This window comes from Streptomyces sp. NPDC001027 (genome assembly GCF_040299045.1).
Classification (GTDB): domain Bacteria; phylum Actinomycetota; class Actinomycetes; order Streptomycetales; family Streptomycetaceae; genus Streptomyces.
The window spans coordinates 1-54374 of record NZ_JBEPBI010000031.1; the positions used below are offsets into that span (position 1 = coordinate 1).

Sequence of the window (54374 nt, forward strand, 5' to 3'; positions counted from 1 at the left end):
CGGACGTCCGGCGCCGGAGCCCTCGTCCGGCATATGTGGCTTCGTGGTCCTCAGCCGCACTGGCAGGGGCTGCCCGACTGGCAGCCGCAGCCGCACCCGGAGCCGCAGCCGCACGCGCCGATCAACATCAGGTTCCTGATCTCGGCGGGCTGCTCGGTCGGGTGTTCCTGGGTGGGGTCGGACGTCGGAGCGCTGGGGGACTCGGCCATGGGTTCCTCCCGGAGGCGTAGGGCCTGTGCCCATTCCATGCCCGTTCCCCTGGGCGCATCAACGGCGCACAGTGGCTTGCGCACGCCCTGAGCCGGATCCGGCACGCCCCGCCCACGCCAGGCCCGACCGCTCCCCCCGGTCGACGTCACGCCCCGCCGCGGCCGAGACCCCGGCCTCGTCCGTCAGGCGCCTCGGCCCCGCCGGTTCTGCGCCTCGGTCCCGCCCCTCGGCCCCGCCCGTCCTACGTCCTACGCCTCGGCCCCGGCGTCGGCGCCCGTGACGTCCGTGCCCGCCGTCGGCTGGATCTCCGGCTGCAGGTCGGGCTGGAGCTCGTCCGCGTGCTCGCCCGTCACCAGGAACACCACACGCTTCGCGACGGCCACCGCGTGGTCGGCGAACCGCTCGTAGTAGCGGCCGAGCAGGGTCACGTCGACCGCGGTCTCGATGCCGTGCCTCCACTTGTCGTCCAGCAGGTGCTGGAAGAGCGTGCGGTGCAGCAGGTCCATCTCGTCGTCGTCCTGCTCCAGCTGGAGCGCCAGGTCGACGTCCTTCGTGATGATGACCTCGGCCGCCTTCGCCATCAGGCGCTGCGCGAGCTGGCCCATCTCCAGGATCGTGGCGTGCAGGTCGTGCGGGACCGCGCGGCTGGGGAAGCGCAGCCGGGCCAGCTTCGCCACGTGCTGGGCGAGGTCGCCGGACCGCTCCAGGTCGGCCGACATCCGCAGGGACGTGACGACGATCCGCAGGTCCGTCGCCACCGGCTGCTGCCGGGCCAGCAGCGCTATGGCCCGCGCCTCCAGGTCGTGCTGCAGCTCGTCGACCCGCTGGTCGGCCTCGATCACGCTCTCGGCCAGTTTCAGATCGGAGTCGAGGATGGCGGTCGTGGCGCGTCCGATCGCCGACCCGACCAGCCGGGCCATCTCCACCAGGCTGTCGCCGATCGAGTCCAGTTCCTCGTGGTACGCGTCCCGCATCAGGGTTCCCTCTCGTACGTCGTTCTCGGGGTTCGGTTCGGGTTCGGGCTCGGGTTCGCCGGGGTCCGCTCCTGCTGAAGTCCGGGTCCTTCTCGGGCTCCGGGCCCCACGGTGCCACGGTCCGCCCCGTACGCGTCGATTTCCGTCACCCCAAATGAACCACCACTGGCTCCAAGGTGAACTCTGGGCGACGAGTGTTCGAGGTCGCACCTCCGTAGCTGTGGCCAGGACGGATGGCGTGCCTAACCTGAGGGCATGAACGTGAACGCGGCGGTCGCCGCAGCGGCAGCGATCGCCGGTGTGCTCACCGGTGTCATCGCCGTGCTGGCGTTCCGCTGGAGCGAGCGGGAGCAGAAGCGCCCCACACGCACCTCGCTGCACACGGACCCCATGCTGCCGCCCGGCGTGGACACCGTCCTGTCCGTCCTGCGGTCCTCCGCGGTCGTGCTCGACGAGGCCGACGCCGTCGTCAAGGCCAGCTCCGCCGCCTACGCCCTCGGGCTGGTACGCGGCGGCCGGCTCAGCGTGGAGCCCATGCTCAAGATGGCCAGAGACACCCGGCGCGACGGGGAGATACGCCAGGTCGAGCTGGACCTTCCGCGGCGCGGGACCGGGCGCGGCGAGGCCCTCGCGGTGTCCGCCCGGGTGGCCCCGCTGGGCTCCCGGCTGGTGCTGCTCCTGGTGGAGGACCTCACCGAGGCCCGTCGCATCGAGGCGGTCCGGCGGGACTTCGTGGCGAACGTCAGTCATGAGCTGAAGACCCCGGTCGGCGCGCTCTCTCTCCTCTCCGAGGCCGTCATGGACGCCTCGGAGGACCCGGAGGCGGTGGAGAGGTTCGCCGGCCGTATGCAGATCGAGGCGACCCGGCTGACCAGCCTGGTCCAGGAGCTGATCGATCTGTCGAGGGTGCAGAACGACGACCCGCTAGAGGACGCGGAGCCGGTCGGCGTGGCCGATCTCGTCGCCGAGGCCGTCGACCGCTGCCGGCACCAGGCCGGCGCCAAGCAGATCACCATGGCGTCGAACCTGGGCGCGCCCGACGGGCTCGACCCGTCCGGCGCACCGCACGACGACGCGGCCGCCGGGCTGCGCGTCTGGGGCAACCGCGGCCAGCTGGCCGCCGCCCTCGGCAACCTCGTCGAGAACGCCGTCAACTACTCGCCCGCCCGCACCCGCGTCGGCATAGCCGCCCGCCGGGTGAGCGCGCCGGGCGGGGACCAGATCGAGATCGCCGTGACCGACCAGGGCATCGGCATCTCCGACAAGGACAAGGAGCGCATCTTCGAGCGCTTCTACCGCGTCGACCCGGCCCGCTCCCGTGCCACCGGCGGCACGGGCCTCGGGCTGGCGATCGTCAAGCACGTGGCCGCCTCGCACGGCGGGGAGGTCACGGTGTGGAGCGCCGAGAACCAGGGCTCCACGTTCACCCTGCGACTGCCGGAGGCGGGCGCGCCCCGCGACCGCGCGGACCGCTGTCCGGACCCGGACGAGGTCGACGACGTCGACGACCTCGACGACGTCACCATCCCCTCCTCCCATCCCTCGCCCCGGGCCCCGTCCCGCGCCTCATCCCCCGATTCGACCGCGTACCAGACGCTTTCCGCCCCGGAGGTCCTTCCGTGACCCGAGTGCTCGTCGTCGAGGACGAGGAGTCCTTCTCCGACGCCCTGTCCTACATGCTCCGCAAGGAGGGCTTCGAGGTCGCCGTCGCGACCACCGGGCCCGACGGACTCGACGAGTTCGAGCGCAACGGCGCCGACCTCGTGCTCCTCGACCTGATGCTGCCGGGGCTGCCCGGCACGGAGGTCTGCCGCCAGCTGCGCGGCCGCTCCAACGTCCCCGTGATCATGGTGACCGCCAAGGACAGCGAGATCGACAAGGTCGTCGGCCTGGAGATAGGGGCCGACGACTACGTCACCAAGCCCTTCTCCTCGCGCGAGCTGGTCGCCCGCATCCGGGCGGTCCTGCGCCGGCGCGGCGAGCCCGAGGAGGTGACCCCGGCGGCCCTGGAGGCCGGACCGGTCCGGATGGACGTCGACCGGCACGTGGTGACGGTCTCCGGCTCCAAGGTCGACCTCCCGCTCAAGGAGTTCGACCTGCTGGAGATGCTGTTGCGCAACGCCGGGCGCGTCCTGACCCGCATGCAGCTCATCGACCGGGTGTGGGGCGCCGACTACGTGGGCGACACCAAGACCCTCGACGTCCATGTCAAGCGGCTGCGCGCCAAGATCGAGCCGGACCCGGGCGCGCCGCGCTATCTGGTGACGGTGCGCGGCCTCGGGTACAAGTTCGAGCCGTAAACCGTAGTCCGTAGGCCGCGGGCTGTGAACCGTAGGCCGCTTGATGTGAACCGCAGGCCGTGCGTGCGGGTCCGGGCGGCGGCCGTGCGACGCGAGGAGGGCGGCGCCCGGTCCGGGTGCCGCCCTCCTCTGGTGTCCGGGGTGCGGACGGGCCTCAGTGGCCCGCTGCCGGGCTGTTCGAGGCGCTCGCGGAGGCCGAGTCGGACGGGGAGGGGGAGCCGGACCCGGCGGCGCCGCCCGCGCTCGCCGACTTCGAGGGCGACGCGGCGGCCTTCTCGGAGGCGGACGCCGAGGGGGTCGGCATCTTGCTCGGGCCCCAGCTGGAGAAGTAGCCCTCGGCCGGCACGACGAAGGCGGTCAGCTTGACCGCGCCGGTCTTGCTGAAGGTGAAGGTGAGGTCCTGCGCGTCGCCGTCCTTGACGGCCTCACGGCTGTTCGACAGCACGGCGGAGGCGTTGTTCGCGCCGCCGATGACGACCGAGCCGTGCGCCGGGACCGTCAGCTCGCCCTTGCCCTTGGCGGGCTTGAGCTCGGCGGACTTGCCGGTGGCGTCGACGGTGATGGACTCGAGCGTCTGGGGCGCGTCGTCGGCGTTGAAGACGGTCGCCGAGATCACGGCGGGCCCGGTGGACTCCAGGTCGGGCTGGGTGATCACGACGACGTTCTGCAGCTTGATGTCGCCGACCTTGGCGGCGGCGTTGTCCGGCTTGATCTCCAGGGTCTGGGCGTCGTTTCCGGCGCCGCAGGCGGCGAGCGAGGCGATCGAGAACGCGATGGCGGAGGCGGCGAGGGCGCCGCGTCGAAGGCTGCTGCTCACGGCGGCGGCAACTCCTTGAACGCACGGGCGGCCCTCTTCCGAAAAAAGCCGCCCTAAGGATCAGTCAGGGGCCTCAGGTTATCGAGCCGTTCCCGCGCCACCGCACCCGACCCGCCTCTTCGGCGATCTCGGGCCGGGCGAACGCGCCCCGCGAGACGATCGGCCCCGCCTCGGTCCCGTCTTGAGCGGTCTCGAGTGCGTCTTAGGTGCGTCTCGAGTGGGCCCCGTCACTTCCGTCGCTCTCGTGCCAAGAGTCAGAAGCAACCCGCCGGCCACTTTGGCTTCACCGGTCGTCCGCCTGCTCGTCTGTCATTCACATAAGCGCGGTCGACGCGCACTCGCGGATTTTCCGTGAAGGAATGCGAGGCCGTCCGGGAAATTGATCACGCCCCCGGCCGAAGGGCTGATGATCAATTCCGGAAACGAACGGTAACCGGCCAGGCGCTCCGAACGGAGTAGCGTAAGTCGCACGCGTGCAAGCGGACATATGTGGACGTTCAGCCGTTCGGGCGGCCCTCCGGATGCGTGTAACGTACGCGTTTCACCCCCCTCGGAGAGTGGCTCCGACCTGCGAATACCCGCTTCCGGCGACCCTCCGCAGCACGTTCCTGTTGCAGTTGTCAAGCCCCGAGATATGCCCTGACCTGCGAAAACGCCATTCAGGAACCGCAGTTTCCGTGTTACCCTGGATAGCCACGGAAGGGGTACCTGTCACATGACGTTCAAGGTTGGCGACACCGTGGTCTATCCCCATCACGGGGCCGCGCTGATCGAGGCTATCGAAACTCGCCAGATCAAAGGCGTGGACAAGACCTACTTGGTCCTGAAGGTCGCCCAGGGTGATCTGACGGTACGTGTGCCAGCGGACAATGCGGAGTTCGTCGGCGTGCGTGATGTGGTCGGTCAGGACGGGCTGGACCGGGTCTTCGAGGTGCTGCGCGCGCCGTACGCCGAGGAGCCCACGAACTGGTCGCGTCGTTACAAGGCAAATCTGGAGAAGCTCGCCTCCGGCGATGTCATCAAGGTCGCGGAAGTCGTGCGTGACCTGTGGCGTCGAGAGCGCGAGCGCGGACTCTCCGCAGGTGAGAAGCGCATGCTCGCCAAGGCTCGCCAGATCCTGGTGAGCGAGCTCGCGCTCGCGGAGAACACCAACGAGGACAAGGCGGAAGCCCTGCTCGACGAGGTTCTCGCGTCCTGACGCCGGGCCTGGACCGGTCTCAGCGCACGGAACACTGAACTGCCGCGGTGCCCGATGACGTATTCCCGTCGCCGGGCGCTGCGGCATGTTCGCGCTCGGACACCACCGCGCACCTTGCGCACGCCACTCTGAACGCCTCCCCCGCTGCGCACCGTCCGACGAGTCGGCCGATCCGCCCCACGAGGGTGAAGATCCCCCGATACTTGATGTGCCGGGCCCGGGCTGCCGCCTGACCGGCGCGTCACGGAAGGGTCCGGTCAAGGCGTCGCGCCCGGCACTTCCCAGGCCATACCCACGCCAGGCCAGCACACAAACCTGACAGGAACCGATGTCTGACGATTCGCGTCCCTCCCCCGCGCCGACCCGCACCGCGGCGGTGATTCCGGCCGCCGGGCGAGGTGTCCGCCTCGGTCCGGGCGCCCCCAAGGCGCTCCGCACGCTGAGCGGCACGCCCATGCTGATCCACGCGGTGCGCGCGCTCGCCGCGTCCCGCGCGGTCTCCCTCGTCGTCGTCGTGGCCCCACCGGACGGCACGGCGGAGGTGAAGTCCCTGCTCGACGCGCACGCGCTGCCCGACCGCACCGACTTCCTGGTCGTCCCCGGCGGCGAGTCCCGCCAGGAGTCCGTGAAGCTCGGCCTGGACGCCCTGCCGCCCGGCCACGACATCGTGCTGGTCCACGACGCCGCCCGCCCCCTCGTCCCCGTCGACACGGTGGACGCCGTCATCGAGGCCGTGCGCGACGGCGCCCCGGCGGTCGTCCCCGCGCTGCCGCTCGCCGACACCGTCAAGGAGGTCCGGCCGGCCGAGACCGACGGCGACCCCGAGCCGGTCGTCGCCACGCCCGAACGCGCCCGGCTGCGGGCCGTGCAGACCCCGCAGGGCTTCGATCGCGCCACCCTGGTCCGCGCGCACGAGACGGTCACGGAGAACGTCACCGACGACGCGAGCATGGTCGAGCAGCTCGGCCTGACGGTCGTCGTCGTCCCCGGTCACGAGGAGGCCTTCAAGGTCACCCGGCCCCTCGACCTGATCCTCGCCGAAGCGGTCCTGACCCGCCGGAGGCTCAACGATGGCTTCTGAGACGCCCTTCGGCGGCGCGCCCCTCCCGCAGGTCGGCATCGGCGCCGACATCCACGCCTTCGAGGACGGCCGCGAACTGTGGTGCGCCGGCCTCAAGTGGGAGGGCGAGGGCCCCGGACTGGCCGGACACTCCGACGCGGACGTCGTCGCGCACGCCGCCTGCAACGCGCTCTTCTCCGCCGCCGGACTCGGCGACCTCGGACAGCACTTCGGCACCGGCCGCCCCGAGTGGTCCGGCGCGTCGGGCGTCACGCTGCTCACCGAGGCGGCCCGGATCGTCCGCGAGGCCGGTTTCCGCATCGGCAACGTCGCCGTACAGGTCGTCGGACCCCGCCCCAAGATCGGCAAGCGCCGGGACGAGGCCCAGAAACTGCTGTCGGAGGCGGCGGGCGCGCCGGTCTCCGTGTCCGGGGCGACGACGGACGGGCTCGGCTTCCCGGGCCGCGGCGAGGGCCTGATGGCGGTGGCGACGGCTCTGGTCGTGCGCCAGGCCTGAAGCGCGCCCGGGCGAGGGCGCGAGGCGGCGCGGCCACCGGCCGTCCCGCGTCCCGCGACGGGCGGGCGGCCCGGCCGGGGAGGATGCCCGCGGCCCGCGAGCGGCCTGCCCGGAGGAGGTGTCGGACATCGCCCCGCGCCCACTACCCTGGAGTGGTGACTATTCGCCTGTACGACACCAGCGCCCGGCAGATCCGTGACTTCGCCCCGCTCACACCGGGTTGTGTCTCGATCTACCTCTGTGGCGCCACCGTGCAGGCCGCCCCGCACATCGGGCACATCCGCTCGGGCCTGAACTTCGACATCATGCGCCGCTGGTTCGCCCACCGCGGCTACGACGTCACGTTCATCCGCAACGTCACCGACATCGACGACAAGATCATCGCCAAGTCGCACGACCAGGGCCGCCCCTGGTGGTCCATCGGGTACGACAACGAGCGCGCGTTCAACGACGGCTACCAGGCGCTCGGTTGCCTGCCGCCCACCTACGAACCCCGCGCCACCGGGCACGTCCCGGAGATGATCGAGATGATGCGCGGCCTCATCGAGCGCGGCCACGCCTACGAGTCGGACGGCAACGTCTACTTCGACGTGCGCTCCTTCCCGGGCTACCTCGAGCTGTCCAACCAGGACCTCGACGACCTGCGCCAGCCCTCGGGCGACGGCGAGACCGGCAAGCGCGACCAGCGCGACTTCGCCCTGTGGAAGTCCGTCAAGCCGGGGGAGCCGAGCTGGGAGACGCCGTGGGGCCGCGGGCGTCCCGGCTGGCACCTCGAATGCTCGGCGATGGCGCACAAGTACCTGGGCCCCGCCTTCGACATCCACGGCGGCGGCCTCGACCTGATCTTCCCGCACCACGAGAACGAGATCGCCCAGGCCAAGGCCTTCGGCGACGAGTTCGCGCGGTACTGGGTGCACAACGCCTGGGTCACCATGAGCGGCGAGAAGATGTCGAAGTCGCTGGGCAACAGCGTCCTCGTCTCCGAGATGGTCAAGCAGTGGCGGCCCATCGTGCTGCGCTACTACCTCGGCACGCCCCACTACCGCTCGATGATCGAGTACAGCGAGGACGCCCTGCGCGAGGCCGAGTCGGCGTTCGCGCGGATCGAGGGCTTCGTGCAGCGCGTCGTCGAGAAGGCCGGCGGGGTCGTCGAGCCGGCCGCCGACGTGCCGCCCGCCTTCGCCGACGCGATGGACGACGACCTCGGCGTCCCGCAGGCGCTGGCCATCGTGCACACCACGGTCCGCCAGGGGAACTCGGCCCTCGCCGCCGACGACAAGGAAGCCGCGGTGGCCCGCCTCGCCGAGGTCCGCGCCATGCTCGGCGTCCTCGGCCTGGACCCGCTGGACGCCCAGTGGGCCGGCGAGGAGACCCGCGGCGAGGACCTGCACGGCGTGGTGGACAGCCTCGTACGGCTCGTGCTCGACCAGCGCGAGTCGGCCCGCGCCCGCAAGGACTGGGGGACCGCGGACGCCATCCGCGACCAGCTCGCCCAGTCCGGCTTGTCCGTCGAGGACGGCCCGCAGGGTCCGCGCTGGACTCTGGGCCAGCGCTAGCGCCGCGACGGGCCCCCGCCGGGAGCCCCGGTCCTTGATCGACTGTGCCGCCCGGCCGTCCGGGCGGCACACTGCATAAGACATACGTACGAAGCTCACGGAGACGAGAGACACATGGCAGCCAACAACCGCCGCATGTCCGGCAAGAAGGGCGCGCAGGTCGGCAGTGGCGGCCAGCGGCGCAAGGGCCTCGAGGGCAAGGGTCCGACCCCGCCCGCCGAGATGCGCAAGAAGCACAAGGCGAACCGCATCGCCAACGCCAAGGCGAAGCAGGCCGCACGCCGGCCCGCGCCGCGAGGCCGCGGCGGCAAGGGCACGTCCGAGATGGTCGTCGGCCGCAACCCGGTCGTCGAGGCGCTGCGCGAGGGCGTGCCCGCGACGATCCTGTACGTCCAGCAGTACATCGACAACGACGAGCGGGTCCGCGAGGCGCTGCAGCTCGCCGGCGAGCGCGGCGGCATCCACCTGATGGAGGCCCCGCGTCCCGAGCTGGACCGCATGACCAACGGCCTCAACCACCAGGGCCTCGTCCTCCAGGTCCCGCCGTACGAGTACGCGCACCCCGAGGACCTGGCGTCCGCCGCCTACGACGGCGGCGAGGACCCGCTGATCGTCGCGCTCGACGGCGTCACCGACCCGCGCAACCTGGGCGCCGTCGTCCGCTCGGTCTCCGCCTTCGGCGGGCACGGCGTCGTCGTCCCCGAGCGCCGCGCGGCCGGGATGACGGCCGGCGCCTGGAAGACCTCCGCCGGCACGGCCGCCCGCACCCCGGTCGCCCGCGCCACCAACCTCACCCGGGCCCTGGAGGCCTACAAGAAGGCCGGCATCGCGGTGGTCGGCCTGGCCGCCGACGGCGAGCACGAGGTCGGCACGCTGAAGGCGCTGGACGGCCCGGTCGTCATCGTCGTCGGCAGCGAGGGCAAGGGGCTGTCCCGACTGGTCGGCGAGACCTGCGACTTCCGGGTCCGCATCCCGATGCCGGGCGGCGCCGAATCGCTCAACGCCGGTGTGGCGGCGGGCATCGTGCTGTACGAGGCGGCCCGCCGCAGGAGCTGACGCGGCTCGGGTGGGCTCGCCGACATGCTCCGGAACGCGGGAACGCGTGTCCGTGAGTTCACCCGAACGGGTTAATCCCGGCGCATAGTGCAACCTTGACGGGGTCCGGACAGATCCGGCGGGTCAAAGCAGTGTCCTAACCACACGTCACTCGGTTAGATGAGTGTGGACACCAGAACACCCCGCACACCCACGGGGGACCGCTCGTCGGGTTTCGACGACGCTCCCGCGCTGAGCATGGTGAAGGTGCCGAGCGACCCGGCGCAGATCATCGTCAGCCATGCGAGCTTCCGCGTGCAGCTGGCCGCGTCGACGCGGCGTAACCAATCCCCGCGGATCGCCCGGCATGTGAGCGCCATCGATGACACCGCGCGCATGGCCGCCGTCGGGGCGGTGCGCAGAGCGGGCGCCGCCTCCGCGGGCCGTCGGCGGGCCGTCGTCTGGAGCGGCAAGTCCGCCCCCGACGACACCGGCGCCCATCGACTGCTCCAGGCCGTGCGGGCAGGCAGCGTCGGCCACGGCGAGCCCCCCGCCGCCGACGCCGGAGCCACCCAGGTCATCCCCCGCGTCGGCGTCGACGACCGCGGATACGACGGCGGCCGCGGATACGACGGCGACCTCGCCGCGCAGACCCTCGAGACGCCCGTCGTCGGCGCCCAGCGCCGTCCCGCCGCAGGCGAACACCGCATCCTGCCGCACATGCGCACCGTGGGCAGCGCCTACGACGAACCCGCCTACGACGACGCCCAGTTCGAGGACTTCGCCCCCACCGGCGCCGACCCCGACCCGGACCGGGCACGCGCCCCCCGCGGCCGGCGGCACGCCGAAGACCCCGCCCGCCACGCGTACTTCCCGGGCCGCCGGATGAACCTCGGCGTGGTCCTCCTCCCGCTGCGCATCTTCCTCGGCTTCATCTCCATCTACGCCGGCATGGGCAAGCTCTGCGACCCCGTCTACTTCGACGGCGGCGAGCGCGGCTCCATGGTGAAGTGGCTGAACACCCTGCACCCCTGGGAAGTCGCCGAGCCCCTGCGTCAGTTCGCCCTCCACCACCCCGTCGGCTCCGGCCTCGTCATCGCCTTCCTCCAGGTCGTCGTGGGCGTCCTCACCGTCCTCGGCTGCTGGCAGCGCATCGCCGCGGTCGTCGGCGCCGGGCTCTCCGCCGCGCTCATCGTCACCGTCAGCTGGAAGACCACGCCGGTCTACGACACGCCCCACATCATCTATCTCGCCGCCTGGTCGCCGCTGATCATCGCGGGCGCCCCCGTCTACTCCGTCGACGGCCGCCTCGCCGCCGCCGCCTGGCGCCGTCTCGGCCCCCGCTCCGACCTGTGGGAGCTGCGCCGTTACGTCCTGCGCCGCGGCGCCCTCGTCACCGCGATCGTCGTCGGACTGACCCTGCTGACCGGCTCCCTGCTCGGCGGCGCCGTCCGCGACGCCGACCGGGTGATCGTCCCCGGCCCCGGCGAGCCCCCGCGCAACGAACTGCCCGGCTCCCCCCTGCCCGGGAAGTCAGGCGCCCACAAGGCGTCCCGCAAGCCGGCCGCCTCCACCTCGCCCACCCAGGACGCCACCTCGGCCGCCCCGACGGCGGGCGCCGACAGCGAACCCTCCGAGTCGCGCGACACCGACACCTCCGGCGTCGGCGGCGGAGCGCCCAGCCAGACCCAGGGCACCGCCGGCCAGGCCCCGCCCGAGCACTCCGCGCCGCAGGAGCAGGCCCCCAGCACCAGCTCCGGCCCCAGCTCGGGCGGCTCCGCCAGCAGCTCCGGCGGTTCGGACGGCGGCTCGAACGGCGGCGGCTCCACCTCCTCCGGCCAGCCCGGCCTCGTCGGCGGCCTCCTCGGCTAGCCCGACCGGCCCGAGAACCCCCAGGGAGCCCCCAGGGAACCTCCGGAGAAACGCGAAAGGGTGCCGCGCGCTCACCGCGCACGGCACCCTTGTCGGCGTCCAGGGGGCTTTCGAACCTCGCGGCCGGCCCCGTCCGACTCTCAGCGACCCAGCGTCGCCAGCTCCTTCGCCGCCTCCGTCAGATCCTTCGCGGTGTCGATCGCCCGCCAGTACGCGCCCTGCGGAATCGGGAAGCCCGCCAGCCGCCGCTCACGCGCGAGATGGGGGAACGTCGTGCGCTCATGGTCGCCGCGCTCCGGCAGCAGCCCGGCGAACGCCGGCGAGAAGACGTACACGCCCGCGTTGATCTCATACGTCGTCGGCGGCGCCTCGATGAAGTCCGTGATGTGACCGAAGCCGTCCGTCTGCACCGCACCCCACGGAATGCGCGGGCGCGCCAGGGCCAGCGTCGCTATCGCATCGCGCTCGGCGTGGAAGTCGGCCATCTCGCGCAGCGAGAAGCGGGTCCAGATGTCGCCGTTCGTGGCGTACCAGGGCCGGTCGGGACGGGGGAGCCGAGCGGCCGCGTACTTCAGGCCGCCGCCACGGCCCAGCGGCTCGGTCTCCACGACGGTGGTGACGTTCACGGGCAGATCGGCCGTCTTCAGCCAGTCCTGCAGCACCTCGGCGAGATGCCCGCAGGAGACGACGACGTCCGTCACGCCCTCCTCGGCGAGCCAGACGAGCTGATGGCCGATGATCGGCGTCCCCGTGCCGGGGATCTCGACCATCGGCTTGGGCCGGTCGTCGGTGTAGGGACGCAGCCGCGACCCCTGGCCACCGGCCAGGATGACGGCTTGCGTGGGACGGGACGCGGCGTGCGGATCGGTCATGACCGCACTGTACGTGCCGCCCGCGCGCAGGCAGGCGTGCGGCTCCCCCGGCGGGAGGGGAGCCGCACGGTCCGGAGAGGGCGCCGGGCGCCCGGCGGCCCCTCAGCCGCGCGCCGCCAGCACGCCCGACGCGAAGGCCGTGTCGCACACCGGGCGGGAGTACGACTGCGCCCGCGACGGTCCGTACATGCGGACCGCGGCGCGGCCCAGTGCACGGGCGATGGACGAACAGTGCCGCGCCAACGACGGCTTGCCGTTCACGGCGGCCTGGAGATGGGTCAGGGCGACGCCCGGATCCCTCTCCTGGAGCTCGGACAGCAACTGGTCGCGCAACACGTCCTGCGGGGCCTTGGCGGCCTTGTGCGAGGACTGGTGCGCGGCGGAGACGTCGGAGGCGGTGAGCACCGAATCCGAGGGGTTCCCCGACCAGTTGACCCGGGTGACCGCGAGGGTCCCGGAGAGCACCATGACGACGGGCAGGACGAGAGCGAGCGAGCGGCCGATCCGGCGGGCTGGGCCGCCCCGGCCGCTGCGCGTGCGCTGGGTGGTGGAGTGGTTCGCGGAGTGCTTCACGCGTGAGAGGGTAGCGTGCAGTAATGAGCCCGCGACAATGAGTCACCCGTACGGGGGATGGAGCTGTGCTCCTTTTCGGGTAAGGCGTTGACGGCCGCGCATCGAAATGTCCGCTCTGCCGGGGATTCTGCGCGCACGGAAAAAGGCCCCGCAGCAGGCTGCGGGGCCTTTTTCACCGCCCAGGGTGAAGCGCCGGAGTTTAATCAGGCGCCTTTCACCGTCGTAGGACTCACCGGTCCGTCAGTCGGTCGGCCGATCAGTCGTTCCGGGATCAGTCGTTCCGGCGGGGCCGGTCAGTCCGAGAGACGCGCGCCCGTCGACGTGGAGAACACGTGAGTCTCGCCGGCGCGCGGGACGACGTGCAGCGTGCTGCCCTTCTCCGGGACGTCACGGCCGCCGACGCGCACGACGAGGTCCTTCGTCTCGTCGCCCACCTGGGCGCTGCCGTAGACGAAGGCGTCCGAGCCGAGCTCCTCGACCACGTTCACCGTGACCGCGAGACCCTTCTCCACGCCGGTGGCCACGTCGAAGTGCTCCGGACGGACGCCCACCGTGACCGTCTTGTCGGTGGCGGCGGCCAGCGCGTCGCGCTGCACCGGCACCACCGAGTTGCCGAACTTCACGCCGCCGTCCGTGATCGGCACCTCGACGAGGTTCATCGCGGGCGAACCGATGAAGCCGGCCACGAACAGGTTCGCGGGCTTGTCGTACATGTTGCGCGGGGTGTCGACCTGCTGCAGCAGGCCGTCCTTCAGCACCGCCACACGGTCGCCCATCGTCAGGGCCTCGACCTGGTCGTGGGTGACGTACACGGTGGTGATGCCGAGACGGCGCTGCAGCGACGCGATCTGCGTACGCGTCGACACACGGAGCTTGGCGTCCAGGTTCGACAGCGGCTCGTCCATGAGGAACACCTGCGGCTCGCGCACGATGGCGCGGCCCATCGCCACACGCTGGCGCTGACCGCCGGAGAGGGCCTTCGGCTTGCGGTCCAGGTACTCGGTCAGGTCGAGGATCTTGGCGGCCTCCTCGACCTTCTGCCGGATCTCCGCCTTGTTCACGCCGGCGATCTTCAGGGCGAAGCCCATGTTGTCGGCGACCGACATGTGCGGGTACAGCGCGTAGTTCTGGAACACCATGGCGATGTCCCGGTCCTTCGGCGGCAGGTGGGTGACGTCGCGGTCGCCGATGCGGATCGCGCCGCCGTTGACGTCCTCGAGCCCCGCGAGCATGCGGAGCGAGGTGGACTTGCCGCAGCCGGACGGGCCGACCAGGACGAGGAACTCGCCGTCCGCGATGTCGATCTCGAGCGCGTCGACGGCGGGCTTCGTGGAGCCCGGGTAAATCCGGGTCGCCTTGTCGAACGTAACAGTGGCCATGGCTCAGAGGCCCCCTTCTACCGGCAGGAACGTGCCGGACGATCCGTTGTAGGAAGGTGGTTGGTGTAGTCCACGTGAGCGAACTGGGTCAGGACGCTACCTCGCGTTCGCCGGATCTGTCAGTACCCGAAGGCATGTGAACTTCGCGGAAATTCTCGAACGAGGCAGAGCAGTGCTCGGTGCGGAGGGCAGAAGCCCGTGGCCTTCAGAAACAGGGGCTGTGTACAGTGGAGCCGCCCTCGCGTGCGGTGTCGTCACGCGCGGTGCCTCCTTAGCTCAGCTGGCCAGAGCGCCGCACTTGTAATGCGTAGGTCGTCGGTTCGAATCCGACAGGGGGCTCAACGGAAAGCCCAGGTCAGGATGTTTCTGACCTGGGCTTCTTTGTTTCTTTCGGCTGGGCGGCGTGCCGTCAGGCTCGTCGGAGGAGGCGGGCTGTCTCCAGCCTTCTCGGCTCCGGGGGGCGGCCGTCCTCGATCTCCCACAGGCAGTCCTGGAGGACGCGGGCGAGGGTCCAGGCGCGGGCCCTGTCCCGGTCGAGGCCGAGGACGCCGGTCAGCGCGTCGAAGCGCCAGCGCACGTCCGCCGGGTCGTAGCGGTCGACGATCGCGGGCAGGAGTTCGAAGCCGGGGTCGCCGGCGAGGGGCTTGGGGTCGATGGCGAGCCAGGGGGCGCGGTCGGCGGCGAGGACGTTCTCGTAGTGCAGGTCCCAGTGCAGGAGCCGGTCGCCCGGTTCGGCGACGACCTCGCTCAGGGCGGCCGCGCAGTCGGCTGTCAGACGGCGGTCGGCCGGGTCGGAAACGTGTTTCAGGGCGTGGGGAGTCTGTTCCAGCATGGCGTGGGCGATGTCGGCCAGGCGGCGCATGTCCTTCGGGGCGGGGAGGGCCGTCAGGCGGGCCAGCAGGCCGGCGATGACGAGGACCGCCTCGTGGACGTCGTCCAGGTGGGACAGCATGCGGGTGGGGTCGAGGCGTTCGAGGAGCATGGCGGCGGTCGGTTCGTCGTGCCGGAGGAGCCGGACGGCGTGGTCGCCGTCCCAGAGGCGCAGGGCGACGGGTTCGCCGGCGCTCTCCTCGTCGAGGATCTGCAGTTTGAGGACGGCTGGGGCGCCGTCGGCGGTGGTGACGGGCAGGACGAGGGCGCTCACGCCGTGCATGGACGGGCCGTCCAGCCGTAGCCGCCAACGGTCGAGGAAGCTCTGCGCGAGGTCCGGGAGGGCGGTGATGAAGGCGTGGCCTGCCGGGCCGTTGTACTTCACCTGTTCTGCGGCGAGTGCGGCGGGAACGTCGATCACCTCGGGGACGATACTGGGCCGGGTGAGCGGGCTCAGGGGGTTTTCCGGGGTCGGGCGGGCGGTGTGGGCGTATGTCCGCAGTGCGCCCGGCACGTATGTGTGGCTGGCGGTCCTGTTCGTCACGACGGTGGCGCTGCACCGTATGTCCCCGGAGTTCGAGCAGGAGTTTCTGCGGCAGCGGTCGACGAACATCCATGAGCTGTCGCGGCATCCGGTGCGGGTGCTGGTGGCGAGCGCGATGTGGATCGACGGGGGGTTCTGGGCGCCGTACGCGGTGCTGTACACGGTGTTCCACGCCCGGGTGGAGCGCTGGCTGGGGACGGCGCGGTGGCTGGCGGTGTGCGCGGCGGCGCATGTGCTGGCGACGTTGGTGAGCGAGGGGGCGCTGGCGGTGGCGATCGGGGAGGGGGTGGCCCCGCCGTCGTCGGCGGAGACGCTGGACGTGGGGGTGAGTTACGCGTTGTCGGGTGTGGTGGCGGTGCTGTTCTACGGGATCCGTTCGCCGTGGCGGTACGCGTATCTCGTGGTGGTCCTGGTCTTCTACGGTCTTCCGCTGGCGGAGGGGCCGACGTTCACGGACTTCGGTCATTTCGTGTCCGTGTTGATCGGGCTGGCGTGTTTCCCGCTGGTCAGGGGGCGGGGAAGGGCGCGGGATCCGGAGCGGACGGCGGCGGTGCGACCGGGGGGCGGGGTCAGGGGATGAGGACGACCTTGCCGGTGGTCCGGCGGGTTTCGAGGGCGCGGTGGGCTGCGGCGGCTTCGGCGAGGGGGAAGGGGTGCACGGCCGGGGTGAGGCGGCCGGCGGCCGCTTCGGCGAGGGCCCGTTCTTCGAGGGCGCGCAGGCCGCCGGCCTTCTCGAGCATGGCGGGACCGAGCACCGGGTGGGAGACGCCGTCGACGAAGTGGCCCTTGCCGTCGAGGATGCCTTCGGCGGACCAGCCGAAGACCAGGTGCCGTCCGCCGGGGGCGAGGAGTGCGACGGCTTCGCGGGCGACGTCTGCGCCCACTCCGTCGAAGACGACGGTGACGGCGTGGGCGCCGAGGCGGGCGCGGATCAGGGCGGGCCAGGCGGGGTCGGTGTAGTCGACGGCGAGGTCGGCGCCGGCGGCTTCGACGAGGGCTGTCTTGTGCGGGCCGCCGGCGAGGCCGACGACGGTGGCGCCGGCGTTGCGGGCGTGCTGCACGAGGAGGGTGCCGATGCCGCCGGCGGCTGCGGGTATCAGGGCGACGGAGTGCGGTCCGAGGTCGGCGAACTGCGCGATTCCGAGGGCGGTGCGCCCGGTGCCGATCATGGCGACGGCCTGCGCGGCGTTCAGGCCGGCCGGGATCTCGTGCAGGCGTTCGGCGTCGGTGACGGCGAGTTCGGCGTAGCCGCCGGGGACGAAGCCGAGGTGGGCGACGACGGGTCTGCCGAGCCAGCTGTCAGGGGTGTCCTCGCCGAGGGCGTCGACGACGCCGGCGACTTCGCGGCCGGGGACGGTGGGCAGGTCGGCGGGGAGGGGCGCGGGTCCGGGTGCGCCCTCGCGCAGGGCGGCGTCGAGGAGGTGGACGCCGGCGGCCTCGACGGCGATGCGGACCTGGCCGGGGCCGGGCACGGGGTCGTCCGCTTCCTCGTAGCGGAGGTTCTCGGCCGGGCCGAAGGCGTGAAGGCGGATGGCGTGCATGTCGGTCCTCCGGTGGGTGTCGGGGGCGGGCTGCTCCAGCCTTCAACCTCAAGTCCGGTCGAGGTCAAGGGGCGGCGGCGGTTGTCAGTGGCGGGGTGCAGCATGGGGGAATGGCGAGGACGGGTTCAGGCACAGGGGCGGGCGCGCCCTCGGGCGCGGCGGCGAGGGGCGGGGCCGGGAGCAGAGGGGCTGCCGTGGTGAAGGGCGCACGGCGGCCGGAGGTGCGGCTGCCGGCGCTCGAGCCGTTCGCGGACGGGGAGCTGGAGCCGGACGGGGACTACGACGGCGTGGAGTTCCGTGAGCTGGATCTGACGGGGCAGGACGGCGGAGGCGCCCGGTTCATGGACTGTGCGGTGACGGGGTGCGCGCTGGACGGGACGCGGTTGCGGGGGGCCCGGGTCCTGGACTCCGTCCTCACCGGTCTGCGCGGCGTCGGCACGGATCTGGCGGAGGCGACGCTGCGTGACGTGGAGGTGCGCGATGCCCGCCTGGGCGGTGCGCAGCTGTACGGGGCGGTGCTGGAGCGGGTGGTGGTGCGCGGCGGCAAGATCGACTATCTGAATCTGCGTCAGGCGCGTTTGCGGGACGTCGTCTTCGAGGGATGCGTCCTGGTCGAGCCGGATTTCGGGGGTGCGCGTCTGGAGCGCGTCGAGTTCGTCGACTGCACCGTGAAGTCCGCGGACTTCACGGCGGCGACGCTGACCGACGTGGATCTGCGGGGGGCGGTGGAGCTGGGCATCGCGGGCGGTGTGGGCCGGTTGTCGGGCGCGGTGATCAGCGCGGCCCAGCTGCTGGATCTGGCGCCGGTGCTGGCGGCGGAGCTGGGGATCAGGGTGGAGGGCTGACGGGAGGTCCGGCGGGTGTCAGGCGACGCGGGGGAAGCGGGCCTGGAGCGTCCAGACGGCCGGGTTCTCGCCCAGGTCGTCGTGCAGGTCGATCAGGTCGGCGAGCAGGTCGTGCAGGAAGTCGCGGGCTTCGCGGCGGAGTTCGGCGTGCGAGAAGGTCAGCGGGGGTTCCTCGGCCGGCATCCAGTCGGCCTCGACGTCCACCCATCCGAAGCGGCGTTCGAAGAGCATGCGGTCGGTGGACTCGGTGAAGTCCAGTTCGGCGTGCTGCGGGCGGGAGGCGCGGGAGCCCGCCGGGTCCTGGTCGAGCTGCTCGACGATGTCGCACAGGGCCCACGCGAAGTCCAGTACCGGCACCCATCCCCAGGCTGTGGACACCTCGCGGTCCGCCTTGGTGTCGGCGAGGTAGACGTCTCCGCAGAACAGGTCGTGGCGCAGGGCGCGGACGTCCGCGCGGCGGTAGTCCGTCTGCGGGGGGTCCGGGAAGCGGTTGGAGAGGGCGTAGCCGATGTCGAGCACGTAGGCGATGGTGTCACGGCCCCGTGTCCCCGCCGGACGTCCCCATAGGATGACTGACATGTCCAGATCCGTGAAGTGTGCTCCGGGCGTGGCCGGGTTACTGGCGTGCAGCCTGGTCCTGGCCGGGTGCGTCGGCGGTGCGGGGGGCGGCTCCGAGGGCGCCGCGGGTCTGGGCGACCCGTACTTCCCGAAGGCGGGCAACGGCGGCTACGACGTCTCCCACTACGGCCTCACGCTCGCCTACGACCCGGGCGGCGGCCGGCTGACCGGCTCCGCCGTGATCACGGCCCGCGCGACCCGGGATCTGTCCGCGTTCCACCTGGACTTCGCGGGCATGGAGGTGGCGGCGGTGACGGTCGAGGGCGCGGCGGCCGACTTCCGGCGGGACGGCCAGGAGCTGACCGTGCGTCCTTCGGACTCGCTGGCCGAGGGCGAGACCTTCGAGGTGGCGGTCCGCTACTCCGGCAGCCCGCGCACGATCACCGATCCGGACGGTTCGAAGGAGGGCTGGCTGCGCACCGCGGACGGGGCGCTGGCCCTCGGTGAGCCGGTCGGCTCGATGGCCTGGTTCCCGGGCGATCACCACCCGTCCGACAAGGCGGCCTACGACATCGCCGTCACCGTCCCGGAGGGGCTGACGGCCGTCTCGAACGGGGAGTTGCGGAGCCGGAAGCCGGCGGGCGGCGGCCGTACGACGTTCTCCTGGCGGACCGAGGAGCCGATGGCGAGCTATCTGGCCACGGTCGCGATCGGCGTCTACACGGTGACCGCTTCCACGACCGAGGACGGTCTGCCGGTGTACGTCGCGGTCGACCCGACGCAGGCGGCGGCCGGCCGTGCGGTGCTGGCCCGGCTGCCCGAGGTGATGGAGTGGGCGCAGGACAACTTCGGCCCCTACCCCTTCTCGTCGGCCGGGGCGATCGTCGACCGCTCCGAGGACGCCGCGTACGCGCTGGAGACCCAGAGCCGTCCCGTCTACCCGGGCGCCCCCGACCTGCCGACGTTGGTGCACGAGACCGCCCATCAGTGGTTCGGCGACTCCGTGACGCCGAAGAGCTGGCAGGACATGTGGCTCAACGAGGGGTTCGCGACCTACGCGGAGTGGCTGTGGGCGGAGGACGAGGGCGGCGCCACGGCGGAGGAGACGTTCACCGGGCTCTACGACCACGGCGTCGAGCGGTACGCGAACCTGTGGGACTTCCCGCCTGCGAAGCCGACGAGCGCCGCCCATGTCTCCGAGGTCCCGGTCTACCAGCGCGGCGCGATGGTGCTGCACCGCATCCGGCAGACGGTCGGCGACGACGCCTTCTACGACATCGTGCAGGGCTGGGCCGCAGCCCATCGGCACGGGAACGCCGACACGCGCGCCTTCACGGCGTACGTGGAGAAGGCGGCGCCGGACGCGGACTTCGACGACATCTGGGCGGACTGGCTGTACGGGGAGGGCAGACCGGAGCTCCCCTGAGGCCTCTTCGTCCCGTCCGGTCCGTTCCCCCTGCCGGGGACGCCGTCGGGGTCAGCTCGCGGGGTGCGTCGCGTCGTGTTCGTCGAGCAGCCGGGCGAGGTCGGACGGCCAGACGGGCTCGGCGAGCGCGTGCAGTTCCCGCCGGGTCCACCAGCGCCAGGTGAGGATGCCGTCGGCGGCGTGGGCGGCGGCCAGGTCGGGGCCGGCGGGTTCGCGGTGCGGGCCCGGGGTGACGTAGATGTGCTCGTGCTGGTGGACGAGGACGTCGAAGCGGGTGAAGGCGTGTTCCCAGGTGCACAGGAGGGGCCCGGGCTCCAGGTCGTTCCAGCCGGTCTCCTCGCGCAGCTCGCGCCGGGCGCCCTCGCGGGGCGACTCGCCTTCCTCGATTCCGCCGCCGGGCAGGGCCCAGTGCGGGCCGACGTCGGGGTTGACGTACCGGAAGAGGAGGACGGAGCCGTCGGGGTCGACGACGGCGACGCGGGCGGCTCGGCGAAACCGGGGCAGCGGCTTGCGCAGCACGGCGCAGGGGCGCCCGTGCTGCAGATCGGGGCGGTGGCCGATCACCTCGTATCCGAGGGCCGTCCAGAACGCGAGGCCCCGGGGGTTGGCGTCGAGCACGGCGAGCCGGACGCCGGTGCGGCCGTCCGCCCGGAACCGCTCCTCGATCTGCTCGGCGATCCGGCGGCCGTGTCCCTGCCCCTGCTCGGCCGCGTCGACCATCAGCAGGCCGATCCAGGGGTCCGGGTCGGCGGGGTCGGGGTGCCGGGCCAGGGTGATGACCACCCCGACCAGCCTTCCGCCGCTGCGGGCCAGCAGCACCTCCCCCCCTTCGGTCGCCGCCTGTTCCGCGAGCGCCGCCGCCACCTGCTCCGGCCGGATGTCGTGCGGGTCCGGGAAGTCGCCGCTGAGGGCCTGGAACTCGCGGTTGGAGGCGTAGAGGGCGGTCAGCTCGGTGAGGAGGGGGCCCGGGATGTCGTGGCCGGGGGCCAGGGGGAGGGCAGTCAGGATCATGGGCCGCAGGGTAGGCCCGCCGACCGATCGAACCCCGACCATTTTTCAGAGACCGGTTCCCGGTGATCAGAGACCGGGTCCTGGACGGTCAGACTCCGACCGATTCCTCTCCGATCTGGCCGCGTGAGAGCAGCATCCGTTCGAGGAGGTTGCGTGTCGCGCGCTCGACGCGGGGGTCGTGGTGGTCCTCGTCCTGGAGGGCGAGGGGCCAGAAGAAGGTGCCGGCGGCGAAGACGAGGGTGCCGCCCTCGTGTTCGGTGAGGCCGGTGTTCTGGATGCGCCGCTTGTGGCCGCTGCCCTTGGCGGACTTGTAGCGGTAGGGGGACTCCGACAGGAGGGTGCGGGTGGCGCCCTTCGGGGACGGCATCTTGCTGTCGTAGCCGTCGGCCTCGACTGCCACGAGGTGGGGGATCTCCTCGCCGTCCTTGAGCCCGGTGCCCTCCCAGAACCAGTGGTCCGGCCGGCGCACGACCAGCGGCGCGGGCTTGGCCAGGATGCCGTTGTACTGGACGCCTAGCACGCCCTGTTCGGCGCGTCCGCACTTCTTGCCGTGCTTGTCCTGCAAATCGCGCCAGCGCTCGGTGGGTCCGTTCGCGTCGGGGGACGGGTCCGGGGCGGTCTTGTAGCAGGCGACGGTGCGGGACGGTGTGCCGTCGGCCGCGCCGGTGAGCCGAATGTGGAAGTAGACGTTGTTGGCCGCGAGGAAGGCGATGTGGGTGCCGACGCCCACGGCCTTCTCCAGGACGTCCCGCATGGGCTTCGACCAGTACTCGTCGTGGCCGGGGAAGATCATCGCCGTGTAGCGCTCGGGGTCGATCCGGCCTTCGTGCAGGTCGGCGCTAGTGGCGTACGTCACGTCGTGGCCCTCGGACTCCGCCCAGCGCGTGAACGCGACGTCCAGCTCGGCCCACCGGGGCAGACCGTGGTCGGAGTAGGGGCGGTCGAACGACACCTGGAACGCGCGGTGGTTGCTGTCCGCGACCGCTCCGGGGCGGGGGTAGCCCCGGTAGAGGTTCTTTCCGGTGCGGCCGTCCATGGGCCATTGGTTGTAGGCCTGGTAGGTGGTGAAGGGAAGGACCACCAGGAGGTCCGACGCGCGGTTCTGCTCGCGGACGACGAACGGGGTGCAGCTGCGGTGGCCGTCCTCGGCCTCGAAGACGGCCACGTAGACGCCCGATATCCAGGCGCCGGGGACGCGGTACGTCCAGGACGGGCGCCAGTCGCACACGATCGCGCCGGTCTCGGGGTGCGGGGCGGGGGTGGGCTGCCGCGAGCCGGTGAGCTGCGGACCGGTGGCCATCAGGCGGCCGCCCTCGCCGTCGTAGTGGCCGAGCCGGTAGAGGGTGATGCGGAAGGGCTGCGGGGTCCGGACGGACACATGGAAGGAGATCTGTTCACCGGGGGCGACGGAGGTCGTCGACGCGTAGCCGTGGATCTGCCCCACACGGTCCTTGGTGCTGAGGCGGGCGTCCGCAGGGACCTCCCAGTCGGGCGTCCCCTCGTGCGTGTTCTCGTTCACGACCGGGTTGGCGCCCGTGGCGGTGGCCTTGCGGACGGTCGGCGGGGACGCGGACGGGGGCTCTGCGGGGGTCTCACGGTAGGCGTAGGCCGCTCCGATCCCGGCGGCGGCGACCGCCCCCACCCCGAACGTACCCATGGCCCTGCGACGACTGACGACGGACATGTGGAACAGGCCCCCCTGGCACCGGCACACGGTCCGCGCACGTGCTGTTCACTCGTCGCACCGCCGTGTGGACTGTCAAACCTCTCTGCTGCATGCGCGACGGCTGGCTGTCGCACTGCAGGCTCGGGGCGGTGACGGTCGAGCGACTGGTCGAGCCGCTGGTCACATGAAGACCGCCCGCCCTCCTGATAGAGGGCGGGCGGTCCGGTGAGGTTGCCTGGGACGCCTCGGTTGTTCGAACGTCGTGTGACGCTCGGGTGATCAGACGCTGACGCCGAAGTCCTGGGCGATGCCCACGAGGCCCGACGCGTAACCCTGGCCGACCGCGCGGAACTTCCACTCCGCGCCGTTGCGGTAGAGCTCGCCGAAGACCATGGCCGTCTCGGTGGCCGCGTCCTCCGAGAGGTCGTAGCGGGCGATCTCGGCCCCGCCGGCCTGGTTGACGATGCGGATGTAGGCGTTGCGGACCTGGCCGAAGTTCTGCGAGCGGTTCTCCGCGTCGTAGATCGAGACCGGGAAGACGATCTTGTCGATGTCGGCGGGGAGACCCGCCAGGTTCACGTTGATCGCCTCGTCGTCGCCCGCGCCCTCGCCGGTGCGGTTGTCGCCGGTGTGGACGATGGTCTGGTCCGGCGTCTGCTTGTTGTTGAAGAAGACGAAGTGACCGTCGGAGTACACCTTGCCCTGGAGGTTGACCGCGATCGCGGAGGCGTCGAGGTCGAAGTCCGTGCCGGTGGTGGTGCGGACGTCCCAGCCGAGGCCCACGGTGACGGCGGTCAGGCCCGGAGCCTCCTTGGTGAGCGAGACGTTGCCACCCTTGGACAGGCTTACAGCCATGGTTGGGAGTCCTTCCCTCGTTGCGTACGGCTTCGTACGGGCTTCGTACGGGCACGAAGCTACAGCTATCCCTATGAACGCAGCGAAGGGTGCTCAAGGTTCCCCGCAACTCCGCGTTTCTTTACTTTCTTTACCGAGGGATATTCGCGTGACTCGGGCCGGTCCGGGGCGGGAACATGGTGGGCATGTCTGGTCCCTATGTCGTCCGCGGCTCTGTCTCGCTTCCCGAGGCCGAGCTCATGTGGCGTTTCTCGCGGTCTTCGGGGCCGGGCGGGCAGCACGTCAACACCAGCGACTCCCAGGTGGAGCTCCGCTTCGACCTCGCCCGCACCGAGGCGTTCCCCGAGGTGTGGAAGGCGCGGGCGCTCGAGCGGCTTGCCGGGCGGCTCGTCGACGGCGTCGTCACCGTCCGGGCCTCGGAGCACCGCTCCCAGTGGCGCAACCGCGAGACCGCCGCCGTACGCCTCGCCGCCCTGCTCGCCGAGGCCACCGCCCCGCCGCCCAAGCCGCGCCGGCCGACCCGGATCCCGCGCGGGATCAACGAGCGCCGGCTGCGGGAGAAGAAGCAGCGCTCCGACACGAAGCGGGGCAGGACCGGCCGAGACTGGTCGTGACGCCGGGGCGGGTTCGCCCCGGCTTCAGGGCCGGTCCAGGCGCAGGACGCCGACCGTCTCGCCCTCGCTCTTCTCGCCGTTCTTGCGAAATCCCAGCCGCAGATAGAAGCCCTCCGGACCGTGCTCGCCCTCGTGCCAGGTCACGTACATCTCCTGGACGCCGCGGCGGCGCAGTTCCGCGGCGACCGACTCCACGGCGAACCGGCCGTAGCCGCGGCCCTGTTCCCCGGCGGCGATGTTCAGCCGCCACAGGCCGGAGCGGAGCACGGGGACGTCGCCGGCGCCGTCGGTCCAGTCGATGTCGACGAACGCCATCAGGAAGCCGACGGGACGGTCGCCGTCCATGATCAGGCGGGGCCAGGCGACGCCCGGAGGATGGACGTAGGCCTCGGCGAGGGACGCCATCACGGGGGAGACCGCGAACTCCTGGTCGGGGCGGACGCGAATGCCGGTCGCGGCCCTGAAGTTGTCGGGCGTGATCTCGACGAGACGCGGCCCGGAAGGGGTTGTGTCGGCTCCGCCGGTGCTGTCGGTCCGGTCTGTCGCGCGGGTCATGCGGGCACCCTAGGCGCAGCGGTCGCGGCGCGGCCACGGCATTTCGGCGACCCGGCGCCCCGCATCTCGACGCTCCGGCGCACGGGCCTGCAGCGTCAGCCGTCAGCCCAACTGGCGGTAGCGGCCTCGGAAGTAGACCAGGGGGCCGCCGTCCGCGCTCGGGGTCGCGGCGGTCAGGACGCGGCCGATCACCAGGGTGTGGTCGCCCGCCGGGACGCGTTGCTCGGTGGTGCATTCCAGGGTGGCCAGCGCGCCGCCGACCAGGGGCGCGCCGGTGGCCTCGCCGCGTTCGTACGGGATGTCCTCGAAGAGCAGGCGGTCGCTGATGCGGCCCTTCATGGCGAAGCGGCCGGCGATGTGCCGCTGGCTCTCGGAGAGGACCGACACCGCCCACCGGGGCTGTTCGTCGAGCAGGTCGTCCATCCGGGAGCCGTTGCGCAGGCTGACCATGACCAGAGGCGGGTCCAGGGAGACGGACACGAAGGCGGTGGCGGTCATGCCGACGTCCTCGCCGTCCGGCGCCCGGGGGTCGTCCGGGTCCAGGGAGGGCTCCCGGGCGGTCACCAGGACCACGCCGTCGGCGAGCCGGGACATGGCGGCGCGGAACTCGTCGTTGCTCACCCCCTCAGCATGCCCGGAGGGGGTCTTCGGCACGGAGTCGATCACGTCGGTGGGCACGCTCGGAACGCTAGTGTCCGGGCGATGCCCGCCGCATCGGACCTCCGCCCGAGTAGGGTCGTAGGACCGTGGACCCATCACCGCGTTCCGTGCGCCGACGGCTGCTGTCCGTGTTCAGGAAACGCACAGGAAAAACGCGGAAACTCCACTCAAATGTTCACGTTCATCTGTGACTTGAGTCACAAGGCGCACTAATTGTTGACCCTGTGTACCGAGTGGGCAGCGCGCTGTGATTCAGTGGCGGAGGCGTCACAACAAGACACACACCGACAACGAAGCACCAGAAACGACGTTGCGCCGAAGACAACCCTTGATTCGCTGCGAAGTCTCGGGGGGAGGGCGAAACACATGGAGACCGAGTCGGAGCCGTACGTCCGTCTTGCGTCCCTGCGACAGCTGCACCAGGTCATGGCCGACATGAACACGGCCCGCAGCCTGGCCGACACACTGCAGACCGTCGCCGACGGCGTGGTCACGGCACTCGGGTACGAGCTGGCGTGCGTCAACCTCGTGCGCGCCGACGGCGATCTCGTGGTCGCCGCCTTCTCCGGCAACCCGGCGGCCGAGGCCCTCATCACGGGCCGGGTCGGATCGCGCGAGTCCTGGGAGCGCCGCCTCGGCATGGGCGAGACCTGGGGCGACCTGATCTTCATACCGCACACCGAGGGCTGGGTCCTCGACGACGACGACGTCCCGCAGTGGTACACCGACGGGCCCGCGCCGCGCTTCGAGGACGAGTGGCACCCCTCGGACCGGCTCTTCGCGCCCATGTACACGCCCGCCGCGCCCGGCAGCGGCGACGCCTGCGGCGAGCTGATAGGCGTCCTGTCCGTGGACCGGCCGCGCAACGGACGCCGTCCCGGCGCATGGGGGCGCGAAGCGCTCCAGATGTACGCCTTCCAGGCCGCCATCGCCATCAGCAACGCGCGTCTACGTGCGAACATGCAGCGGGCGCTGGTCCGGCTCGAACGTGAGCAGCAGGCCCTGCGGGCCAGCGAGGAAAGCTTCCGGCAGGCCTTCGAGTACGCCCCCTCCGGCATGGCGATAGCCGAGATGGGCGGCGACCAGCACGGGCGCATACTCCGCACCAACGACGCGCTGTGCCGCCTGCTGGGCCGGCCCGCCTCCGCGATGCGCCGCTACTCCTTCTCCGACCTCGTCCACCCCGAGGACATAGGCACCCTGCTCCGGACTTCCGCCGAAGGCGGCCGCGCGGAGCTGCGCCTCGGCCGCCGGGACGGCACCTACCTCTGGGTCAGCCTCCGCAACTCCGTCGTCGCCGACGCCGCCGACGGGCCCCGCTTCCTCCTCACCCACGTCGAGGACATAGAGGAGCGCAAGCGCCGCGAGCTGCAGCTCGCCCACCGCGCCTCCCACGACTCCCTCACCGGCCTGCCGAACTCGGCGGAGCTGCGCTCGCGGCTGTCCGCCCGGCTCTGCCAGCGGCCCCTGTCGGCCCACCCCGCCGCCGTCGACGCCATGGACACCGCCTACGGCCACGCCGCCTTCGACGCCAACGGCCACGGCTTCGACTACCGGCCGGGCGGCGCCGAGTCCTTCGACGGCTACGACCACCATGTGCACACCGCCGCCCCCGAGGACGGGCGCGACGACGGCGCCAAGGGGCTCGCTGTCCTCTTCTGCGACCTCGACGGCTTCAAGTCGATCAACGACCGGTTCGGGCACAACGCAGGCGACGCGGTCCTCATCGAGGTGGCCCGCCGGCTGTCCCGCCAGGTCCGCGACGGCGACACGGTCGCCCGGCTCGGCGGCGACGAGTTCGTGATCCTCGCCGACGGCCTCGGCCGCGCCGACGCCGCCGACCTCGCCGTACGCCTGCGCAACGAGATCATCCAGCCGATCCGCGCCGAGGGGCGGGCGGTGCGGGTGGGCGCCAGCTTCGGCATCGGCTGGGCGCATTGCGGGATGACCGCGGACGAAGTGCTGAAGTCCGCCGACGAGCGCATGTACGTCGAGAAACGATCTCGTCCCAAACAGCACAGGCGTGCGGGATGATCGCCAGGTCAGCGGCCCTGCCGCCGCGTTGATGCGATCCGAGTCACCCGTTTGGGCGGTGGGGACCGGGTAGGCTCGCAGTTCTCACACGTATGGACACGCGTACGCGTGTCGCATCGGCCCCGCACTGTTGAGGAGTACGAAGGGATGACGCCCGGCAATAACGGCGCGAGCACGCCCGAGGACGACGACCCGTTCGGTTACCTCTACGCCGACGGCCAGGCGAACGGCGCGCAGCCGCCCTCCGGCGGATACGGCTACCCGAACTCCGTGGGCCGGGTGCGTGCGGTCGGCGAGCGCCAGTACGGCCAGCAGCCGCAGCAGCAGACCGCGCAGTACGGCCAGCCGCCCACGGTTCCGCAGCAGGGCGCGTACGGCCAGCCGAACGCGCACTACGCCGCGCCCGAGAACTTCGCCGCCGGCGGCGGTCCCTCGACCGGCCGCCAGCCCGTGCAGGGCGGCGGCGGCCGTGGCGGCGGGCCCAACACCAAGGGTCTGCTGATCGGCGCGGTCGCGGTGGTCGCCGCGGTCGTGATCGGCATCGTGGTGGTCGTCACCAACGGCGACAAGGGCACCGACGACGACAAGGCGGGCGGCGGCGCCTCCGCTCCCGCCTCCGCCCCGGCGAGCCCGTCGCCCAGCGCGTCGAACACCGGCGACGCCAACGAGACCGAGCTGCCTGCGGTCGACGCGAAGGCGCTGAGCCTGACGGGCGGCACGACCACGGCGTCCGACGTGAAGGGCGCGAAGGCGGACGGCGGGATCTACGTCACGAACTTCAACACCGCCGGCGCGGCGCTCACCTGGAACGTCAGCGGCATCCCCGAGGACGGCAAGTACACGCTGAACGTGAACTTCGGGGTGCCCGGCAAGGACGCCAAGGCCACGCTCACGATCAACGGCACGGCGCAGAACCGTCTGCTGAACCTCGCGAACTTCGCCAATGCCCCGGAGGGCGACTACGCCAAGGGCTGGACCAAAACCTGGGCGAACCTCACCCTCAACAAGGGCACCAACACCATCAAGATCTCCTGTGAGCAGGGCAATTCCTGCGACGTCAACTTCGACCAGCTGTGGCTTGAGGCGGGCTGGAGGAGCTAGGTCGCCGCTCTTCCCTCGTCCCTGACCGACACCCGCGGGCGGGCGGGGCGGCCCGCCAGCCGCCCTCCGGGTGGCCGCGAGCAGACCCTGCGCGCCGAGTGAGGCCGCCACGGCGTGCGCGCCGCGCCGGCGGGCGTCCCGGGCAGCGCGCAACGGCTCGTGGGAGCCGGTCAGTTCGGCCAGTTCGTCCGCGTCCGGCTTGACGACGTCCGGGCGGGCGGCGACGCCCCGGCTCCCCGCCGGTGTCCAGCAGCGCGGGGACGCCCGCGGCCCGTCCCGCCCGTATCAGGCCCGCGAACGCGCCCATCGGCACGGAGCGCGCCCGCCGGCACGAGCGCGTCCACCACGCGCGCGTCCGCGTTCCCGGCCGTCGCGGCGAGCAGCTCCCGCACGATCCGGCCGGTGGCCCCGCGGGTGTTTCAGGCGAGGTCGGGGGGCGCTGTCCAGACGCCCTTGCGCATCACGCCTCTGATCTCGAAGGCGTCGTCCAGCAGGACCAGGTCGGCGTCCTTGCCCGGTTCCAGGGAGCCGACGCGGTCGTCGAGGCCCAGCAGGCGGGCCGGGTTGGCGGACAGCGCGGCGACGACGTCCTCGACGGGGAGGCGGTCGATCGTCACCGCCCGCTGGAAGGCGCGGTCCTGGGTGAGGGTGGAGCCGGCGATGGAGCCGCCCTCCACGAGACGTGCCACGCCCTCGCTGACCTCGACCTCCAGCGGGCCGAGCAGATAGCGGCCGTCGCCGATGCCGGCGGCGTCCATCGCGTCCGTGATGAACGCGACCCGGCCCGGGCCCGCGTGACGGAACGCCAATTCGAGGGCGGCCGGGTGCAGATGCGTGCCGTCGTTGATCAGCTCGACCGTCACCCGTTCGTCCTCCAGGAGGGCGGCGATCGGGCCGGGGGCGCGGTGCCCGAGGGGCGGCATCGCGTTGAAGAGGTGGGTGGCGACGGTGGCTCCGGCCTCGATGGCCTGAACGGTCTGCTCGTAGGTGGCGTCGGTGTGGCCGACGGCCGCGATCACGCCGTGCTCGGCGAGCAGCCGTACGGAGTCCAGGCCGCCCGGCAGTTCGGTCGCCAGGGTGACCATCCTGGCGTGGCCGCGCGCCGCGTCGACCAGCTTGCGCACCTCCGCCGGGTCCGGGTCGCGCAGCAGGGCCTCGGAGTGCGCGCCCTTGCGGCAGGGCGAGATGAACGGGCCCTCGAAGTGGATGCCGGCCAGGTCGCCCTGTTCGGCCAGTTCGCTCAGCAGGCCGGCCTGGCGGACGAGGACGTCCATGTCGTCGGTGACGGTGGAGGCGACCAGGGTGGTGGTGCCGTGCGCCCGGTGGGTGCGGACGGCTCTCAGGACGTCCTCGGCCGAGCCGGAGAAGGAGGCGCCGCCGCCGCCGTGGTTGTGCAGGTCGACGAAGCCGGGGACCAGCCAGTGGCCGGACACGTCGAGCACGTCGGTCACGCCGGATGCGTCGGATGCGTCGAGGGTGTCGATCGCGTCGGCGTCCTGACCGGCGCCGTGCCGGGGCGTGGCCGTGATCTTCGTGCCGGTGACGGTGACGCGGCCGCCCGGGACCGTGCCCGTCGGCAGGACCACCCTGGCGCCGGTCAGCGTCTGCGGGCGGTGCGATGCGGTCGGCTGCGCAGTGCCCCGCGTCCCTGGGGGGGTGGCCATCAGGGTGTTACCTCCATGCCGTCGGTCGTGTTGAGGAGATCCCAGGCCAGGAGGCCCGCGCCGAGGCATCCGGCGCTGTCGCCCAGGGCCGCCGGGACGATCTCCGGCAGCTTCTGGAAGGTCACGCGCCGCCGGACGGCGTCCCGCAGCGGTGTGAACAAGGCTTCCCCCGCCTCGGCCAGCCCGCCACCGATGACGAGCGTGCGCGGGTCCAGCAGGGTGAGGCCGGTGACCAGGCCGTCGGCGAGGGCGTCCACGGCGCTCTGCCAGACGCGGAGGGCCCTGGGGTCGCCGGACGAAAAGGCCTTCGCGCAGTCCGCGGCGTCCGCCTCCGGGTCGCCGACGGCCGCCGCCCACGCCTCGCCGACCGCCGCCGCGGACGCGAACCGTTCCAGGCAGCCGCGCTGCCCGCAGGGACAGGGGGCGCCGCCGGGCCGTACGACGATGTGGCCGATCTCGCCCGCGAAGCCGTGCGCGCCCGCCTCCACCCGGCCGTCGACGCCGATCGCGCCCGCGATGCCGGTGCCCAGAGCCACGAACAGGAAGCGGTCCGCGCCCCGGGCGGCGCCGATCCGGCCCTCGGCGAGACCGCCGGTGCGCACGTCGTGACCGAGGGCGACCGGGGCGCCGAGGCGTTCGGCGAGCCGGGCGCGCAGCGGCACGTCCCGCCAGCCCAGGTTGGCCGCGTAGACGGCGACGCCGCCGGCCTCGTCGACGATGCCGGGCACGGCGACGCCGGCCGCGGCGGCGGGCTCGCCGAACTGCCGGGCGCCGTGCTCGCGCAGGTCGGCGGCGAAGTCGAGGATGCCGGCGACCACGGCGTCGGGTCCGCGCTCGCGGCCGGTGTCCCTGCGGGCCCGGTGCAGCAGTGCGCCTTCCGCGCCGACCAGGGCGGCCTTCATCCCGGTGCCGCCCACGTCCAGGGCGATGACATGTCTCACGGGGGACAGTGTGGACCGAGGACCCGCGAGAGGTCTAGTCCACTCGCGGTTGTGGGGGTACCGTGCCGGACCGGAGGCCCGGAGAGGTCTGGACCATATCGTGTGGTGTAGACCTTGATCCGGATATCGGTCCATTGGTATGAGCAATCAGTTGGGAGCAGTGCGGTGCAGCGGCGGGCACGAAAGTCAGCAATGATCACGGCAGGCGTGGCGGGGGTGTCTGCCCTCGGCCTGGCCGCGGTCCTCACCGGCTGCGGACTGACCGCCGGCTCCGACGACGTCACCCTCAGACTCGTCGCCGCCGACTACGGCGACAGCAGCGCCAACAGCTCGAAGAAGTACTGGGACGGGCTCGTCGCCGCGTACGAGAAGGACCACCCGGGGGTCACCGTCGACGTGAGCGTGTACTCCTGGAACGACGTCGACGCGAAGGTCAAGGCCATGGTCGACGCGGGCGACGCCCCCGACATGGCCCAGATCGGCGCCTACGCCGACTACGCGGCCGACGACCTGCTCTACAAGGTGGGCGACGTGCTCTCCATCCCCGTCGAGGCCGACTTCGTACCCCAGCTCGCCCGGGCGGGCCAGGTGCGCGGAGTGCAGTACGGCATGCCGTTCGCCTCCTCCACCCGGCTGCTGTTCTACAACAAGGCCCTCTTCGCGAAGGCCGGCATCAGTGCGCCCACCACCTGGGCCGAGCTCGCGAAGGACGCGCGGGCGCTGAAGAAGGACGGCGTGAAATACCCCTACGCCCTGCCGCTGGGCCCCGAGGAGGCGCAGGCCGAAACCCTGCAGTGGCTGCTCAGCGGCCGGGGCGGCTACACCCAGACGGTCAGCAGCTACAGCTTCGACTCCGCGGAGAACGTCGAGACCCTCGACTGGCTGAAGACCGACCTGGTCGGCAAGGGCCTGACCGGGCCCGTCGCGCCGGGCAAGCTGAACCGGGCCACCGCGTTCGCCGCCTTCGCCGCCGGAGACGTGGGCATGCTCAACGGGCACCCCTCGCTGATGAAGGCGGCCGCCGCCAAGGGCGTCGAGTTCGGCATGGTGCCGATGCCGGGCGTCGACGGCCCCAGCAAGACCTCGCTGGGCGTCGCCGACTGGATGACCGCCTTCAAGCGGGGCGGGCACGGCGACGAGATCGGCGACTTCCTCGACTTCGTCTACAGCGAGCAGAACGTGCTGGACTTCTCCCACGAGTACGACCTGCTGCCGGTCACCGCCTCCGCGTCCCAGGTCATGGGCTCGGCCGCGCAGGACGCCGACCTGAAGCCGTTCCTCGCCGAGCTCCCGCTGTCCGAGAGCTACCCCGTCGGGCGGACCTCGTGGGCGAAGGTCAGCGCGGAGATCAAGAAGCGGATCGGCCGGGCCGTGACCGCGAACGGCAGCCCCGCCGACGTGCTCGGCGGCCTGCAGACCACCGCGACGACGCTGGAGAGCGCCGCCGGCGAATGAGCCGGACGGGCCGGACGGGCCGGACAAGCCGTTTGGGCCGGATGTCAGCGGCGGGCGTTACCGTGCGGGCATGGAGGCGGGCATGGAGGCGAGTGGGGAACGGCCGGCAGACGCGGACGGGCCGGAGGCGGACGCGCGGGATTCGGACGGCCTGGCGGCGGACGGGCTGGGGGCGGACGGACTGGGGGCGCGGGAGCGCGGCATCCTCGCCCTCGAACGGCGGGGGTTCCACGGCCCCGGCGCGAAGGAACGGGCGATACGCGAGGAACTGGACCTGTCGCCGGTGCGCTACTACCAGCTCCTCAACGCCCTCCTCGACGACGCCCGCGCGCTGGCCCACGACCCGGTCACGGTGAACAGGCTGCGCAGGGTGCGAGAAGCGAGGCGCACGGAGCGTTAGCGGCGGCGCTCGCTGGTTATCGTCCCTGTATGGGCACCCCACAGACGCACTCCACGGCATCCGGCCCCCTCCCCGTTCCGGTGACCCCGGCGGGCCGCGCGGGGCTCGACGCGATCGTCGGCCGCCCGGAGGCCGCCCTCGTCGCCCTCGACTTCGACGGCACCCTCGCCCCCATCGTCGAGAACCCGCAGGACGCCCGGGCGCACCCCGACGCCGTCCCCGCGCTCGCCGCGCTCGCCCCGAAGGTCGCCGGCGTGGCCGTCGTCACCGGCCGGCCCGCCGAGGTCGCCGTACGGCACGGCGGATTTGCCGGGGTCGAGGGGCTGGGCCGGCTCACCGTGCTCGGCCACTACGGCGCCGAGCGCTGGGACGCCCGCACCGGCGCCCTCACCGCCCCCGAACCGCACCCCGGCGTGGCCGCCGTCCTGGCCGCGCTCCCGCAGGTCCTCGCGGCCGCCGGAGACCGGCCCGGCGTCTGGATCGAGGAGAAGGGCGGCCGTGCCGTCGCCGTCCACACCCGGCGCGCCGACGACCCGCAGGCCGCCTTCGACGCCCTGAGCGGCCCCCTCACCGACCTCGCGGCCCGGCACGGCCTGATCGTCGAACCCGGCCGCATGGTCCTGGAGCTGCGCCCGCCGGGCATGGACAAGGGCGTGGCCCTGCTGGACCACGTCCGCGAGACGGGCGCCCGGTCCGTGCTCTACGCCGGCGACGACCTCGGCGACCTCCCCGCCTTCGCCGCCGTCGGGAGACTGCGCGCCGACGGCGTGCCCGGCCTGCTGGTGTGCAGCGGCAGCGCGGAGGTCGGCGAACTGGCCGAGCGCGCGGACCTCGTCGTCGACGGACCCGCCGGGGTCGTACGGCTGCTGCGGCAGCTGGCTGCTCAGCTCGGCTGAATCGCGTACGGCGGAGCGGCCGAGTCCGGGCATGGCCGTCGGCGGCCGGCCGCCGAGAGCGGCCGCGCCGGGGGCGGGGGGCTCGGCTGGTTGCGGAGCGGGCGGGCCGGGGCCGACTGTCGGCGGTCGGTCCCGGTCCGTACGGCCGGCTGGCCGCTCAGCTCGGCTGAATCGCGCGCAAAGCGTTCAGCTGGTCCAGGAACCAGCGGGCCGGGGGCAGCGCGGTCGCCGCCGCGGCCAGCCGCTTCGTGCGCTCGGCCCGCTCCTCCGGCGCCATGGACAGCGCCTCGTGCAGGGCGCGGGCGGTCTCCAGGACGTCGTACGGGTTCACCGTGATCGCGTCCTCGTGCAGCTCCCAGTACGCGCCCGCCTCCCGGGACAGCACCAGGGCGCAGCCCTCGTCGGAGACGACCGGGACCTCCTTGGCGACCAGGTTCATGCCGTCGCGGATCGGGTTGACCAGCGCCACGTCCGCGAGGCGGTAGGAGGCGAGGGAGCGGGCGAAGTCGTCCTTGAGGTTCAGCAGCACCGGGGTCCAGCCGGGCGTGCCGTAGCCGGCGTTGATCTCGTCCGTCAGGCGCCGCACCTCGGCCATGTAGTCCCGGTAGACGGCGAGGTCCTGGCGGGAGGGGTAGGCGAAGGCCACGTGGACGACCCGTTCGCGCCACTGCGGGTGGTCGTCGAGCAGCTGCCGGTAGGCCAGCAGCCCGCGCACGATGTTCTTCGACAGCTCGGTGCGGTCGACGCGGACGATGGCCTTGCGGCCCTCGCCGATCTCCTCGCGCAGCGCCGCCAGCCGCTCCTCGACGTCCGGCCGGTGCGCGCGCTCGCGCAGGAAGTCGGCGTCCGCGCCGAGACCGTGCACGCCGACCTCGGCGCCGCCCAGGCCGCCCGCGGACTGCTCGCAGCACGCGGTGAAGGCGTCCGCCCAACGCCGGGTGAGGAAGCCCAGCCGGTCCGCGCCGAGCATGCCCCGCAGCAGCTGCTCGCGAATGTCCTGGGGGAGCAGGGCGAAGTAGTCCGGGGGCGCCCACGGCGTGTGCGAGAAGTGCCCGATCCGCAGGTCGGGACGGAGCTCGCGGAGCATGCCGGGGACGAGACACAGGTGGTAGTCCTGGACCAGCACCGCCGCGCCCTCCGCCGCCTCCTCGGCGAGCGCCTCCGCGAAGGCCCGGTTGTACGTCTCGTAGGCGGCCCACTGACGGCGGAACTCCGCGTCGAAGACGGGCTCCAGCGGGGTCTGGTACAGCAGGTGGTGGACGAACCAGAGCACCGAGTTGGCGATGCCGTTGTACGCGTCGGCGTGCACGTCGGCCCGGACGGGCAGCATCCGCACGCCCTCCTCGCCGACCCCGCGCCGGACCGCCTCGCGGTCGCCGTCGGAGAGCGCCGAGCACACCCAGAGCGCGCCGGCGTCGGGGCCGATGGCCGACAGACCGGAGACCAGTCCGCCGCCGCCGCGTCTGGCGTGCAGCGAGCCGTCCTCGCGCACCTCGTAGGAGACCGGACCGCGGTTGGACGCGACCAGCACCTCGGCGCCCCGGGCGGCAGACGTGTCGTGCGTGGAAGCCATAGACCTCAACCTAGCCCGCTCTGTAAACGCTCAAACGTACGGTCGCGCTGCGTGGAGGGGCGGTATCCGGCCGTGTCGCCGCCGGTCGCCGCCGCCGGTCGGCGCGAACCGGCCCGCCGCGGGGGACAGCGGGCGGCGGTACGCGCTCAGGCCACTCTGCGTCGCGCGTACTCCGCGATGTCCGTCATCGGCGGTCGTTCCTCCGTGTCCACGGAGTAGGTGTGCGGCTCGAAGCCGTCCGGGCCGCGCTCGAACTGGGTGAGGGCCGGGCGGACGAGATGGCCGCGGGCCAGCCGCAGCTGGGCGGTGCGGTAGATCGCCGCCGCCATCCGGCCCAGGGCCTGGCCGTCCTGGTGGCGGTGCCTGCGCACGCCGACGTCGACCTGGGCGAGGGCGTCGAGACCCACCAGGTGCAGGGCGTCGACCAGCATGCCCAGCTCCACGCCGTACCCCACGGGGAAGGGCAGCTGCTCCAGCAGGCTCCGGCGGGCCGCGTACTCGCCGCCGAGCGGCTGCACGAACCCGGCGAGCTGCGGCCAGTGCATGTTGAGCAGGGGGCGGGCCATCAGCTCGGTGACCCGGCCGCCCTGCCCGGCCGCGCCGCCCAGCGGGCGGTCGTACATGGCCTTGACCAGGTCCACGTCCGGATCGGTGAGCAGCGGGCCGACGATCCCCGAGACGAAGTCGGAGGAGAACTCCCGCAGGTCGGCGTCGATGAAGCAGACCACGTCCCCGCGGGTGACCAGCAGCGAACGCCACAGCACCTCGCCCTTGCCGGGCACGGCGGGGAGGCGGGGGAGTATCTCGTCGCGGTGGACGACGCGCGCGCCCGCCGCCGCGGCGACCGCGGACGTGCGGTCGGTCGATCCGGAGTCGACCACCACGATCTCGTCGACGAGCGGGACCTGCTGCATGAGGTCGTGACGGATCACGGCGACGATCTCGCCGACCGTCTCCTCCTCGTTGAGCGCGGGCAGCACGACGCTCACCGACTGGCCGGTGCGCTGTTTGGCGGCGAGAATCCGGTGCAGCGGGCGGTCCGTCAGGGACCAGGAACGGGTGCTCAGCCAGCGCTCGACTTCTTCCAGCACGTCGGCGGCTCCTCTGCGTTCTCTCGGCGAGTACGGTCCTGCGTGATCCATCTCGCGGTTCGGACGACTATCTCAACTGTCCTGGCCTTCGGTTACAGTCTTGAACAACGCGGGTGACCATCGCATGTCAGGGTCATCGGCGCACACAGATCAACAACCGCATACCGCTCATCCAGAGGGGCAGAGGGACACGGCCCGATGAAGCCCCGGCAACCCTCCAGTCGGTTCTCGTGGATCACTGTTGATCGTTCAGCGAGGCTCCCGGCTCGGGAAGGTGCCAAATCCGTCTCACGGCGAAGTGCGTCGTGAGGAAGATGAGGAGAAAGGGCCTCGCCTCACATGGCTGCGCAGACTGTTGCAAGCACCACGGACTCTACGACCTCCGCTGTCGACCTCGGTCCGGCCACCGCGTTGAGCTGCCGCGAGTGCGGCCACCGCGTCCCCCTCGGTCCGGTCTTCGCGTGCGAGGAGTGTTTCGGCCCGCTCGAGATCGCGTACGACTTCGCCTCCTACGACACGGAGGAGCTGCGCAAGCGCATCGAGGCGGGACCCGCGAACATCTGGCGCTACGCGCCGCTGCTGCCCGTCCCGGCGGACGTGGCCGACAAGCCGAACATCAACCCCGGCTGGACCAAGCTCGTGCAGGCCGACAACCTCGCCCGCGAGCTGGGCGTCGACGCCGGCAAGCTCTTCGTCAAGGACGACTCCGGCAACCCGACCCACTCCTTCAAGGACCGGGTCGTCGCCCAGGCCATCGAGGCCGCCCGCGCGTTCGGCTTCACCACGCTCTCCTGCTCCTCCACCGGCAACCTGGCCGGCGCGGTGGGCGCCGCCGCGGCCCGCGCCGGCTTCCGCTCCTGCGTGTTCATCCCGCACGACCTGGAGCAGGGCAAGGTCGTCATGGCCGCGATCTACGGCGGCGAGCTCGTCGGCATCGAGGGCAACTACGACGACGTCAACCGCTTCTGCTCCGAGCTCATCGGCGACCCGGCGGGCGAGGGCTGGGGCTTCGTCAACGTCAACCTGCGGCCGTACTACGCCGAGGGCTCCAAGACGCTGGCGTACGAGATCTGCGAGCAGCTCGGCTGGCGGCTGCCCGACCAGCTCGTGGTGCCGATCGCCTCCGGCTCGCAGCTCACGAAGATCGACAAGGGTCTGCAGGAGCTGATCAAGCTCGGGCTGGTCGAGGACAGGCCGTACAAGATCTTCGGCGCGCAGGCCGAGGGCTGCTCCCCGGTGTCCGTGGCCTACAAGGCCGGGCACGACGTGGTCCGCCCGCAGAAGCCGAACACCATCGCCAAGTCGCTGGCCATCGGCAACCCGGCGGACGGTCCGTACGTCCTCGACATCGCGCGGCGGACGGGCGGCGCGGTGGAGGACGTGAACGACGAGCAGGTCGTCGACGCGATCAAGCTGCTGGCGCGCACGGAGGGCATCTTCGCGGAGACGGCCGGCGGCGTGACCGTGGGCGTGGCGAAGAAGCTGATCGAGAACGGTCTGCTGGACCCGACGAAGACGACCGTCGTCCTGAACACCGGCGACGGCCTGAAGACCCTGGACGCGGTGGCCGGCACCGGACTCACCGCGACGATCCGCCCGAACCTGGACTCTTTCCGAGAGGCTGGCCTCGCATCATGAGCGGGGCGCTCCGCTAGGAGACCGTACGCGCGCTGCGGGCCGGGTGGGGCTGGTCGCGCAGTTCCCCGCGCCCCTGAGGCCGACTACCTGACCGGAGATCACACACCATGAGCGTCACTGTTCGCATCCCGACCATCCTGCGCACCTACACCGGCGGCCTGGCCGAGGTCTCGGCCGAGGGCGCGACCCTCGGCGAGGTCATCTCCGACCTGGAGAAGAACCACACCGGCATCGCGGCGCGCGTCCTGGACGACCAGGGCAAGCTGCGGCGGTTCGTCAACGTGTACGTGAACGACGACGACGTCCGCTTCGAGCAGGGTCTGGAGACGGCGACTCCGGCCGGCGCCGGCGTCTCGATCATTCCGGCCGTCGCCGGTGGCTGACCGCTGTTCAGTACCGGCGGGTAGTAACCGTCGGTAACAGCGATTACCGAGAGTTCATCCAATTGCCCTCTCCGCGATAGAAGCGGAGGGGGCAATTCAGTGTGGTTGAGCGCGGTACAGTTGGGGAACCCGGTCCTGATCACCGGTTCCGGGGCCTTTTGTTTACGCCCGAGCCCGACAAGAAGCAGCCAAAGTGTGCGCTGCTTATGTGGCTTATGTGGCTTTTGCAGGGCCCGACTTGCCCTGAATTCTGGCGAATTTGCGCCACATTCCGGATCTCACGCGTCCAGAATTCTCGTCCGACTGACCTGTTGCAGAGGGCAGTTGGGCAGATACATTCAGCCGCGGTCGACGCGTTCCGGCGCACGCCCCCAACCAACTGGGGGGTGAGGTCTGACCCGGATCCACGAAGTGTGGATCTGTGCAAGGGCCAGTAATAGGGGAGTTAGGCATGGCTCAGGGCACCGTCAAGTGGTTCAACGCGGAGAAGGGGTACGGCTTCATCGCGGTCGACGGTGGTGCGGATGTTTTCGTCCACTACAGCGCGATTCAGATGGACGGCTACCGCACCCTGGAAGAGGGTCAGCGGGTCGATTTCGAGATCTCGCAGGGCCAGAAGGGGCCGCAGGCGGACATGGTCCGTCTCGCGACCGGCTGAAGCACGCGCCGACTGACAGCGTCGTTCTTCTGTTTCATCTTCGAAGGGCTCGCGCCTCCTGGGGCGCGAGCCCTTCGGCATGCTCCGGGACGGGGACAGGGGTGGGCGCCGGTGCCCCGCCGACGCGCGCGCACCGACCCGGACGCCCCCTGTTCACCTGCGGATCGTCCCGAGGCGCTTGCACTCGGCATGGGCGAGTGCTAATCATTGGCGTTAGCACTCTGAAGGTGAGAGTGACAACGAAGGACCGGGTCGGTGAGGCCCGCAGGCCAGGTGGGGCAAGGAACCACACGGCCGGCGAGCCGTCCGTCGCGGGCGCGGGCGCGGTCCGAAGGAATCACCCCCAGTCCTGGAGGGACCACTTCACATGGCCAAGATCATCGCGTTCGACGAGGAGGCGCGGCGCGGCCTCGAGCGCGGCATGAACCAGCTCGCGGACGCCGTCAAGGTGACGCTCGGCCCCAAGGGCCGCAACGTCGTCCTCGAGAAGAAGTGGGGCGCCCCCACGATCACCAACGATGGTGTCTCCATCGCCAAGGAGATCGAGCTCGAGGACCCGTACGAGAAGATCGGCGCCGAGCTGGTCAAGGAAGTCGCGAAGAAGACGGACGACGTCGCCGGCGACGGCACGACCACCGCGACCGTCCTCGCCCAGGCCCTCGTCAAGGAAGGCCTGCGCAACGTAGCCGCCGGCGCCAACCCGATGGCTCTCAAGCGCGGCATCGAGAAGGCCGTCGAGGCCGTCTCCGGCGCCCTGCTCGAGCAGGCGAAGGATGTCGAGACCAAGGAGCAGATCGCCTCCACGGCCTCCATCTCCGCCGCCGACACCCAGATCGGCGAGCTCATCGCCGAGGCGATGGACAAGGTCGGCAAGGAAGGCGTCATCACGGTCGAGGAGTCGCAGACCTTCGGTCTGGAGCTCGAGCTCACCGAGGGCATGCGCTTCGACAAGGGCTACATCTCGGCGTACTTCGCCACCGACATGGAGCGTATGGAGGCCGTCCTCGACGACCCGTACATCCTGATCGCGAACTCCAAGATCGCGAGCGTCAAGGACCTGCTCCCGCTCCTCGAGAAGGTCATGCAGGGCGGCAAGCCGCTGCTGATCATCGCCGAGGACGTCGAGGGCGAGGCCCTGTCGACCCTGGTCGTCAACAAGATCCGCGGCACCTTCAAGTCCGTCGCGGTCAAGGCTCCGGGCTTCGGCGACCGCCGCAAGGCGATGCTGAACGACATCGCCATCCTCACCGGCGGCGAGGTCATCTCCGAGGAGGTCGGTCTCAAGCTCGAGAACACGACCGTCGACCTGCTCGGCAAGGCTCGCAAGGTCGTCATCACCAAGGACGAGACGACCATCGTCGACGGCGCCGGCGACTCGGACCAGGTCGCGGGCCGCGTCAACCAGATCCGCGCCGAGATCGAGAACAGCGACTCGGACTACGACCGCGAGAAGCTGCAGGAGCGCCTGGCGAAGCTCGCCGGCGGTGTCGCGGTCATCAAGGCCGGCGCCGCCACCGAGGTGGAGCTCAAGGAGCGCAAGCACCGCATCGAGGACGCCGTCCGCAACGCGAAGGCCGCCGTCGAGGAGGGCATCGTCGCCGGTGGCGGCGTGGCGCTCATCCAGGCGTCCGCCGTCTTCGAGAAGCTGGAGCTCGAGGGTGACGAGGCGACCGGCGCCAACGCCGTGCGCATCGCGCTCGAGGCCCCGCTCAAGCAGATCGCCGTCAACGGTGGTCTCGAGGGTGGCGTCGTCGTGGAGAAGGTCCGCAACCTCCAGGTCGGCCACGGCCTGAACGCCGCGACCGGTGAGTACGTCGACATGATCGCCGAAGGCATCATCGACCCGGCGAAGGTCACGCGTTCCGCCCTGCAGAACGCCGCCTCCATCGCCGCGCTGTTCCTCACCACCGAGGCCGTCATCGCCGACAAGCCGGAGAAGGCCGCCGCGCCCGCCGGCGGCGGCATGCCGGGCGGTGACATGGACTTCTGATCGACCTGACGGTTGATCGCCTGTCCTTCGACCGAGGGCGGCACTTCCCGGAAACGGGGGGTGCCGCCCTCGGGCTTTTCAGTCGGCGAACTGCTTGAGCTGCTCGGTGTCGAGGGTGATGCCTACGGGTGCCGGAAGCGGGACGGTGGCACCCCAGGGGTAGGACACGGACTGCTGGTAGCGGCCGTCCTTGGGCTCACTGAACACGACGGCCGTGTCGTTGTCGCGGTCGATCAGGAGATAGACGGGGATGGCGGCCCCGGCGTAACCGATGGGCTTGTCGACGCGGTCGCGCTGGTCGGTGTCGCGGTCGTGGGAGGTGATTTCCACAGCCATGAGGGCACCATCGGGGGCGGACCACTCCCCGTCTTCCACGAAGTGATTCACCGGCGCGAGGAATCCGTCCGTGCGGGCTCGACCCTTTCGGTAGGCCTCGGCCTTGACGCCGCGTTCCGGTGCGAGGTCCAGATCAGGGCGTTGGTGCATGCACTGGCGCAGCAACCACATGAAGATCGACGTGTGCTTGCCGTCTGGCATCGCCTTGACCTCTAGTTTTCCGTTGACGTACTCCAGCCGGACGGTCTCCGGCGCCCGGCGCTCCAACTCTTCGAAGTCCTCGACGCCGAGGGGGTCCCTGGTGCGGACCCGGCCGTCGACGAACTCGAGCCGCACATGCTCGGGTGCCGCCGCGCTGAGGTCCTCGAAGTCCTGGATCGACATCTGCGGGCGTTCGGCGGTGCTGGGGGTCATGGCTTCGCCTCCTTCCCTCCATCGTGCCCCGGGGTGACGTCGTCGGACCGTGGGAGCCGTCATACGGGTGTCCTTTCCTGCCGTTTCCTGGACATGGCAGCTCGGATCTCCCCCGCGCGGGCGCGGATCGCGGGGGCGGGCGGGAGTGCGGCGGGGCGCGTGGGCGTGCGCTCGCCGAGACAGCCGCGGCATACGCCTCCCGGCAGGGCCTCGGGTCGTCCCGGCACTCGGCACTCCGCGCACTCCAGCATCCGGCGGGGTGGGCGCGGGGCGGGTCGCTCCGGCGGGAGTTTGTCCGTCAGGCGGCGGCGGAGCAGGGCCGCCGGGCTGTGGACGGGGGTGGGCAGGCCCGCGGTGAGGGCGGCCAGCAGTGTCTCCTCCGTCGCTCCTCGCGCGAACCACTCCTCTGCCAGCGGGGCGAGCTGCGCGCAGTCGGCGGCGGAGAGGGAGAGGACGGGGGCCGTACGGCCGAGGGCGGCCAGGAGGATGTGGGCGCGGGAGCGGGTGGTGGGCGGGGCCCGTTCGGGTTCCGGGGCGTCTTCCGGTACGCCGCCCCGCGTGAACGTCACCCACCAGCCGTCGTCGCGTGCGGTACGGGTGAACCACGTTCGGGTGATCCAGCGGAATTCGCCCGAGGTGGTCTCCATGCGCTCCCGGCCCCGCCTCAGATGCCCGGCCTGCTGGATGCGGTTGAGGGCGGTCCGCAGGGCGCACTGTCCGTACGGGAGCTGCTTGGCCAGCGTCTTCACGGAGATGTCGGTGCCGTCGGGCAGCCGGTCGAGGTACGCGGCGATAGCCGCTTTGCGGGGCGGGAGGTGCGCGAAGTCGTGGTTCGTGCGGGGCAGTTGCCCTGGAGCGGCGCGCTTTCCGTAACCCGGATTGGCCATCGGGTGCGGGGTCGCCTGCGCGGGCAGGGGGACGGCGCTAAGCTTGGCGTCAGCCACGGATCGACTCTTTCTCGATCTAGTAGGTCAGGCCCCCGTCGGTGTTGGTAGCACCGGGCGGGGGCTGTTTCGTCGTCCGCACGCTAGAGCGTGGTGACCTTCCGTGGCAAATCGGTCGCTCCGCGTCAACTGGCCGGGTGGGAGGGTGGGTTGAAACCCTCCACCCAATCCAGGCAAAGAGGGCTCGGAGCTGGACGCTTGAGCTTCGGGGCGGGCGCCGATCAGCCGGCCTTGAGGTTTTCGACGAACGCGGACCAGGCCTCCGCCCGGAACGCGAGCCTCGGGCCGAGGGGGGCCTTGGAGTCCCGGACGCGGACGGGGGCGGGGGAGGGGGCGGGCGTGGGGTGGCCCGGGGCTACTTCGAGGCATTCGCCGCCGCTGCCGCCGCTGTACGTCGACTTGCGCCAGGTGTCAGGGGTGTTCCTCATGGGCGTAATCCTGCGCCATGGCATCCAGCAGAGCCAAGGAGCGGTCTGGCGAGAGCGCGCAGGCCACGAGCAACTCGAACGAACGCCGGTGGTGTCTCACGGTGGTGGGGTCATCGTCGAGCCGCCCGGTGCCGACCGCCTCGAAGTAGAGCAGAGGAGGGGCGTCGTCGAAGTCCATCAGCTTGATGGCGCCCTCCATGGAGGCGTGCGCACCGGCCTCGAACGGCAAGACCTGCACGATGGCCCGGTTGCGACGGGCCACTGCGACCACATGGCGCAGGGCTTCCGCCATCACCTCGTACCCGCCTGTCACGCGACGCAGCGCGGCCTCGTCAATCACCGCCCACAACAAAGGCTCTGTTGGACTGTCGAGGATGCGGGCCCGGTCCACCCGGAGCGACACAAGCTCATCGATCTTCGTCTCCGAGCCTGTCGGCCGGTATGCGCGGAAAACTGCCCGTGCGTACGCGGGCGTCTGAAGCAGCCCCGGGATCAGCAGGGGCGCGTACTGCCTGATCGCTACGGCCTGCGCCTCCGCGTCGGCGGCCTCCGCGAAGTGCTCTGGATGCTTCGACTTGGCTGCGACCCGGCAGTTGCGCGCGAAGAAGTCCGTCTCCAGCGCTCCGTCCAGCATGCGTGCGCACTCTGGTTGCATGCGCCGCGTACCAGTCTCCAACTGCCCGATGAACGATCCACTCACGAACAACAGTTGGCCCAGTTGCTCCTGGCTGAGCCCTTTTCTCTCACGCGCGTGCCGCAGTTCCGCCCCCAGTAGGGCGCGGGGCGAGGATGACGGGTCGAGGTCCTTCGGGCCGGACACGGGTACCCCCTGGTCCTACAGACGGTGTTGTTGGGACGCCGTATCTCGCCAGGCTAGAGGCGGGGCGGCCACGCTGTGTGGTGAACGGGAACACTCAGCGTGGAGGGATGGGCATGGTGGAGACGACGACGGGTGACCGGCCCGCGCGGACGGTCCAGGAGGCCGTCGAGCAGTTGCGGGCCGCGCTGGGCGGGGCGGGGATCGTCCTGCCGTCGCTGCGGATCGACCCCGTGTCGGGCGCGCACGGCGACCCGTACGCCCTGGTGGACCTGGGCCGCTGCAACCTCGTCGTGGCCTCGCGTGTCGCGGCCGCCCTGCGCCGGGCGGGAGGGGAGGCGTGAGGTACGTCCTGGACACGCGCAGCGGCCGGATCGGCGAGGTCATGGAGCGGTCGGAGGGCGCGGTCGTGCTGCGGCCGGTGGGCGGCGGACGGGAGTGGGACTGTCCGCCGGAGGACGTGGGGGAGGCGTCCGCGGACGAGGTGCTGAGGGAGCGGGTCCGCCGGCTGAACCGTGACGCGGTGGAGCGCGGCTCTGTCCCGTAGGGGGCGCGTGGCCGGGATCACAGGGGCGGGTTCGCAGGGGGTGGAATGGGCCGGGGGCCCGGGGTGTTGCGTGGGGAGCGCACTCGATGCGTGTGCACATACCAGCCGGTTCACCGTCGTCCTGAGGAGTCCCCCACGTGAGCATCACGCCGCCCGCCGCCAGCCGCGCCGCCGAGATCCTTTCCCGTCCGGTGTCCATCAACGGACTCACCGTCCCGAACCGCATCGCCATGGCCCCCATGACGCGCATGTTCTCCCCGGACGGCGTTCCCGGCGAGGACGTCGTGTCGTACTACGGCCGTCGCGCCGCCGCCGGCGTCGGTCTCATCGTCACCGAGGGCACCTACGTCGGACACGAGTCCGCCGGGCAGAGCGACCGGGTTCCGCGGTTCCACGGGGACGAGCAGCTCGCGGGCTGGGCGAAGGTCGCGGAGGCCGTGCACGCGGGCGGCGGGAAGATCGTGCCGCAGCTGTGGCACATCGGCATGGTGCGCAAGCAGGGCGAGCCGCCGTACGCGGACGCGCCCGCCGTCGGGCCCTCCGGCGTCCGGCTGGACGGCACCGAGGGCGCCGGCAAGGCGATGACCCAGCGCGACCTGGACGACGTCATCGGCGCGTTCGCCGAGGCCGCGGCCGCCGCCGAGCGCATCGGATTCGACGGCGTCGAGCTGCACGGCGCCCACGGCTACCTCCTCGACCAGTTCCTGTGGGCCGGCACCAACCGCCGGACCGACGCCTACGGCGGCGACCTGGTGGCCCGCACGAAGTTCGCCGCCGAGATCGTGGCCGCCGTCCGCGCGACCGTCTCCGCCGAGTTCCCGGTCGTCTTCCGCTACTCGCAGTGGAAGTCGGACGCCTACGACGCCCGTCTCGCCGAGACCCCCGAGGAGCTGGAGGCCCTCCTCACGCCGCTCGCCGCCGCCGGCGTCGACGCCTTCCACGCCTCCACCCGCCGCTACTGGATCCCGGAGTTCGACGGCTCGGACCTCAACCTCGCGGGCTGGACGAAGAAGCTCACCGGCAAGCCCGCCATCACGGTCGGCTCCGTCGGCCTCGACGGCGACTTCCTCAGGGGCTTCGCGGGCGAGGGCGCGCCGGTCAAGGGCATCGACGACCTCCTCGACCGTCTGGAGCGCGACGAGTTCGACATGGTGGCCGTCGGCCGCGCGCTGCTCCAGGACCCGCAGTGGGCGGCCAAGGTGCTCGGCGGCCGGCTCGACGAGCTGAAGCCCTACGACGCCGCCGCGCTGCGCACCCTGAGCTGAGCCTCGGCTCGGCTGCCCCGTCCCGCCGGGGGCGGGGTCGCTCAGAGATTGCCGAGCGGCTCGATGTCGACCTTCACCGGGGTGCCCCAGATCCGCAGGACCTCGTAGTCGGTGAACTCGTGCACGAGCCGGTAGGCCATCGCGGGGCGGGACCCCCGGCGCAGGGCGGCGATGTACAGCTCCGCCTCGCGCCGGTCCCGCCGCGGTGTTCCGCAGAGCTGCCACTCCTGGCCGTTCCACAGCTCCGCCAGCCAGCGCTGCTGGGGCTGCGGGCGGTCGGCACGGGTGCCGTACCGCGAGGGGGCGGGGGAGATGTGCGGCGCCTGCGGCGGCGGGCCGTTGAACTCGGCGCGCCGGGCTGCCCGGCGGCGCGTCTCGCACAGCAGGCACAGATCGGCGGCGGCCTGGTCGACCGGGCCGTACGGGTGCTCGGCACAGCGGGTCGTCGGGGCGGCGCCGACCACGCTGTCGTCCAGCAGCTCCAGCGCCCGCCGCAGATCGGCCTTGACCTCGTGCAGCCGGGCGTCCGGGGTGTCGGTGGTGAGGGCGTCGCCGTGTTCGCCGAGAACACGCAGGGCACGGCCGAGCGCGGTGAGCTGGGCGTGGTTCATGGCCCCAAGGGTAGGGCTCGCCCCGCCGAACGACGGCTCTCGCCGACTGGCCGGCCGGCGTCCGCGGGAGCGGCCTCAGGGCGGGGGCGGCCTCAGGGCGGGGTGGGGGCCGTGCGGGGCGGGGCGGGGGTGTTCGGGGGTGTGGCGTCCACGGCCGTGGACGCGGTCGTCGCCGCGGGGGACAGGGCTGCGGCTGCCGCCCGGACGCCGCCGAAGGCGTAGGTGGCGGCGAAGCCGACCGCGTACCCCGTCAGCAGGCCGCCCGCGTAGACCGCCGCCGTGACGCCCGGCCCCCGGTCGCCCGCCAGCAGCGGGAACAGGGCCCAGCCCGACGGGCCGATCGCCGTCGCCCCGACCCGGTCGCCGAGCATCGCGAAGAACCCGATGAAGGCGCCCCCGGCCGCGCCGCCCGCGCAGGCGGTGAGAAAGGGGCGGCCCAGCGGCAGGGACACCCCGTAGATCAGCGGCTCGCCGACGCCCAGCAGCCCGGCGGGCAGCGCCGACCTGATCGTCGTCCGCAGCGCCACGTCGTCGCGCAGCCGGACGTACACCGCCGCCGCCGCGCCGACCTGGCCCGCGCCCGCCATCGCCAGCACCGGCAGCAGGACCGTGTACCCCTGCTGCTCGATGAGCGTGGTGTGGACGGGGATCAGGGCCTGGTGGAGGCCCAGCGTCACCAGCGGCAGGAAGAGGCCGCCGAGCAGCAGACCGGCGAACGCGCCCGTCGTCGTCAGCAGCCAGTTCGCCGCCGTGCCGATGGCCGCCGAGACGGCGCCGGCCGCGTACATCAGCCCGTACAGGGTGCCGAGGCCGGCGACCAGGACCGTCAGGGCGGGGGTCAGGAGCACGTCCAGCGTCTCCGGGACCCGGCCGCGGCACTGCTTCTCCACGTACGTCGCCAGCAGCGCGGCCGCCAGCGCGCCGAGAACGCCGCCCTGCCCGGGAGCCAGCGTCACCCCGAACGCCGTCACCTTCGCGACGCCCGGGTGGACCACGATCGCCGCGACCGCGCCGCCCAGGACCGGTGTGCCGCCGAACTCCTTCGCCGTGTTGTGGCCGACGAAGACGGCGATCAGCGCCATGAAGCCGGAGGCGATCGCGGTCAGCGCCGGCGTGAGCCCCGGCAGCAGGCCCGCGTTGAGGAGCAGGCCGTTGACGCCGGCCAGGATCCCGCAGCCGACGAGGGCCGGGACGAGGGGGACGAAGACGGCGCCGAGGCGGCGCAGGGCGCTCTTCAGCGGGGTCGCGTTGCGCTCGCGCTGCCGCGCCTTCAGCCCGGCGCCGCGTGCCGCCAGCCGGTGTGCGGCCGTCAGCTTCTCGAAGTCGGCCGTCACCCGCGTCACCACGCCCGGTCCGAGGACGACCTGGAAGGCGCCGTCGGCGACCACGACCCCGAGCACCCCGGGCACCGCCCGCAGCGCCGCCTCGTCCGCCCGGGACGGATCGGCGAGGTCCAGTCGCAGCCGGGTCATGCAGTGGGCGACGGACAGGACGTTCGCGGGGCCGCCCACGAGGGGCAGGATCGCGGCGGCTGTGGAGGAGGAGTCGATGCGCACCCCCCGAGCGTGCGGCTCAGCGGCCCGCCGCGGTGAGAGCGGCGCGCAGATGTCCCCCGGACTCCTCCAGAAGGCGGGCGGCGGCCGACCCGTCCACCCCCGCCAGCACCACCAGGATCGCGGCCTTCACCTCGCCGTCCGCCGCCGCGAGCGCCGCCTCGATCTCGTCGTCCGCCGCGCCCGTCGCCAGGGCGACGATCCGCCGCGACCGGGCGCGCAGCTTGTCGTTGGAGGCGCGGACGTCGACCATCAGGTTCCCGTACGTCTTGCCCAGCCGGATCATCGTGATCGTCGAGACCATGTTCAGCACCAGTTTCTGCGCGGTGCCCGCCTTCAGCCGCGTCGAGCCGGTGAGCAGCTCGGGGCCCACCACCACCTCGATCGCGTGCTCGGCGGCGGCCGCCAAGGCGCTGCCCGGATTGCAGGCCAGCGCGACGGTCAGCGCGCCGCGGGCACGGGCGTGGCGCACCGCGCCGACGGCGTAGGGAGTGCGGCCCGAGGCGGAGACGCCGATCACGGTGTCGTCGGGGGTGAGGGAGAGCGCGGTGAGATCCGCCTCGGCGAGCTCGGGGGAGTCCTCGGCGCCCTCGACCGGGACGGTCATGGCCGGCGGCCCGCCGGCGATCACGCCGACGACCTGGCCCGGGGCGGTGCCGAAGGTGGGCGGGCACTCGGAGGCGTCGAGCACGCCGAGCCGTCCCGCGGTGCCCGCGCCCGCGTAGACCAGCCGTCCGCCGCGCGCCATCCGCGCCGCCGTCGCGTCGACGACGACGGCGATGCGCGGGAGCTGGGCGGCCACGGCGGCTGCGACGCCGGCGTCCTCCGCGTTCATCAGCTGGGCGATGTCGAGCGTGGGGAGGCGGTCGATCTCGGCGAGGTCGGGGCGGAAGGCCTCGGTGGTGAGGGTGTCTAGCGCGGTGCGCAGATCCTGGGAGCCGGCACTGGAGTTCATGGCGTTTCCGGTTCTCTCTCGTCGGCAGGGGCGGCAGGGGCGGCAGGGATGGCAGGGATGCCAGGGACGGCATGGGGCAGGCGGGGCGGCGGTGGGCGCCGCAGGGACTCCGCAACATCTACCGCCGTCGGTGGGGCGAGGTCTCGTACGACGCGGCCGGAGCCGGCGCGGAGCTCGCCCGCGCGGCCGGAGCCGGGGGAGTGGGCGGCATAGGAAACGCATCTCTGTCCGGGAGCGGGCCGGGAGTGCGCACAATAGGGGCATGGACCCCACGAGCCCCCTGGAACAGACCCTGCACACGGCGCGTGCCCTGGTGCTCGCCGACCTGGCCTCGGGCGAGGTGGCCGCGGCCGACGTGGTGTCGATGGTCGAGGACTCGGTCGTGCAGCGCCGCTGGTGGGTCGAGCAGTGGCCGGACGGCGCGGCGTTCGTGGCCGGTCTGGTGGCCCAGGACGTGCAGGACGCGCTGCTGGAGCGGTACGGGCGCTGGCCGCTGTGCCCGGTCTGCGGCTCCGGCGACCCGCACGCCCTCGAGGTCGAGCCCGAGCTGGGTCCCGACCCGCACTGGGTGTGCCACAAGGCGGGGGTGAAGGTCGCCTCGGTGGGCTCGCTGGGGTCGGCCGTGGGGGGCGGGCCGTCCTCGTGAGGCGCTCATGACCGTCTACATCGATCCGCCGAACTGGCCGGGGCACGGCCGGATGTGGTCGCATCTGGTCAGCGATGTCTCGTATGCCGAACTGCAGGCGTTCGCCGATCGGTTGGGCGTCCCCCGGCGGGCCTTCGAACGCGACCACTACGACATCCCGTCCCCTCGCTACGACGAGGTGGTGGCGGCCGGCGCGGTCGAGGTGAGCAGCCGTGAGGTGGTGCGGCTGCTGACGGAGTCCGGCCTGCGCCGACGCAAGGGCGGCGGCCGGGAAGGGGTCCGGGAAGGGGTCCGCGGGGACGGCGGCGGCGTCAGCTGCTGAAGACCGGTTCCATGGTGTGCCACCAGGCCGCGAGGCTCGTGTGGTCGGGGCCGCTGATCTGGACCAGCGCGGGGCGGTCGTAGTACGAGCAGAGGAAGACGTACTGCCCGGTGCTGGAGAGGAAGCAGACGACGTCCCCGGCGGAGTCGCCGGTGTTGTTCTCGCGCCAGGCGCCGTAGACGTTGGTCTGCGACTCGCAGTTCCCCGGCTGCAGACGGGCGGCGTAGGACTGGAAGACGGCGTCACGGTCGGACTTGGTGTCGTACATGATGACGCTCGCCTTGCCGGCGCCCGAGACGCCGTACTGGTCGACCGTGGTCACCGTGCAGAACAGGGCGGCGTCCGCGCCCCGCCACTCGGTGTGCGAGCAGCTGTCGCGCGACCACTGGTCGCTGTTGAGCGTGTCGCGCAGGGCGCGCTCGCTCGCGGTCAGCCCGTCGCTCCCGCCGCCGCCGTCAGTGCCGCCGCTGTCCGTGCCGCCGCCCTCGGAGCCGCCGTCGGACGTGCCGCCGGAGTCGGAAGGACTGGGGCTGCCGCCGCTCGTGGTCCCGTCGCTCGCCCCCTCCGCGGCGCCGTCCGTCGTCGTCCCGTCCGTGCCGCCGTCGCCCGTCGTGGAGCCCGAAGCGGAGTCGCCGCCGGAGACGGATCCGGAGGCCGAACCGGAACCGGAAGTGGAACCGGAGCTCGAGCCGCCGGTCCCGCCGCCCCCGCCTCCGTGGGACGACTGGTAGATGCCCACGACGGCGAGCACCGAGCTGACGACGACCCCGATGATGGCCCACCGCAGGCTCTGCCGGGCCAGCCGGTGGGGGTCGGGAGGATCCGGTGGCGTGGACGGGCCGGTCGTGCTCATGACGTTCCCCCGTTTCCCCCGGCGTGCGCGACCGCGCGCGGCGCGGCCGTGTCGGAATTATCCGAAGCGGAAGGCGTGCGCCGGGAGCCGAAGGGACGAAGATCGGCCGCGGCTACGTCAGCTGCGGTCGGACGCGCAGCTCATACGCGTACTCCCCCTCGCCTTCGCCGACCCGGACGAAGCCGGCCCGTTCGAGCACGGCCCGCGAGGGGGCGTTGACGTGTTCGACGACCGCGAACAGGCGTCGTACGTCGTCCCGCGCCGAGGCCCATCCGGCGAGCGCGCGCAGGGCCTCGGTCGCGTAGCCCCGGCCGCGGGCGGCCTCGACCAGGTCGTAACCGATCTCCGTGCGGCCGTCGTCGTCGGGGGCCGCGTGGAAGCCCATGCTGCCGACGGCCAGGCCGTCCGACCGCCGCACGAGGACGTACAGGCCGAACTCCGGGCGGTGCACGCCGGCCGCGTACGCCGTGGTCAGCATTCCGGCGGCGTCCCGGGTGCCCTCGAACGGGGCGCCCCCGAGCCAGCTGAAGCCTCCGCCGCCGCCCGCCCGCAGCCCGGCGGCGACGGTGGGGGAGACGCCCACGAGGGTGAGCCGCCCGGCGGGGATTCGCGGGGCGGCGGGCTGCTGCGCGGCGGCGGTCATGAGGCCAGCAGCTCCAGCTCGGCGCGCAGGTTGTAGCGGGCGGTGTCCTCCCAGTGCTCGCTCCCGTACGGCGTCCTGAACAGGCGGGGCAGGGCGAGGAGTCGGCGCAGGACGTCCGAACGTCCGGCGCGGAAGGCGTCGTTCGGCACGAAGGAGTACTCCTCGCGGACGGCGGCGGTGTAGGCGGCGTACGCGGACGGCGGCGACGCGAGGATCGCGAGGTCGGCGTCGCACAGGACCCGGCCGTCGGGGTCGTCGTCGGCCGGGTCGTGGCTGACCGTGAGCCGGACGAGCCGCGCGACCTCGGCGGTCCTGTCCGCGGGCACGCCGGCCTCGGCGAGGGCGCGCTCGGCGAGACGGGCGGACCGCTCCTCGTTCTCGGAGCGGTCGGGAAGATAGACGGCGTCGTGGAACCAGGCGGCCAGCCGGACGACGTCCGGGTCGGCGGCGTGCGCCCGCAGGACGTCGACGCGGTCGAGGACGTCGGTGAGGTGGGTCAGCGTGTGGTAGCGGCGCTGGGGCTCCTGCCAGCGGGCGAGGAGGGCGTCGGCGTAGGGCGCGGGGTCGGCGCCGCCGCCCGGACCCCGGACCCCTTCCAGGGCGTGGCTGAAACGGGTGCGCAGCGCGTCGAGATCGGCCATGGCCTCATTGTCCCGCCGACCGGCGTATTCTTAAATTGGACTAGACCTATAAGCGCGCCCGGGTGCGGAACGCCGACGAATGGGGACCCATGAGCAAGCGTGCAGTGCTGGAGGTGATCGCCCTCGACGCCGAGGACGCGGTCGCCGCCCAGGCCGGAGGCGCGGACCGCCTCGAGCTGGTCACCGACATGGCCGCCGACGGGCTCACCCCGCCGGTCGCGGTCTTCGCCGGAATCCGGGCCGCCGTCGACCTCTCGCTGCGCGTGATGCTGCGCCTGTCCGACGGCTTCGCGGCCGGCGACGTCGACCGCCTCGTGCGGGCCGCCGCCGATCTGCGCGCGGCCGGCGCGCGGGAGTTCGTGCTCGGCTTCCTCGACGCGCAGGGCGCGGTGGACCTGAGCGCGGTGGAGCGGATCGTCGCCGAGCTGGACGGCTGCCGCTGGACCTTCCACCGCGCCCTCGACCACGCCGCCGACCGCGACGCCCTGCGCAAGCAGCTGGACGGCCTGCCGGGACTGGACGCCTACCTCACCGCCGGCTCCCCGGCCGGGGTCGACGCGGGGCTGCCCACCCTGCTCGCCGAGGCCGCCCGGCACGGCGAACCGGGCTACGAGCAGCGCCTCCTCGTCGGCGGCGGCCTGCGCCTCGACCACCTCCCGCGGCTGCGGGCCGCCGGGATCGACGCCTTCCACATCGGCGGCGCGGCCCGCCCGGACGGCTGGTCCGGCCCGGTGTCGGCCCACGCCGTGCGCGAGTGGCGCCGTGCGGTGGACGGCGAGCACACCGAACCGGCGCCGCACACCGCCCCGACGGCGCGCGCGGGGCAAGCCGGCTAGGCCGACTGCGCCGCAAGGCGGGGAGCCCGAGCCGACGGGGCGTGGGGCACGCGAGCCCGCGGGCGTCGGAGGTGTGCGAGCCCGCTGGGCGTGGGGCGTGGGGCACGCGAGCCCGCGGGGCGTGGGGCGTGGGGGGCGCGAGCCCGCGGGGTATGGGGGGCGAGCCGGAGGAGGCGTGCGGGAGGGTGGGTGGATCCCGTCGACCCCCGGGGCATCCCTGGCCCGCCGCCCGCCGCCCGCCGCCCGCCGCCCGCCGCCCGCCGCCCGCCGCCCGCCGCTCGCCGCCCGCCGCCTGTCTCGGCCCGGTGGGTCGCCCGGCCTGTCGCGCGTTTGCCGGGTCTGCCGCCCGGCCGCGCGCCTGTCCGGCCCGTCGGCCCGTCGCTTGTTTCGGCCCGGTGGGTCGCCCGGCCTGTCGCGCGTTTGCCGGGTCCGCCGCCCGGCCGCGCGCCTGTCCGGCCCGTCGGGCCCGGCCGGTTCGGGACCCTGGCCGGTCCGGGGACCCGGCCGGTGGGGCCCCGGGGGCGGCCGGGGGTCGGGTCAGGTGAGCTGGTGGGGCAGTGAGGCCGTGTGGGTGACGAGGAGGCCGGAGACCGCTCGGGTCAGGGTCACGTACAGGCGGCGCAGGCCCGTCCGCTCGTCGGGCTCCCCGTCGACCACGGCCTGCGGTTCGTCCAGGACGACGTAGTCGTACTCCAGGCCCTTGGCCAAGGACGCCGGGACCAGCGTGAGGCGGGTTTCGGCCGTCGTCTCCTCGCCCGGGGCCAGCCACGGGACGCCCGCCGCCGCCAGCGCCTCGGCCAGCGCCGGGATCCGGGCGTCGGCCGCGATCAGGCCCGTCGAGCCCTCGTTGCGCAGCAGCTCCTCGCAGGCCGCGACGACGTCCGCCGTGTCCGCGACCTCCCGGAGGTCGAAGAAGCCCGGGTTCTCACGGACCGACGCCACGGGGGCGAGGCCCGGCGCGATGTGCGGCAGCAGCCGGGAGGCGTAGACGATCACGTCCGTCGGGACGCGGAAACCAGCCGTCAGCTCCTCGACCACGGCGTCCGCCTTGCCGAGGTGCCCGAGGGCCTCCTCCCAGCTCCGGGTCGCCCACGGCGTGGTGCCCTGCGCCAGATCGCCCAGCACCGTCGCCGAACCCGTCGTGCAACGGCGGCCGACCGCCCGGTACTGCATGGGCGACAGGTCCTGCGCCTCGTCGAGGACCACATGGCCGAGCGAGTGCGTTCGCTCC

The 54374-nt window shown here is 72.2% G+C and carries 55 protein-coding genes, 1 tRNA gene, 2 pseudogenes and 1 riboswitch (1 of these 59 running past the window's edge); of the genes and pseudogenes, 28 read left to right on the forward strand and 30 right to left on the reverse strand.

Annotated elements, in window-relative coordinates; all coding sequences use genetic code 11:
• Positions 1-50: 50 nt before the first annotated feature.
• The gene (locus tag ABT300_RS11990; RefSeq protein ID WP_199863797.1) at positions 51-209 is read right to left on the reverse strand and encodes a hypothetical protein; all 159 of its coding nucleotides are present in this window, start codon (positions 207-209) and stop codon (positions 51-53) included.
• A 249-nt stretch (positions 210-458) separates the two neighbouring features.
• A complete protein-coding gene (phoU, locus tag ABT300_RS11995; RefSeq protein WP_351674253.1) occupies positions 459-1184 on the reverse strand; it encodes a phosphate signaling complex protein PhoU in 726 nt (241 codons plus the stop codon).
• 255 nt (positions 1185-1439) lie between these two features.
• Here phoU and phoR point away from each other — a divergent pair, with 255 nt between their 5' ends.
• Entirely contained in the window at positions 1440-2807 is a 1368-nt protein-coding gene (gene phoR / locus ABT300_RS12000) for a two-component system sensor histidine kinase PhoR (protein ID WP_351674255.1), read from the forward strand.
• Positions 2808-2812: 5 nt separating this feature from the next.
• Positions 2813-3484 (forward strand): two-component system response regulator PhoP, encoded by a 672-nt coding sequence (gene phoP, locus ABT300_RS12005; protein WP_004000192.1) that lies wholly within the window; start codon positions 2813-2815, stop codon positions 3482-3484.
• Between the two features lie 154 nt (positions 3485-3638).
• Here phoP and ABT300_RS12010 read toward each other — a convergent pair whose 3' ends face one another.
• Positions 3639-4301: a copper chaperone PCu(A)C domain-containing protein gene (locus ABT300_RS12010; RefSeq protein WP_351674257.1), complete on the reverse strand. Its 663-nt coding sequence runs from the start codon at positions 4299-4301 to the stop codon at positions 3639-3641.
• 715 nt (positions 4302-5016) lie between these two features.
• Between ABT300_RS12010 and ABT300_RS12015 the strand changes: the two genes are divergently transcribed.
• The 6 genes from ABT300_RS12015 (at position 5017) to ABT300_RS12040 (ending at position 11539) form a co-directional block, all read left to right on the forward strand.
• The gene (locus ABT300_RS12015) at positions 5017-5499 is read left to right on the forward strand and encodes a CarD family transcriptional regulator (protein ID WP_003953493.1); all 483 of its coding nucleotides are present in this window, start codon (positions 5017-5019) and stop codon (positions 5497-5499) included.
• A gap of 328 nt (positions 5500-5827) precedes the next feature.
• Positions 5828-6580 carry a 2-C-methyl-D-erythritol 4-phosphate cytidylyltransferase gene (ispD, locus tag ABT300_RS12020; protein ID WP_319278029.1) on the forward strand — a complete coding sequence of 251 codons (753 nt, stop codon included), beginning with the start codon at positions 5828-5830 and terminating at the stop codon, positions 6578-6580.
• The gene (gene ispF, locus ABT300_RS12025) at positions 6570-7076 is read left to right on the forward strand and encodes a 2-C-methyl-D-erythritol 2,4-cyclodiphosphate synthase (RefSeq protein WP_351674259.1); all 507 of its coding nucleotides are present in this window, start codon (positions 6570-6572) and stop codon (positions 7074-7076) included. Before ispD ends, ispF begins: the two co-directional genes overlap by 11 nt.
• Before the next feature lie 155 nt (positions 7077-7231).
• Positions 7232-8632, forward strand: a complete 1401-nt coding sequence (cysS, locus tag ABT300_RS12030) for a cysteine--tRNA ligase (RefSeq protein WP_351674261.1) — start codon at positions 7232-7234, stop codon at positions 8630-8632.
• 114 nt (positions 8633-8746) lie between these two features.
• Positions 8747-9688 (forward strand): 23S rRNA (guanosine(2251)-2'-O)-methyltransferase RlmB, encoded by a 942-nt coding sequence (gene rlmB / locus ABT300_RS12035; protein WP_351674262.1) that lies wholly within the window; start codon positions 8747-8749, stop codon positions 9686-9688.
• A 159-nt stretch (positions 9689-9847) separates the two neighbouring features.
• Positions 9848-11539, forward strand: coding sequence for a DoxX family protein (locus ABT300_RS12040; RefSeq protein WP_351674264.1), 1692 nt, complete (start codon positions 9848-9850; stop codon positions 11537-11539).
• Positions 11540-11679: 140 nt separating this feature from the next.
• Here ABT300_RS12040 and ABT300_RS12045 read toward each other — a convergent pair whose 3' ends face one another.
• From ABT300_RS12045 to ABT300_RS12055, 3 genes are all read right to left on the reverse strand, one after another.
• Positions 11680-12411 carry a nucleotidyltransferase family protein gene (locus ABT300_RS12045; RefSeq protein ID WP_319278038.1) on the reverse strand — a complete coding sequence of 244 codons (732 nt, stop codon included), beginning with the start codon at positions 12409-12411 and terminating at the stop codon, positions 11680-11682.
• A 102-nt stretch (positions 12412-12513) separates the two neighbouring features.
• Positions 12514-12984, reverse strand: a complete 471-nt coding sequence (locus tag ABT300_RS12050; RefSeq protein WP_351674266.1) for a hypothetical protein — start codon at positions 12982-12984, stop codon at positions 12514-12516.
• Positions 12985-13277: 293 nt separating this feature from the next.
• Positions 13278-14363: an ABC transporter ATP-binding protein gene (locus ABT300_RS12055; RefSeq protein WP_306951086.1), complete on the reverse strand. Its 1086-nt coding sequence runs from the start codon at positions 14361-14363 to the stop codon at positions 13278-13280.
• A gap of 265 nt (positions 14364-14628) precedes the next feature.
• Here ABT300_RS12055 and ABT300_RS12060 point away from each other — a divergent pair.
• A tRNA-Thr gene (locus ABT300_RS12060) sits at positions 14629-14702 on the forward strand.
• A gap of 70 nt (positions 14703-14772) precedes the next feature.
• On the opposite strand, the gene ABT300_RS12065 is transcribed toward ABT300_RS12060, so the two are convergent.
• On the reverse strand, positions 14773-15666 hold the full coding sequence (locus ABT300_RS12065; protein WP_502977924.1) for an aminoglycoside phosphotransferase family protein: 894 nt from the start codon (positions 15664-15666) through the stop codon (positions 14773-14775).
• Positions 15667-15676: 10 nt separating this feature from the next.
• Here ABT300_RS12065 and ABT300_RS12070 point away from each other — a divergent pair, with 10 nt between their 5' ends.
• Positions 15677-16357 carry a rhomboid-like protein gene (locus ABT300_RS12070; RefSeq protein ID WP_351674270.1) on the forward strand — a complete coding sequence of 227 codons (681 nt, stop codon included), beginning with the start codon at positions 15677-15679 and terminating at the stop codon, positions 16355-16357.
• Here ABT300_RS12070 and ABT300_RS12075 read toward each other — a convergent pair.
• The gene (locus ABT300_RS12075) at positions 16347-17318 is read right to left on the reverse strand and encodes a zinc-binding dehydrogenase (RefSeq protein WP_351674271.1); all 972 of its coding nucleotides are present in this window, start codon (positions 17316-17318) and stop codon (positions 16347-16349) included. The two genes, ABT300_RS12070 and ABT300_RS12075, sit on opposite strands and share 11 nt — an antisense overlap.
• A gap of 110 nt (positions 17319-17428) precedes the next feature.
• Here ABT300_RS12075 and ABT300_RS12080 point away from each other — a divergent pair, with 110 nt between their 5' ends.
• Positions 17429-18163, forward strand: coding sequence for a pentapeptide repeat-containing protein (locus ABT300_RS12080; protein WP_351674272.1), 735 nt, complete (start codon positions 17429-17431; stop codon positions 18161-18163).
• A gap of 18 nt (positions 18164-18181) precedes the next feature.
• On the opposite strand, the gene ABT300_RS12085 is transcribed toward ABT300_RS12080, so the two are convergent.
• On the reverse strand, positions 18182-18682 hold the full coding sequence (locus ABT300_RS12085) for a hypothetical protein (protein WP_351674317.1): 501 nt from the start codon (positions 18680-18682) through the stop codon (positions 18182-18184).
• A gap of 58 nt (positions 18683-18740) precedes the next feature.
• Between ABT300_RS12085 and ABT300_RS12090 the strand changes: the two genes are divergently transcribed.
• Complete coding sequence (locus ABT300_RS12090; protein WP_351674273.1) at positions 18741-20147, forward strand: M1 family metallopeptidase; 1407 nt, start codon at positions 18741-18743, stop codon at positions 20145-20147.
• A gap of 51 nt (positions 20148-20198) precedes the next feature.
• On the opposite strand, the gene ABT300_RS12095 is transcribed toward ABT300_RS12090, so the two are convergent.
• From ABT300_RS12095 to ABT300_RS12105, 3 genes are all read right to left on the reverse strand, one after another.
• Positions 20199-21158, reverse strand: coding sequence for a bifunctional GNAT family N-acetyltransferase/NUDIX hydrolase (locus ABT300_RS12095; RefSeq protein WP_351674274.1), 960 nt, complete (start codon positions 21156-21158; stop codon positions 20199-20201).
• Between the two features lie 88 nt (positions 21159-21246).
• Positions 21247-22842 carry a N,N-dimethylformamidase beta subunit family domain-containing protein gene (locus ABT300_RS12100; protein ID WP_351674275.1) on the reverse strand — a complete coding sequence of 532 codons (1596 nt, stop codon included), beginning with the start codon at positions 22840-22842 and terminating at the stop codon, positions 21247-21249.
• 261 nt (positions 22843-23103) lie between these two features.
• Positions 23104-23679, reverse strand: a complete 576-nt coding sequence (locus tag ABT300_RS12105; protein ID WP_057579155.1) for a TerD family protein — start codon at positions 23677-23679, stop codon at positions 23104-23106.
• A gap of 176 nt (positions 23680-23855) precedes the next feature.
• Between ABT300_RS12105 and arfB the strand changes: the two genes are divergently transcribed.
• Positions 23856-24293 (forward strand): alternative ribosome rescue aminoacyl-tRNA hydrolase ArfB, encoded by a 438-nt coding sequence (gene arfB, locus ABT300_RS12110; protein WP_319278050.1) that lies wholly within the window; start codon positions 23856-23858, stop codon positions 24291-24293.
• Positions 24294-24317: 24 nt separating this feature from the next.
• On the opposite strand, the gene ABT300_RS12115 is transcribed toward arfB, so the two are convergent.
• Positions 24318-24848, reverse strand: a complete 531-nt coding sequence (locus ABT300_RS12115) for a GNAT family N-acetyltransferase (RefSeq protein ID WP_351674276.1) — start codon at positions 24846-24848, stop codon at positions 24318-24320.
• Between the two features lie 102 nt (positions 24849-24950).
• Positions 24951-25526: a flavin reductase family protein gene (locus ABT300_RS12120; RefSeq protein ID WP_452987245.1), complete on the reverse strand. Its 576-nt coding sequence runs from the start codon at positions 25524-25526 to the stop codon at positions 24951-24953.
• A 348-nt stretch (positions 25527-25874) separates the two neighbouring features.
• On the opposite strand from ABT300_RS12120, the gene cdgB reads away from it, so the two are divergent.
• The gene (gene cdgB / locus ABT300_RS12125; RefSeq protein WP_351674278.1) at positions 25875-27542 is read left to right on the forward strand and encodes a diguanylate cyclase CdgB; all 1668 of its coding nucleotides are present in this window, start codon (positions 25875-25877) and stop codon (positions 27540-27542) included.
• Between the two features lie 147 nt (positions 27543-27689).
• Complete coding sequence (locus tag ABT300_RS12130; RefSeq protein ID WP_351674279.1) at positions 27690-28643, forward strand: CBM35 domain-containing protein; 954 nt, start codon at positions 27690-27692, stop codon at positions 28641-28643.
• A gap of 34 nt (positions 28644-28677) precedes the next feature.
• Here the strand turns inward: ABT300_RS12130 and ABT300_RS12135 are convergent.
• From ABT300_RS12135 to ABT300_RS12145, 3 genes and pseudogenes are all read right to left on the reverse strand, one after another.
• Positions 28678-28956: pseudogene (locus ABT300_RS12135) on the reverse strand (1-phosphofructokinase); the annotation flags it as partial.
• A gap of 106 nt (positions 28957-29062) precedes the next feature.
• The gene (gene nagA / locus ABT300_RS12140; protein ID WP_351674280.1) at positions 29063-30307 is read right to left on the reverse strand and encodes an N-acetylglucosamine-6-phosphate deacetylase; all 1245 of its coding nucleotides are present in this window, start codon (positions 30305-30307) and stop codon (positions 29063-29065) included.
• On the reverse strand, positions 30307-31248 hold the full coding sequence (locus ABT300_RS12145) for an ROK family protein (protein WP_351674281.1): 942 nt from the start codon (positions 31246-31248) through the stop codon (positions 30307-30309). Before ABT300_RS12145 ends, nagA begins: the two co-directional genes overlap by 1 nt.
• Before the next feature lie 165 nt (positions 31249-31413).
• Between ABT300_RS12145 and ABT300_RS12150 the strand changes: the two genes are divergently transcribed.
• The 3 genes from ABT300_RS12150 (at position 31414) to otsB (ending at position 33999) form a co-directional block, all read left to right on the forward strand.
• Positions 31414-32703 (forward strand): ABC transporter substrate-binding protein, encoded by a 1290-nt coding sequence (locus ABT300_RS12150; RefSeq protein WP_502977923.1) that lies wholly within the window; start codon positions 31414-31416, stop codon positions 32701-32703.
• Positions 32704-32785: 82 nt separating this feature from the next.
• Positions 32786-33103, forward strand: coding sequence for a DUF3263 domain-containing protein (locus ABT300_RS12155; protein WP_502977925.1), 318 nt, complete (start codon positions 32786-32788; stop codon positions 33101-33103).
• Between the two features lie 29 nt (positions 33104-33132).
• A complete protein-coding gene (otsB, locus tag ABT300_RS12160) occupies positions 33133-33999 on the forward strand; it encodes a trehalose-phosphatase (RefSeq protein WP_351674283.1) in 867 nt (288 codons plus the stop codon).
• A gap of 157 nt (positions 34000-34156) precedes the next feature.
• Here the strand turns inward: otsB and ABT300_RS12165 are convergent, their stop codons facing one another.
• Both ABT300_RS12165 and ABT300_RS12170 read right to left on the reverse strand, forming a co-directional pair.
• The gene (locus tag ABT300_RS12165; protein WP_351674284.1) at positions 34157-35572 is read right to left on the reverse strand and encodes an alpha,alpha-trehalose-phosphate synthase (UDP-forming); all 1416 of its coding nucleotides are present in this window, start codon (positions 35570-35572) and stop codon (positions 34157-34159) included.
• 146 nt (positions 35573-35718) lie between these two features.
• Positions 35719-36663, reverse strand: a complete 945-nt coding sequence (locus tag ABT300_RS12170; RefSeq protein ID WP_351674285.1) for a glucosyl-3-phosphoglycerate synthase — start codon at positions 36661-36663, stop codon at positions 35719-35721.
• Between the two features lie 165 nt (positions 36664-36828).
• A riboswitch (SAM riboswitch) is annotated at positions 36829-36984 on the forward strand.
• Positions 36985-37002: 18 nt separating this feature from the next.
• Here ABT300_RS12170 and thrC point away from each other — a divergent pair.
• The 4 genes from thrC to groL all read left to right on the forward strand — a co-directional run bounded on the left by thrC (position 37003) and on the right by groL (position 41332).
• The gene (gene thrC / locus ABT300_RS12175) at positions 37003-38301 is read left to right on the forward strand and encodes a threonine synthase (RefSeq protein WP_351674286.1); all 1299 of its coding nucleotides are present in this window, start codon (positions 37003-37005) and stop codon (positions 38299-38301) included.
• Positions 38302-38408: 107 nt separating this feature from the next.
• Positions 38409-38684, forward strand: coding sequence for a MoaD/ThiS family protein (locus ABT300_RS12180; protein WP_351674287.1), 276 nt, complete (start codon positions 38409-38411; stop codon positions 38682-38684).
• A 451-nt stretch (positions 38685-39135) separates the two neighbouring features.
• Entirely contained in the window at positions 39136-39342 is a 207-nt protein-coding gene (locus tag ABT300_RS12185; protein ID WP_007493268.1) for a cold-shock protein, read from the forward strand.
• A 367-nt stretch (positions 39343-39709) separates the two neighbouring features.
• Entirely contained in the window at positions 39710-41332 is a 1623-nt protein-coding gene (gene groL / locus ABT300_RS12190; protein ID WP_351674288.1) for a chaperonin GroEL, read from the forward strand.
• A 78-nt stretch (positions 41333-41410) separates the two neighbouring features.
• Here groL and ABT300_RS12195 read toward each other — a convergent pair whose 3' ends face one another.
• From ABT300_RS12195 to ABT300_RS12210, 4 genes are all read right to left on the reverse strand, one after another.
• A complete protein-coding gene (locus ABT300_RS12195) occupies positions 41411-42082 on the reverse strand; it encodes a Uma2 family endonuclease (protein ID WP_351674289.1) in 672 nt (223 codons plus the stop codon).
• Between the two features lie 59 nt (positions 42083-42141).
• Positions 42142-42969: a hypothetical protein gene (locus ABT300_RS12200; protein WP_351674320.1), complete on the reverse strand. Its 828-nt coding sequence runs from the start codon at positions 42967-42969 to the stop codon at positions 42142-42144.
• A 278-nt stretch (positions 42970-43247) separates the two neighbouring features.
• On the reverse strand, positions 43248-43454 hold the full coding sequence (locus ABT300_RS12205; RefSeq protein ID WP_351674290.1) for a DUF397 domain-containing protein: 207 nt from the start codon (positions 43452-43454) through the stop codon (positions 43248-43250).
• Positions 43438-44274 carry a helix-turn-helix domain-containing protein gene (locus ABT300_RS12210; protein WP_351674292.1) on the reverse strand — a complete coding sequence of 279 codons (837 nt, stop codon included), beginning with the start codon at positions 44272-44274 and terminating at the stop codon, positions 43438-43440. The genes ABT300_RS12205 and ABT300_RS12210 overlap by 17 nt, the downstream gene beginning before the upstream one ends.
• Before the next feature lie 113 nt (positions 44275-44387).
• On the opposite strand from ABT300_RS12210, the gene ABT300_RS12215 reads away from it, so the two are divergent.
• The 3 genes from ABT300_RS12215 to ABT300_RS12225 all read left to right on the forward strand — a co-directional run bounded on the left by ABT300_RS12215 (position 44388) and on the right by ABT300_RS12225 (position 46083).
• Positions 44388-44615 carry a hypothetical protein gene (locus ABT300_RS12215; RefSeq protein WP_351674293.1) on the forward strand — a complete coding sequence of 76 codons (228 nt, stop codon included), beginning with the start codon at positions 44388-44390 and terminating at the stop codon, positions 44613-44615.
• Positions 44612-44818: a hypothetical protein gene (locus ABT300_RS12220; RefSeq protein WP_351674295.1), complete on the forward strand. Its 207-nt coding sequence runs from the start codon at positions 44612-44614 to the stop codon at positions 44816-44818. Before ABT300_RS12215 ends, ABT300_RS12220 begins: the two co-directional genes overlap by 4 nt.
• 137 nt (positions 44819-44955) lie before the next feature.
• Positions 44956-46083, forward strand: a complete 1128-nt coding sequence (locus ABT300_RS12225) for an NADH:flavin oxidoreductase (protein WP_351674296.1) — start codon at positions 44956-44958, stop codon at positions 46081-46083.
• A gap of 41 nt (positions 46084-46124) precedes the next feature.
• Here the strand turns inward: ABT300_RS12225 and ABT300_RS12230 are convergent, their stop codons facing one another.
• The 3 genes from ABT300_RS12230 to murQ form a co-directional block, all read right to left on the reverse strand.
• Positions 46125-46694 carry a hypothetical protein gene (locus ABT300_RS12230; protein WP_351674298.1) on the reverse strand — a complete coding sequence of 190 codons (570 nt, stop codon included), beginning with the start codon at positions 46692-46694 and terminating at the stop codon, positions 46125-46127.
• A gap of 92 nt (positions 46695-46786) precedes the next feature.
• Positions 46787-48250: a PTS transporter subunit EIIC gene (locus ABT300_RS12235; protein WP_351674300.1), complete on the reverse strand. Its 1464-nt coding sequence runs from the start codon at positions 48248-48250 to the stop codon at positions 46787-46789.
• A 16-nt stretch (positions 48251-48266) separates the two neighbouring features.
• Positions 48267-49202 (reverse strand): N-acetylmuramic acid 6-phosphate etherase, encoded by a 936-nt coding sequence (murQ, locus tag ABT300_RS12240; protein ID WP_351674302.1) that lies wholly within the window; start codon positions 49200-49202, stop codon positions 48267-48269.
• Between the two features lie 262 nt (positions 49203-49464).
• Here murQ and ABT300_RS12245 point away from each other — a divergent pair, with 262 nt between their 5' ends.
• Together ABT300_RS12245 and ABT300_RS12250 are read left to right on the forward strand one after the other, a co-directional pair.
• A complete protein-coding gene (locus ABT300_RS12245) occupies positions 49465-49848 on the forward strand; it encodes a DUF8819 family protein (protein ID WP_351674303.1) in 384 nt (127 codons plus the stop codon).
• A gap of 7 nt (positions 49849-49855) precedes the next feature.
• On the forward strand, positions 49856-50170 hold the full coding sequence (locus ABT300_RS12250) for a DUF4031 domain-containing protein (RefSeq protein WP_351674305.1): 315 nt from the start codon (positions 49856-49858) through the stop codon (positions 50168-50170).
• Here the strand turns inward: ABT300_RS12250 and ABT300_RS12255 are convergent.
• The 3 genes and pseudogenes from ABT300_RS12255 to ABT300_RS12265 form a co-directional block, all read right to left on the reverse strand.
• Positions 50160-51023, reverse strand: coding sequence for a hypothetical protein (locus tag ABT300_RS12255; protein ID WP_351674306.1), 864 nt, complete (start codon positions 51021-51023; stop codon positions 50160-50162). The genes ABT300_RS12250 and ABT300_RS12255 overlap by 11 nt on opposite strands.
• Positions 51024-51135: 112 nt before the next feature.
• Positions 51136-51630: pseudogene (locus ABT300_RS12260) on the reverse strand (GNAT family N-acetyltransferase); the annotation flags it as partial.
• Between the two features lie 32 nt (positions 51631-51662).
• Entirely contained in the window at positions 51663-52307 is a 645-nt protein-coding gene (locus ABT300_RS12265; RefSeq protein WP_351674308.1) for an HD domain-containing protein, read from the reverse strand.
• A gap of 89 nt (positions 52308-52396) precedes the next feature.
• On the opposite strand from ABT300_RS12265, the gene ABT300_RS12270 reads away from it, so the two are divergent.
• Entirely contained in the window at positions 52397-53143 is a 747-nt protein-coding gene (locus ABT300_RS12270; RefSeq protein ID WP_351674310.1) for a copper homeostasis protein CutC, read from the forward strand.
• A gap of 537 nt (positions 53144-53680) precedes the next feature.
• On the opposite strand, the gene ABT300_RS12275 is transcribed toward ABT300_RS12270, so the two are convergent.
• Positions 53681-54374 carry the end of a HelD family protein gene (locus ABT300_RS12275; RefSeq protein ID WP_452994105.1) on the reverse strand. Its footprint extends 1271 nt past the window's final position, so only the last 694 of its 1965 coding nucleotides appear in the window; its start codon lies off the right edge, out of view; it ends in the stop codon at positions 53681-53683.

What these genes read in the sequence shown, in the direction of transcription:
- ABT300_RS11990 (WP_199863797.1), bottom strand. Translation starts at nt 209, where the DNA reads ATGGCCGAGTCCCCCAGCGCTCCGACGTCCGACCCCACCCAGGAACAC.
- phoU (WP_351674253.1), bottom strand. Translation starts at nt 1,184, where the DNA reads ATGCGGGACGCGTACCACGAGGAACTGGACTCGATCGGCGACAGCCTG.
- phoR (WP_351674255.1), top strand. Translation starts at nt 1,440, where the DNA reads ATGAACGTGAACGCGGCGGTCGCCGCAGCGGCAGCGATCGCCGGTGTG.
- ABT300_RS12015 (WP_003953493.1), top strand. Translation starts at nt 5,017, where the DNA reads ATGACGTTCAAGGTTGGCGACACCGTGGTCTATCCCCATCACGGGGCC.
- ispD (WP_319278029.1), top strand. Translation starts at nt 5,828, where the DNA reads ATGTCTGACGATTCGCGTCCCTCCCCCGCGCCGACCCGCACCGCGGCG.
- ispF (WP_351674259.1), top strand. Translation starts at nt 6,570, where the DNA reads ATGGCTTCTGAGACGCCCTTCGGCGGCGCGCCCCTCCCGCAGGTCGGC.
- rlmB (WP_351674262.1), top strand. Translation starts at nt 8,747, where the DNA reads ATGGCAGCCAACAACCGCCGCATGTCCGGCAAGAAGGGCGCGCAGGTC.
- ABT300_RS12040 (WP_351674264.1), top strand. Translation starts at nt 9,848, where the DNA reads ATGAGTGTGGACACCAGAACACCCCGCACACCCACGGGGGACCGCTCG.
- ABT300_RS12045 (WP_319278038.1), bottom strand. Translation starts at nt 12,411, where the DNA reads ATGACCGATCCGCACGCCGCGTCCCGTCCCACGCAAGCCGTCATCCTG.
- ABT300_RS12055 (WP_306951086.1), bottom strand. Translation starts at nt 14,363, where the DNA reads ATGGCCACTGTTACGTTCGACAAGGCGACCCGGATTTACCCGGGCTCC.
- ABT300_RS12075 (WP_351674271.1), bottom strand. Translation starts at nt 17,318, where the DNA reads ATGCACGCCATCCGCCTTCACGCCTTCGGCCCGGCCGAGAACCTCCGC.
- ABT300_RS12080 (WP_351674272.1), top strand. Translation starts at nt 17,429, where the DNA reads ATGGCGAGGACGGGTTCAGGCACAGGGGCGGGCGCGCCCTCGGGCGCG.
- ABT300_RS12090 (WP_351674273.1), top strand. Translation starts at nt 18,741, where the DNA reads ATGTCCAGATCCGTGAAGTGTGCTCCGGGCGTGGCCGGGTTACTGGCG.
- ABT300_RS12095 (WP_351674274.1), bottom strand. Translation starts at nt 21,158, where the DNA reads ATGATCCTGACTGCCCTCCCCCTGGCCCCCGGCCACGACATCCCGGGC.
- ABT300_RS12100 (WP_351674275.1), bottom strand. Translation starts at nt 22,842, where the DNA reads ATGTCCGTCGTCAGTCGTCGCAGGGCCATGGGTACGTTCGGGGTGGGG.
- ABT300_RS12105 (WP_057579155.1), bottom strand. Translation starts at nt 23,679, where the DNA reads ATGGCTGTAAGCCTGTCCAAGGGTGGCAACGTCTCGCTCACCAAGGAG.
- arfB (WP_319278050.1), top strand. Translation starts at nt 23,856, where the DNA reads ATGGTGGGCATGTCTGGTCCCTATGTCGTCCGCGGCTCTGTCTCGCTT.
- ABT300_RS12115 (WP_351674276.1), bottom strand. Translation starts at nt 24,848, where the DNA reads ATGACCCGCGCGACAGACCGGACCGACAGCACCGGCGGAGCCGACACA.
- cdgB (WP_351674278.1), top strand. Translation starts at nt 25,875, where the DNA reads ATGGAGACCGAGTCGGAGCCGTACGTCCGTCTTGCGTCCCTGCGACAG.
- ABT300_RS12130 (WP_351674279.1), top strand. Translation starts at nt 27,690, where the DNA reads ATGACGCCCGGCAATAACGGCGCGAGCACGCCCGAGGACGACGACCCG.
- nagA (WP_351674280.1), bottom strand. Translation starts at nt 30,307, where the DNA reads ATGGCCACCCCCCCAGGGACGCGGGGCACTGCGCAGCCGACCGCATCG.
- ABT300_RS12155 (WP_502977925.1), top strand. Translation starts at nt 32,786, where the DNA reads ATGGAGGCGAGTGGGGAACGGCCGGCAGACGCGGACGGGCCGGAGGCG.
- otsB (WP_351674283.1), top strand. Translation starts at nt 33,133, where the DNA reads ATGGGCACCCCACAGACGCACTCCACGGCATCCGGCCCCCTCCCCGTT.
- ABT300_RS12165 (WP_351674284.1), bottom strand. Translation starts at nt 35,572, where the DNA reads ATGGCTTCCACGCACGACACGTCTGCCGCCCGGGGCGCCGAGGTGCTG.
- thrC (WP_351674286.1), top strand. Translation starts at nt 37,003, where the DNA reads ATGGCTGCGCAGACTGTTGCAAGCACCACGGACTCTACGACCTCCGCT.
- ABT300_RS12180 (WP_351674287.1), top strand. Translation starts at nt 38,409, where the DNA reads ATGAGCGTCACTGTTCGCATCCCGACCATCCTGCGCACCTACACCGGC.
- ABT300_RS12185 (WP_007493268.1), top strand. Translation starts at nt 39,136, where the DNA reads ATGGCTCAGGGCACCGTCAAGTGGTTCAACGCGGAGAAGGGGTACGGC.
- groL (WP_351674288.1), top strand. Translation starts at nt 39,710, where the DNA reads ATGGCCAAGATCATCGCGTTCGACGAGGAGGCGCGGCGCGGCCTCGAG.
- ABT300_RS12195 (WP_351674289.1), bottom strand. Translation starts at nt 42,082, where the DNA reads ATGACCCCCAGCACCGCCGAACGCCCGCAGATGTCGATCCAGGACTTC.
- ABT300_RS12200 (WP_351674320.1), bottom strand. Translation starts at nt 42,969, where the DNA reads ATGGCCAATCCGGGTTACGGAAAGCGCGCCGCTCCAGGGCAACTGCCC.
- ABT300_RS12205 (WP_351674290.1), bottom strand. Translation starts at nt 43,454, where the DNA reads ATGAGGAACACCCCTGACACCTGGCGCAAGTCGACGTACAGCGGCGGC.
- ABT300_RS12215 (WP_351674293.1), top strand. Translation starts at nt 44,388, where the DNA reads ATGGTGGAGACGACGACGGGTGACCGGCCCGCGCGGACGGTCCAGGAG.
- ABT300_RS12230 (WP_351674298.1), bottom strand. Translation starts at nt 46,694, where the DNA reads ATGAACCACGCCCAGCTCACCGCGCTCGGCCGTGCCCTGCGTGTTCTC.
- murQ (WP_351674302.1), bottom strand. Translation starts at nt 49,202, where the DNA reads ATGAACTCCAGTGCCGGCTCCCAGGATCTGCGCACCGCGCTAGACACC.
- ABT300_RS12245 (WP_351674303.1), top strand. Translation starts at nt 49,465, where the DNA reads ATGGACCCCACGAGCCCCCTGGAACAGACCCTGCACACGGCGCGTGCC.
- ABT300_RS12250 (WP_351674305.1), top strand. Translation starts at nt 49,856, where the DNA reads ATGACCGTCTACATCGATCCGCCGAACTGGCCGGGGCACGGCCGGATG.
- ABT300_RS12255 (WP_351674306.1), bottom strand. Translation starts at nt 51,023, where the DNA reads ATGAGCACGACCGGCCCGTCCACGCCACCGGATCCTCCCGACCCCCAC.
- ABT300_RS12265 (WP_351674308.1), bottom strand. Translation starts at nt 52,307, where the DNA reads ATGGCCGATCTCGACGCGCTGCGCACCCGTTTCAGCCACGCCCTGGAA.
- ABT300_RS12270 (WP_351674310.1), top strand. Translation starts at nt 52,397, where the DNA reads ATGAGCAAGCGTGCAGTGCTGGAGGTGATCGCCCTCGACGCCGAGGAC.